Origin of the sequence: Bifidobacterium sp. W8110 (genome assembly GCF_016101375.1) — a bacterium.
Taxonomy (GTDB): domain Bacteria; phylum Actinomycetota; class Actinomycetes; order Actinomycetales; family Bifidobacteriaceae; genus Bombiscardovia; species Bombiscardovia asteroides.
Window position 1 is genome coordinate 57,672 of record NZ_JACFQO010000001.1, and the last position, 57,671, is coordinate 115,342.

49 protein-coding genes, 1 tRNA gene and 1 pseudogene (1 of these 51 only partly in view) are annotated in these 57,671 nt (G+C 58.8%); 37 read left to right on the forward strand and 14 right to left on the reverse strand.

Translation table 11 applies throughout. The features are described 5' to 3' along the window. Together H3T88_RS00220 and H3T88_RS00225 are read left to right on the forward strand one after the other, a co-directional pair. Positions 1-402, forward strand: the final stretch of a protein-coding gene (locus H3T88_RS00220) for an anthranilate synthase component I family protein (protein WP_198203163.1). The gene continues 1,224 nt to the left of window position 1, outside the view; only the last 402 of its 1,626 coding nucleotides appear in the window; its start codon lies off the left edge, out of view; it ends in the stop codon at positions 400-402. Next, a complete protein-coding gene (locus tag H3T88_RS00225) occupies positions 383-973 on the forward strand; it encodes an anthranilate synthase component II (protein WP_198203164.1) in 591 nt (196 codons plus the stop codon). The genes H3T88_RS00220 and H3T88_RS00225 overlap by 20 nt, the downstream gene beginning before the upstream one ends. Before the next feature lie 233 nt (positions 974-1,206). Here H3T88_RS00225 and H3T88_RS00230 read toward each other — a convergent pair whose 3' ends face one another. From H3T88_RS00230 to H3T88_RS00250, 5 genes are all read right to left on the reverse strand, one after another. Then, the gene (locus tag H3T88_RS00230; protein ID WP_198203165.1) at positions 1,207-2,178 is read right to left on the reverse strand and encodes a siderophore-interacting protein; all 972 of its coding nucleotides are present in this window, start codon (positions 2,176-2,178) and stop codon (positions 1,207-1,209) included. Between the two features lie 152 nt (positions 2,179-2,330). After that, entirely contained in the window at positions 2,331-3,230 is a 900-nt protein-coding gene (locus H3T88_RS00235) for an ABC transporter ATP-binding protein (RefSeq protein WP_198203166.1), read from the reverse strand. A 5-nt stretch (positions 3,231-3,235) separates the two neighbouring features. Further along, positions 3,236-4,252 (reverse strand): FecCD family ABC transporter permease, encoded by a 1,017-nt coding sequence (locus H3T88_RS00240; protein ID WP_198203167.1) that lies wholly within the window; start codon positions 4,250-4,252, stop codon positions 3,236-3,238. A gap of 44 nt (positions 4,253-4,296) precedes the next feature. Continuing rightward, complete coding sequence (locus tag H3T88_RS00245) at positions 4,297-5,301, reverse strand: FecCD family ABC transporter permease (RefSeq protein ID WP_232347036.1); 1,005 nt, start codon at positions 5,299-5,301, stop codon at positions 4,297-4,299. A 91-nt stretch (positions 5,302-5,392) separates the two neighbouring features. Then, a complete protein-coding gene (locus H3T88_RS00250; protein WP_198203169.1) occupies positions 5,393-6,463 on the reverse strand; it encodes an iron-siderophore ABC transporter substrate-binding protein in 1,071 nt (356 codons plus the stop codon). A 651-nt stretch (positions 6,464-7,114) separates the two neighbouring features. Between H3T88_RS00250 and H3T88_RS00255 the strand changes: the two genes are divergently transcribed. The 10 genes from H3T88_RS00255 (at position 7,115) to H3T88_RS08595 (ending at position 16,490) form a co-directional block, all read left to right on the forward strand. Then, positions 7,115-8,257, forward strand: a complete 1,143-nt coding sequence (locus tag H3T88_RS00255; RefSeq protein WP_198203170.1) for an ABC transporter ATP-binding protein — start codon at positions 7,115-7,117, stop codon at positions 8,255-8,257. Beyond that, positions 8,254-9,033 carry a multidrug ABC transporter permease gene (locus H3T88_RS00260; RefSeq protein WP_198203171.1) on the forward strand — a complete coding sequence of 260 codons (780 nt, stop codon included), beginning with the start codon at positions 8,254-8,256 and terminating at the stop codon, positions 9,031-9,033. The genes H3T88_RS00255 and H3T88_RS00260 overlap by 4 nt, the downstream gene beginning before the upstream one ends. Before the next feature lie 2 nt (positions 9,034-9,035). After that, positions 9,036-9,800 (forward strand): hypothetical protein, encoded by a 765-nt coding sequence (locus tag H3T88_RS00265; RefSeq protein WP_198203172.1) that lies wholly within the window; start codon positions 9,036-9,038, stop codon positions 9,798-9,800. A gap of 206 nt (positions 9,801-10,006) precedes the next feature. Continuing rightward, positions 10,007-10,702 carry a lantibiotic protection ABC transporter ATP-binding protein gene (locus H3T88_RS00270; protein WP_198203173.1) on the forward strand — a complete coding sequence of 232 codons (696 nt, stop codon included), beginning with the start codon at positions 10,007-10,009 and terminating at the stop codon, positions 10,700-10,702. Next, positions 10,699-11,556, forward strand: coding sequence for a hypothetical protein (locus H3T88_RS00275; RefSeq protein WP_198203174.1), 858 nt, complete (start codon positions 10,699-10,701; stop codon positions 11,554-11,556). Before H3T88_RS00270 ends, H3T88_RS00275 begins: the two co-directional genes overlap by 4 nt. 1 nt (position 11,557) lies before the next feature. Beyond that, positions 11,558-12,382 carry an ABC transporter permease gene (locus H3T88_RS00280; RefSeq protein ID WP_198203175.1) on the forward strand — a complete coding sequence of 275 codons (825 nt, stop codon included), beginning with the start codon at positions 11,558-11,560 and terminating at the stop codon, positions 12,380-12,382. 131 nt (positions 12,383-12,513) lie between these two features. Beyond that, a complete protein-coding gene (locus tag H3T88_RS00285) occupies positions 12,514-13,245 on the forward strand; it encodes a response regulator transcription factor (RefSeq protein WP_198203176.1) in 732 nt (243 codons plus the stop codon). Beyond that, complete coding sequence (locus H3T88_RS00290; protein ID WP_198203177.1) at positions 13,233-14,741, forward strand: sensor histidine kinase; 1,509 nt, start codon at positions 13,233-13,235, stop codon at positions 14,739-14,741. Before H3T88_RS00285 ends, H3T88_RS00290 begins: the two co-directional genes overlap by 13 nt. Positions 14,742-14,955: 214 nt before the next feature. Continuing rightward, the gene (locus tag H3T88_RS08590) at positions 14,956-16,140 is read left to right on the forward strand and encodes an RNA-binding domain-containing protein (RefSeq protein ID WP_232347037.1); all 1,185 of its coding nucleotides are present in this window, start codon (positions 14,956-14,958) and stop codon (positions 16,138-16,140) included. Then, positions 16,068-16,490, forward strand: coding sequence for a Fic family protein (locus H3T88_RS08595; RefSeq protein ID WP_332461007.1), 423 nt, complete (start codon positions 16,068-16,070; stop codon positions 16,488-16,490). Before H3T88_RS08590 ends, H3T88_RS08595 begins: the two co-directional genes overlap by 73 nt. A gap of 81 nt (positions 16,491-16,571) precedes the next feature. Here H3T88_RS08595 and H3T88_RS00305 read toward each other — a convergent pair whose 3' ends face one another. Then, positions 16,572-17,624 carry a LacI family DNA-binding transcriptional regulator gene (locus tag H3T88_RS00305; RefSeq protein WP_198203178.1) on the reverse strand — a complete coding sequence of 351 codons (1,053 nt, stop codon included), beginning with the start codon at positions 17,622-17,624 and terminating at the stop codon, positions 16,572-16,574. Between the two features lie 243 nt (positions 17,625-17,867). On the opposite strand from H3T88_RS00305, the gene H3T88_RS00310 reads away from it, so the two are divergent. The 3 genes from H3T88_RS00310 (at position 17,868) to H3T88_RS00320 (ending at position 23,378) form a co-directional block, all read left to right on the forward strand. Next, complete coding sequence (locus H3T88_RS00310; RefSeq protein ID WP_198203179.1) at positions 17,868-19,166, forward strand: MFS transporter; 1,299 nt, start codon at positions 17,868-17,870, stop codon at positions 19,164-19,166. Between the two features lie 32 nt (positions 19,167-19,198). Beyond that, positions 19,199-21,868 (forward strand): alpha-L-rhamnosidase, encoded by a 2,670-nt coding sequence (locus H3T88_RS00315; protein WP_198203180.1) that lies wholly within the window; start codon positions 19,199-19,201, stop codon positions 21,866-21,868. 184 nt (positions 21,869-22,052) lie between these two features. Continuing rightward, entirely contained in the window at positions 22,053-23,378 is a 1,326-nt protein-coding gene (locus H3T88_RS00320; RefSeq protein WP_198203181.1) for an MFS transporter, read from the forward strand. Between the two features lie 946 nt (positions 23,379-24,324). On the opposite strand, the gene H3T88_RS00325 is transcribed toward H3T88_RS00320, so the two are convergent. From H3T88_RS00325 to H3T88_RS00340, 4 genes are all read right to left on the reverse strand, one after another. Beyond that, entirely contained in the window at positions 24,325-24,621 is a 297-nt protein-coding gene (locus H3T88_RS00325; protein WP_146210563.1) for an ATP-binding cassette domain-containing protein, read from the reverse strand. 397 nt (positions 24,622-25,018) lie between these two features. Then, positions 25,019-25,312: an ABC transporter transmembrane domain-containing protein gene (locus H3T88_RS00330; protein WP_045924970.1), complete on the reverse strand. Its 294-nt coding sequence runs from the start codon at positions 25,310-25,312 to the stop codon at positions 25,019-25,021. 433 nt (positions 25,313-25,745) lie between these two features. After that, positions 25,746-27,176, reverse strand: a complete 1,431-nt coding sequence (locus H3T88_RS00335) for an ABC transporter permease (protein ID WP_024627010.1) — start codon at positions 27,174-27,176, stop codon at positions 25,746-25,748. Continuing rightward, positions 27,173-27,838: an ABC transporter ATP-binding protein gene (locus tag H3T88_RS00340; protein ID WP_229281577.1), complete on the reverse strand. Its 666-nt coding sequence runs from the start codon at positions 27,836-27,838 to the stop codon at positions 27,173-27,175. Before H3T88_RS00340 ends, H3T88_RS00335 begins: the two co-directional genes overlap by 4 nt. Positions 27,839-27,949: 111 nt before the next feature. Between H3T88_RS00340 and H3T88_RS00345 the strand changes: the two genes are divergently transcribed. From H3T88_RS00345 to H3T88_RS08865, 4 genes are all read left to right on the forward strand, one after another. Next, positions 27,950-28,336, forward strand: a complete 387-nt coding sequence (locus tag H3T88_RS00345) for a hypothetical protein (RefSeq protein ID WP_146210942.1) — start codon at positions 27,950-27,952, stop codon at positions 28,334-28,336. 454 nt (positions 28,337-28,790) lie between these two features. Then, a complete protein-coding gene (locus tag H3T88_RS00350; RefSeq protein ID WP_415873722.1) occupies positions 28,791-31,829 on the forward strand; it encodes a cation-translocating P-type ATPase in 3,039 nt (1,012 codons plus the stop codon). Positions 31,830-32,254: 425 nt separating this feature from the next. Continuing rightward, complete coding sequence (locus H3T88_RS00355; RefSeq protein WP_232347038.1) at positions 32,255-32,545, forward strand: type II toxin-antitoxin system RelB/DinJ family antitoxin; 291 nt, start codon at positions 32,255-32,257, stop codon at positions 32,543-32,545. Then, the gene (locus H3T88_RS08865) at positions 32,542-32,847 is read left to right on the forward strand and encodes a type II toxin-antitoxin system RelE/ParE family toxin (protein WP_198203183.1); all 306 of its coding nucleotides are present in this window, start codon (positions 32,542-32,544) and stop codon (positions 32,845-32,847) included. The genes H3T88_RS00355 and H3T88_RS08865 overlap by 4 nt, the downstream gene beginning before the upstream one ends. A 108-nt stretch (positions 32,848-32,955) precedes the next feature. On the opposite strand, the gene H3T88_RS00365 is transcribed toward H3T88_RS08865, so the two are convergent. Continuing rightward, positions 32,956-33,028 (reverse strand) — tRNA-Lys (locus H3T88_RS00365). 497 nt (positions 33,029-33,525) lie between these two features. Here H3T88_RS00365 and H3T88_RS08785 point away from each other — a divergent pair. The 12 genes from H3T88_RS08785 to H3T88_RS00420 all read left to right on the forward strand — a co-directional run bounded on the left by H3T88_RS08785 (position 33,526) and on the right by H3T88_RS00420 (position 45,182). Next, positions 33,526-34,065 carry an ATP-binding cassette domain-containing protein gene (locus tag H3T88_RS08785; RefSeq protein ID WP_232352154.1) on the forward strand — a complete coding sequence of 180 codons (540 nt, stop codon included), beginning with the start codon at positions 33,526-33,528 and terminating at the stop codon, positions 34,063-34,065. Continuing rightward, positions 34,013-34,264, forward strand: a complete 252-nt coding sequence (locus tag H3T88_RS08605; RefSeq protein WP_232347114.1) for a hypothetical protein — start codon at positions 34,013-34,015, stop codon at positions 34,262-34,264. Before H3T88_RS08785 ends, H3T88_RS08605 begins: the two co-directional genes overlap by 53 nt. Further along, positions 34,264-35,685: an FtsX-like permease family protein gene (locus H3T88_RS00375; protein ID WP_198203184.1), complete on the forward strand. Its 1,422-nt coding sequence runs from the start codon at positions 34,264-34,266 to the stop codon at positions 35,683-35,685. The genes H3T88_RS08605 and H3T88_RS00375 overlap by 1 nt, the downstream gene beginning before the upstream one ends. Before the next feature lie 37 nt (positions 35,686-35,722). Beyond that, complete coding sequence (locus H3T88_RS00380) at positions 35,723-36,988, forward strand: sensor histidine kinase (protein ID WP_198203185.1); 1,266 nt, start codon at positions 35,723-35,725, stop codon at positions 36,986-36,988. Continuing rightward, positions 36,981-37,655 (forward strand): response regulator, encoded by a 675-nt coding sequence (locus H3T88_RS00385; RefSeq protein WP_198203186.1) that lies wholly within the window; start codon positions 36,981-36,983, stop codon positions 37,653-37,655. The genes H3T88_RS00380 and H3T88_RS00385 overlap by 8 nt, the downstream gene beginning before the upstream one ends. A gap of 299 nt (positions 37,656-37,954) precedes the next feature. After that, on the forward strand, positions 37,955-38,518 hold the full coding sequence (locus tag H3T88_RS00390) for a GNAT family N-acetyltransferase (protein WP_198203187.1): 564 nt from the start codon (positions 37,955-37,957) through the stop codon (positions 38,516-38,518). A gap of 1,061 nt (positions 38,519-39,579) precedes the next feature. Continuing rightward, positions 39,580-40,488 (forward strand): ABC transporter ATP-binding protein, encoded by a 909-nt coding sequence (locus tag H3T88_RS00395; RefSeq protein ID WP_198203188.1) that lies wholly within the window; start codon positions 39,580-39,582, stop codon positions 40,486-40,488. Continuing rightward, complete coding sequence (locus H3T88_RS00400) at positions 40,485-41,216, forward strand: ABC transporter permease (protein WP_198203189.1); 732 nt, start codon at positions 40,485-40,487, stop codon at positions 41,214-41,216. The genes H3T88_RS00395 and H3T88_RS00400 overlap by 4 nt, the downstream gene beginning before the upstream one ends. Before the next feature lie 225 nt (positions 41,217-41,441). Next, positions 41,442-42,005 (forward strand): hypothetical protein, encoded by a 564-nt coding sequence (locus H3T88_RS00405; RefSeq protein WP_198203190.1) that lies wholly within the window; start codon positions 41,442-41,444, stop codon positions 42,003-42,005. Between the two features lie 49 nt (positions 42,006-42,054). Further along, a complete protein-coding gene (gene ftsY / locus H3T88_RS00410) occupies positions 42,055-43,374 on the forward strand; it encodes a signal recognition particle-docking protein FtsY (RefSeq protein ID WP_198203191.1) in 1,320 nt (439 codons plus the stop codon). 186 nt (positions 43,375-43,560) lie between these two features. After that, entirely contained in the window at positions 43,561-44,826 is a 1,266-nt protein-coding gene (locus H3T88_RS00415; protein ID WP_110417747.1) for an ammonium transporter, read from the forward strand. 17 nt (positions 44,827-44,843) lie between these two features. Continuing rightward, positions 44,844-45,182, forward strand: coding sequence for a P-II family nitrogen regulator (locus H3T88_RS00420; RefSeq protein ID WP_110417746.1), 339 nt, complete (start codon positions 44,844-44,846; stop codon positions 45,180-45,182). 116 nt (positions 45,183-45,298) lie between these two features. Here the strand turns inward: H3T88_RS00420 and H3T88_RS00425 are convergent, their stop codons facing one another. After that, positions 45,299-46,690 (reverse strand): MATE family efflux transporter, encoded by a 1,392-nt coding sequence (locus tag H3T88_RS00425; protein WP_415873580.1) that lies wholly within the window; start codon positions 46,688-46,690, stop codon positions 45,299-45,301. 416 nt (positions 46,691-47,106) lie between these two features. On the opposite strand from H3T88_RS00425, the gene dnaB reads away from it, so the two are divergent. From dnaB to H3T88_RS00450, 5 genes and pseudogenes are all read left to right on the forward strand, one after another. Then, positions 47,107-48,447, forward strand: coding sequence for a replicative DNA helicase (dnaB, locus tag H3T88_RS00430; protein WP_033510868.1), 1,341 nt, complete (start codon positions 47,107-47,109; stop codon positions 48,445-48,447). A 2-nt stretch (positions 48,448-48,449) separates the two neighbouring features. After that, positions 48,450-49,841: a Mur ligase family protein gene (locus tag H3T88_RS00435; RefSeq protein ID WP_232347040.1), complete on the forward strand. Its 1,392-nt coding sequence runs from the start codon at positions 48,450-48,452 to the stop codon at positions 49,839-49,841. Positions 49,842-49,867: 26 nt separating this feature from the next. Then, positions 49,868-50,674 carry a type 1 glutamine amidotransferase gene (locus H3T88_RS00440; RefSeq protein WP_198203193.1) on the forward strand — a complete coding sequence of 269 codons (807 nt, stop codon included), beginning with the start codon at positions 49,868-49,870 and terminating at the stop codon, positions 50,672-50,674. A gap of 217 nt (positions 50,675-50,891) precedes the next feature. After that, a pseudogene (locus H3T88_RS08870) lies at positions 50,892-51,059 on the forward strand (phasin family protein); the annotation flags it as partial. A 290-nt stretch (positions 51,060-51,349) separates the two neighbouring features. After that, positions 51,350-53,059, forward strand: a complete 1,710-nt coding sequence (locus H3T88_RS00450; RefSeq protein WP_198203512.1) for an ABC1 kinase family protein — start codon at positions 51,350-51,352, stop codon at positions 53,057-53,059. A 55-nt stretch (positions 53,060-53,114) separates the two neighbouring features. Here H3T88_RS00450 and H3T88_RS00455 read toward each other — a convergent pair whose 3' ends face one another. Next, the gene (locus H3T88_RS00455) at positions 53,115-53,975 is read right to left on the reverse strand and encodes an aldo/keto reductase (RefSeq protein ID WP_198203194.1); all 861 of its coding nucleotides are present in this window, start codon (positions 53,973-53,975) and stop codon (positions 53,115-53,117) included. 182 nt (positions 53,976-54,157) lie between these two features. Between H3T88_RS00455 and H3T88_RS00460 the strand changes: the two genes are divergently transcribed. Continuing rightward, the gene (locus H3T88_RS00460) at positions 54,158-55,240 is read left to right on the forward strand and encodes a glycerophosphodiester phosphodiesterase family protein (RefSeq protein WP_198203195.1); all 1,083 of its coding nucleotides are present in this window, start codon (positions 54,158-54,160) and stop codon (positions 55,238-55,240) included. Here the strand turns inward: H3T88_RS00460 and H3T88_RS00465 are convergent. Further along, positions 55,209-57,284 carry an ABC transporter permease gene (locus tag H3T88_RS00465; RefSeq protein ID WP_198203196.1) on the reverse strand — a complete coding sequence of 692 codons (2,076 nt, stop codon included), beginning with the start codon at positions 57,282-57,284 and terminating at the stop codon, positions 55,209-55,211. The two genes, H3T88_RS00460 and H3T88_RS00465, sit on opposite strands and share 32 nt — an antisense overlap. Between the last annotated feature and the right edge of the window lie 387 nt (positions 57,285-57,671).

Sequence of the window (57,671 nt, forward strand, 5' to 3'; positions counted from 1 at the left end):
ACAGAGGTCTACTCCCACGTCATTCATATGGTTTCGGATGTGGTCGGCCGGATCCGGCCTGGCCTGGACAAGTACGACGTCTTCTCGGCCGCCTTCCCCGCCGGTACCATGACAGGAACCCCCAAGGTACGTGCCGTGGAAATCATTGAGGAGACCGAGGTCAGTTCGCGTGGGGTGTACGCCGGAGCTGTGGGTTTCCTCGGATTCGACGGTATGGTCCTGACCGCGCTGTGCATAAGGACGGCCTCCTACCATTCCGGCAGCTATCACCTGCGTGCCTCGGCCGGGATCGTCGAGGACTCCCAGCCTGAGAGCGAGTGGCAGGAGACCATGAAGAAGATGAGTTCGGCCTACCTGGCCATCACCGGAAAGGAGCTGGCCCATGAAAGTCTTGCTCGTTGATGCCTTTGACAGTTTCGTCTATGTGGTCAAGAACTACGTGGACCTGCTGGGCGCCGATACGACCATTGTCCGGGTGAACCGCCTTACGCAGGTGGACCCGCTGGTCTTCGACGCGGTCATTCTGGGCCCTGGGCCGGGGCGCCCGGAGGAATGCGGCTACCTGGGGCTATTGGACCAGGTGGCAGGGTGGAAGCCGGTCTTCGGCATCTGCCTGGGCATGCAGGCCATCGCGGTTCATGCCGGAGCCCGGGTGGTCAGAGCCTCCAGTCGTCAGCACGGCAAGGTGAGCGGGATAAGAAACGACGGGAAGGGCTGCTTCAAGGGCCTGCCTGATACTTTCGACGTGACCAGATACCATTCCCTGGTTGCCGACGAGGCCTCGGTCAGTCAGGTCGCCGACCTGGAGATCAGCGCGCGCTCGCTTTTGGATGGCTATGTTATGGGTCTGAGGCGTGACCGGTTGCTCATGGAGGGCGTCCAGTTCCACCCCGAGAGCATTGGCAGCCAGTATGGTCACCAGGTGATAGCCAATTTCTTCCGGGAGTACTGCGGTTCATCAGACGGGGACTGACTCATCAGGCCGGGCCGGGTTCCTTTCCGTATAATCCGCCGTGTAGCAAGCAGGACTGTGGTTTCTCTTCATCTGTCCTGCAAGGTGCTGTGGCGAGGTTCAACTCGGTAATCCATGGCCTGATACTCACATAGTCAGAAGGGTTCGTGTGATCACTCTCTGATTCGTAGGTCAAGAAAGACTGGAGTGGGTTGTCCGCACATGGCAGGTCGCCCGCTCACTGGGTCGGAGGGTCAGGACATCTCACTGCGGCCCTGGCGCCAATATCCCATGAAGGAGACGCTGCGCCGGTCCATTCCCCGGTCTCTGACCAGCATGCGCCTCAGCTCGCGGACGGTGGCCGCCTCTCCGGCGATCCAGACGTACAGGTCGTCGGCACGAATGGAGGCATCGGCTTGGGTGGCATCGGCAGTCTCCCAGAGCAGCTCTTTGTCGATATCGACCTCTGTGAATTCCTTGGAGGATTCATCGGCTACGGCCGTAGGCGAATGGATCGGCAGGTCCTCCAAGAGGTTGCGCATGGCTTCGATAAGGGCATGTCCATGACCGGATTCGTCGCAGGTCGTCCAAATTATGCGGATTCCTTCGAGTTCGGGCAGCGGAAGACGATCCTCTTCGGCCGGGACTTCGATCAATGCCACCCCTTCTCCCTGCCAGTGGTCACGAATCAGGCTGTCCATTATGGCGGCGATGGCCGGTACCGCCGTTTCGTCGCCCACCAGGAGGAGATGTCTGGATTGGCCTGGGTGAAAATCCATCCCCGCGACCGGTCCCCCGGCCTGTGCATTGGGGCCGATGATGATGGCCTGGTCGCCAGGTTTTGCAGCCTCTGCAAAGGCTCCAGCAGGTCCGGCATGATCGTGGATGACGAAATCCACATCTATTTGCTCGCTCTCGGGCCTGACCTTGCGAACCGTATAGGTGCGCATGGGATTGCGACTCTCTGCGGGCAGGGTCCTCCACTTTTGGTACCAGGCGAGCGGATCCTCAGGGGTCGCCTCAAAGAAGGAAGGGGGCGGCACGGATCCGTCGGGAAGGGGTAAAAGAATTTTGATTCGCTCATCGTACCCGGCGTCTGCAAAAATCTTCAGATCCGGTCCCTGGAAGACGATTCGCTTGAAATGGGGCGAGAGCGTTTCTGCTCTGGCTACGGAGACACGGAAGGAGATCAAGGGTACAGGATGATTGTTGGCTTGGCGTTCCACGGCTGGCTCTCTTTCGGTTGAGGTTTATAGGTCGATTTTGGTGTCGGGTTGTCGTCGTTCAGGTTGTGACAGTTTGTGACTTTGTGGCTTGAGACTTCGCGGTTCGGGATGTCGGGGTAAGTGATGTGGAGGGCGGGACGAGAGGTTTTACATCATCGGATTGTCTGGTGTCGTCCTGCCGAGTCATCCCAGTGTACGTGTACATTACGAGCCCCGCCAGAGTGGGCTTCAAGGCTATGGAGGGGCGCCGGGGTCATCATCGGGGCGCCGGTGGATTCGTCCTTCGCCACGGTGGATGCGATGTCGAATACCTCTCTGACCAGGTTCTCGGTCATGACCTCGTCGGGAGCGCCCAGGGCGGCCGTCCGGCCATCCTTGATGGCCAGGATCCAATCCGAGTATCTGGCGGCCATGTTCAGGTCGTGGAGAACCATGACCACCGTCACGCCCTCCTGCCTGTTCAGGGTGCCCAGCAGGTCAAGGACCTCCAGTTGGTAGGCGATGTCCAGGTAAGTGGTCGGCTCGTCGAGCAGGAGTATGTCGGTCTCCTGGGCCAGGGTCAGGGCGATCCAGGCGCGCTGGCGCTGGCCTCCGGACAGGCGGTCGATTGGACACCCCGCCATGTTGGTCAGTCCGGTCAGGGAGAGAGCCCGCTCCACCGCTTTTTCATCCTTGGTGGTCCACCGTTCGACGAAGTGGTGGTGAGGGTATCGGCCGCGAGCGACCAGGTCGGCGATGGTGATGCCGGCGGGGGCTGACGGGTTCTGCGGCAGCAGCCCCAGAATCGTCGCAACCTTGCGGGTGGGCATGCTGGTGATGGGTTCTCCGTCTAGCATGACGGTCCCCGAGGCCGGTTTCAAAATCCTGGCCAGGGCTTTGAGGAAGGTTGATTTTCCGCACCCGTTGGGTCCGATGATGGACCCCATCGTGTGTGGGGGTATATCCAGACTCAGATCCTCGATGACCGTATGCCCGCCATAGGTGAGGCGCAGGTGCGAGGCGGACAGCCTGTGTGCGCTGCTCCAGGAGTCGACTGACGGGGGTGATGTCATGATGTTCAGAGCTCCTGTCTGCGGGTCATGAGGACCATGATCGCGATGAGGACGGGTCCGCCCACAATGTTGGTGATGATGCCGACCGGCACCTGGGCCGAGGGCAGATGTTGGGCGACGATGTCCGAACCCAGAACCAGGCAACCCCCTACCAGGCCTGACTGGATAAGGGCTGATGCTCCCCGGCCGACCAGGACCGTGGCGATGGGGCCGGAGAGGAACGAAACGAAGGAGATGGGACCGGTGGTTGCCGTCGCGACGGACAGGAGCAGCACGCCTACGATAATCACCTGAAACTGAACACGACTTACCCTGACGCCCAGTCCTGCGGCCATCTCCTGCCCTAGTTGCAGGGTGCTGACATTTCTGTCGAGTGCCAACAGGAGCATGGCGCCAAACAGGGTTATTGTCGCCAGTATCGGCAGATCGGTCCACTGGGCATCGGCCAGGCTGCCCGTCAGCCATCTGGTCGCAGCCTGGATGTTCCATTGGTCGCTACGAATCATCAGCCAGGAGCCCAGTGCGTTGAACCCTGCGGCTACTCCGATGCCGATCAGTATCAGCCGGGTCGGGTCAAACGAACCGCGCCAGGCCAGGGCCATGACCAGGAGGGCTGTCAGGAGACCACCCATGACCGCCAGGCAGGCCAGAGGCATGCCCGACAGACCCAATACGACAATGCCGACGATGGCAGCAGTGTTGGCTCCGGCAGTAATGCCGATGATGTCCGGGCTGGCCATCATGTTGCGCAGGAGGTGCTGGAAACCAATCCCGGCCATGCCGAATGCGATGCCGGCGACACAGCCAATTAGTGTCCGGGGCATGCGCAGTTGGAGAATCACGAACCTGGTTCCTTCGTCTGACCGCCCCCAAACCGCTCCAAGCAGGTCGCTCAGGGAGTAGGCGCGGTGTCCCAGGGCCAGATCGGCCAGCGCAAGCCCGACCAGGAGTATCACAAGCAGGATGGTGACCGTCAACGAACGAATGGCATGGGCCCGTCGTATCCGCTGCAGTTTGGTCATCGTGTCGGATTTAGCCGAATCATAAAGGAGACAAGCATCCATGCCTATACCTCCGCGGTTCTTCTGCGTCCGGCCAGAACCACGAATACGGGAGCTCCGATCAGCGCTGTGACGATGCCCACCTCCACATCGGATGGACGGGTGATTATCCTGCCCACCACGTCGGCACCAACCACCAGGAGGGGACCGATAAGAATGCTCAGGGCCATGATTCGCCTGTAGTCGGGTCCTATGAGCAGTCGTGCCACATGGGGAACCACCAGCCCGACGAAGCCGATTGGACCTGCTAGTGCCGTGCATGAGGCGCAGAGGAGTATAGCCGCAAGCCAGGCCAGGCTGCGGACACGTCCGACGTGCATCCCCAGCCCTTCGGCCATCTGGTCCCCCAGGGTCAAGGCGTTGATTCCGGGCGTCAGGCAGACGGCGAGCAGCAGCCCAAGAGCAAGAAGAGGCAGGACCGGCATCATGAGGTCGAACCGGGCGCCCGAGATTCCGCCCACTTGCCAGAAGCGATATGAGCTGATGACGTTGACGCGCGGCAGAAGGATGGCGGAGGTAAGGGACCCCAGTACAGAACTGATCACGACACCGGCCAGGGTCAGCCGCAGGGGCGATGGGCCGGATGGACCCAGGGATCCTATAGCCCAGACGACCAGTGCGGTCATCGCGCTGCCCAGCAATCCCACCCAGACATACTGGGCTGGTGTTGAAAGGGAGAAGAAGGCCATGGAGCAGACGATTGCAAGAGCTGCCCCCGTGTTGAAGCCCAGAATCGACGGGTCCGCCAGTGGGTTGCGGGATATGCCCTGCATCAGGGTCCCGGCCACCCCGAGCCCGGCACCGACCAGGAGGCCGAGGACGGTGCGGGGAATTCTCAGGCGGATGGCCGAGACCGCGATGTCATCCGAGGAGGCGGACAGGGCATTGAGGATGTCGGAAAGGCTGACGGAACGGGATCCGAAAACCAGGGACAGGGCGCAGATCATGACCAGACAAGCCGCCAGGATCAGCCCGGACAAAACCATGGGTCCGGTTCTCTTGCGATGCATGACGGCCTGTCGAGTATCAGGGCGCGGTGTCATTTCTGACCGCATATCGGCGTCCCCTCTTCCTCTTTCATCCCTTCCCTGCGGGGCCGAATCAGACCTTGGCGGCAGCCTCGCCCAGAAGCCCGGCGTAGGTATCGGTTGTTTTCTGGATGGACAGGGCCGAGGGGTCAAGGGCGTTGGCCATTTCGCTGTCGTTGTCGATGACCACGACGGATCCGCGCTCGACTGCGGGAATCTTGGAGAGGAGGGGGTCCTTGCGCATCGCTTCAAGCAGGTCCGGGGTGCCGTAGGTGACGATGATGTCGACGTCCTTGTACCTGTCGGCGTGTTCGGAGGAGATCTCCTTGTAGAAGTCCTTGGTGCTCTTGGAGTCCTCCTTGATGGATTCGGGAGTCTCCAGGCCCAGGTCGTTCAGGAATTGCGGCCGGGCGTCGGAGGTGGTGTAGACGCTGAACTTGGAGAGCTTGGAGGCATCGAAATACATGACCGCCCCGGTCTTCCCCTTGATGGCCGGGTGGGCTTCGGCGGCCTTCGCGATGCGCTCCTCCAGGTCGGTTATCAGCTTCTTGCCCTTTTCGGGTTCTCCGATGGCCTGGGCCGTAGCGGTGATGACCTTGCGCCAGGGGTCTCCCCAGGCCACCTTCTGGTAGGCGATGGTGGGCGCGATCTTGCTCAAGGTGTCGTACTGCTTCTTGGTCATGCCGGAGAGCAGGCCGATGATCAGATCGGGTTTGGATGCGGCGATGGCCTCGACATCGATGCCGTCGGATTCGTCATGCAGCTTGGGCATATCCGCCTTGTCCACATGCATGGCATCCAAGGCATCCTTGGTCCAGGTCAGGTATCCTCCATCGACGGTCTTGCCGAAGGCATTCTTCTGGATGCTGACCGGCACGACCCCCAAGGCAATGAGGTTGTCGGGGGTGGCCCATCCGACGGTGGCGATGCGTTTGGGCTTGGAGGGTATGGCGGTGGTGCCGTAGACGTGGTCGATCTTGATGGGGAAGGAGCCTTGCTCTTCCGAGGCTTTTGGCTGGCCGGACTGGCCCGCCTGCGAGCCCGATCCGCAGGCGCCCAGGAAGAACAGGGCGCTTGCCAGCACCAGGATGGTTGCGATAGTGCGCTTGAATCGAGTGAGGGAAAGGAGCGGTCGAATGTGCATGTGGTTCCTTTGATCGTGCTGTCGAATTGGCATGGTGCACCAGAGCCAGGTACCAGATGTAGCATCGGCCCGACGGGAAGAAAAGAGTTGATTTCCTCGGTTGCATGTGTTAAACGGAGCATCTGCAAAGGCGGTAGGCAAATGCCGATCCCAGCGTCTTTCTGATCAAGGGCATGGGTAGCCTAATGAACCCAGTCTTCTCTGCCGCTCCTTACACGGTTCCCAACCACTTCTGTGCGGCGTATATCAAGGTTTTTCAGACGGGTTCACACTGGACGTGATGCATAAAGGCGGTCCTCTGCGATCGTCGTCATCGGCCGGGGAACCGTACCCCGGCCCGGTGTATAGTGGCAAGCGGGCTCCTGCGGGAGCCTGGATACGTGCATGGGGATGGGCCCTTGCGGTCCCGATTCCCTGCGACCTTTGATTATCAGTGGATGGTGAAGTCATATGACTGCCGGCTTCCTTTGCGAGAAGCTGATTCCGGGCAGGGTCCTCTGAAGCCCTTTAGGCTCTGTAGGCCCGCTGGTTCAAGCCGCCCATAGGGGCGGCGACTCCGTTATGCCCGGTCTGGCGCCCCTGTGAGGCGTCCCTCGTGGTACTCCGGACCGCATTGGTTCGATTCTGATTTCGATTCCGGTCTGGGTGCACATGGATTTGCAAGCACTGAGCACGGAAACGGCATTTATTTTGATTGATTTCATCAAGCATTCCAACACAGGTATACGTGAAGGCTGCAGGTATCCGCAGGCCGGAGATGATGAGAGTCCGGCCCTGGCCCTCTCCCACGTCTGGCGGTCCTTCGCCGGAAGGCAAAGTAGGCGGAGGGAGGGACCCCAAACAGTTTTATCAGACATTAGCCTGAAGGTGGACCGGGGAAAGATACAGGCCTTGGTCGGTCTGAACGGGGCCGGCAAGACCACCCTGGTCAAAATCGCTTCCACACTTCTAACTCCTACACGTGGCGAGGTGAGCGTGGACGGGGTGGATGCCCTGGCTGATCCTAGCCAGGCCCGGAAGAGATTGGGGCTGGTGCTCGGTGGGGACAGGGGTTTCTATCCCAGGGCCACGGTGATGGCCAATATGCGCTTCTTCGCCGACTTGGCCGATGTGCCCTACCGGCAGAGGGACAGTGAAATCGGCCGTGTCCTGGAAGGGGTGGGTCTGAACGGTAAGGAGCGCCATGCAGTATATGAGCTCTCGAGGGGCCAGACCCAGCGCCTCCATATAGCAAGGGGGCTCTTGGGTTCCCCCGGACTCCTCCTCCTGGACGAACCAACTGATGGCCTGGACCCGGGCACGGCCCTGCGCATCCGCAGTCTGATCCGTTCGGTGGCGGATTCGGGGGTGGGCATCCTTCTGACCAGCCATGGCATGGAGGAGGTGGAGGAACTGGCCGACCGTATAGCCGTCATCGATTCGGGCAGGATTCTGGTCGATGGGTCCCTGGAGGCCGTCCGGCGGTTCGCCGACGTTGGCTGGGTGGCTTCCTTCACCCTGAGGCCGGACCAGTTGGCCGACCCCGGTATCCTGATTGACTGGGTCGGTCGGCGCGGTGTGGTCCTCACACGGCCATCAGGCCCCGACTGGATGGTCTCCATCCTCTGGAAGCGAGCCTCGGAGAAGGGGTCGGGATCTGCCGGTGCAGAGCCGACCCGTCTCCGACGAGAAATGGCCCGGTTCTTCGCGGACCGATCTCTCGACTGTCCGGCAGACCTCCTGGTCAGGCCCGCAGGTCTGGAGGATGCTTTCCTGACCCTGGCCGCCCGCCCAGGCGCGGAGGCGGATCTATGATGAGGATGCTCAGGGAGGCCGCCTTCCAACTACGCGAATACACCAGAACCACCTACTTCATTGAGATCCTCCTGGTAGCCACCCTCTCAACCTGCCTGGTCCAACGGTTGGGGGTCAGGGCCTGGGGATCTGACCCCTACCAGGGGTTTCTCCGTTTGGCCGTCATGGGTCTATGGACCTCCTGCACCTCCGCTGCAGGTCTGATTGGTTTCGAGCGGCGCAAGGGGACCCTGGTTCATCTCATGGTCAGCAGGTCCGGCCTCCGGCCTGCCATTCTGGCCCTGATCTCTTCAACCGCTACCTTTGGCCTGCTGGCTTTTCCTCTAGCCGGTGTGGCCTGGCTGATTCCAGGACCGGGTGCCCTCCCACCCGCCGAGCTGGGGGAGCATTGGCCGGGCCTGGTCCTGGGAGTGCCTCTGATTTGGCTGGGGGCCCTGGTCATGGCCCTGGCGGTGGCCTGTCTCTTTGTGATGACCCCATATGCCACGGCCTATGAAGGCCTGGTTCTTGTTCCCTGTATGGCTCTGTCAGGGGTCTTCGAGGGTCAGGCGGGAGCGATTGACCTGGGAGAGGGGTTGAAGAATCTGATCCCCACCCGGCCTGCCCTGTCCATCATGAAGGCAGGTTGCATTGCATCCGATCCAGGGGTTTCCATCCTTTGGTGGGACCTGGTTTGCTGGCTGGTGGCCCTCCTCCTGTGGATCAGCCTGGCCGCCCGCCTTGCTGGCATTTCCGAGGCCAGAGCCAGGCGTGACGGCACAATCGAGGTGATCTGACCGTGAGTTGGATTCATAGGATGCTTACCGTAGCCAATGTCAGCTGGCGCTCTTCCATGCCTGCTGGCCGCCCCCTGGCCCTCCTGGTATCCCTGGTCGTTGTCCCCATTCTGGACGTGGCCTGCCAGCTCATGCTCGGAGGAAGCCTGAACTCCCCCGCCCTGGCTCGCATCGGATACGCCGGTGGTCTGGTGGCTGCGGCCTGCCAGGTGGCGACCGTCATGGCCAGCGGTATGACCATGGACAGGGAGGAGGGAATCATCCCACAGATCCTGATACGCCGTCCGATGGACCTGGCCTACTGGATTGGCCTGGGTCTTCCGGGTGTGATGGCTGCTTCGTTCACAGGGCTGGTCGCCCTGGCCGGAACCCTGGTCCTGAATGTCGGACACAGCCCGTCCGATTTTCTCCGGGCCCTGAGCCTCCTGCCCACCGCCCTATTTGCAGGTTTGGCCTTGGGACTCCTTGTAGGTGGCCTCGGCCTGCTGACTGCGGATTCCTTCGCCCCGCTGAATGCGGTCACTGTCCTTCTGCCAGTGGTTGTGGGTGTGGTCGTGCCTGCCGAAGCCTACCCGGCCCCACTTCGTTGGATCGCAACCATCCTCCCTTTGGGGGTCACGGTTCAGGCCGTGGGAGATTATGGCCTATCCTGGACGGCGGTCCTCCTTGCTGAAGCCGTCAGGGGTCTGATGGAAGTGGCCATCGGTCTGGTGGCTTCTGTAGTGGCCCTGCACAGAATACGGTCAGGCGCACACCTGAGGTTGTGATTCAATCCGGCGGCGATTGGCTGTCCCATGAACGGACGTAGAAGGCGGGAGCGGCTGTGTGCGTGCATGCACCCCTCCCTCCTGTCTCAGGTGTTCGTCTAGCAAGACATTATGTCAGCGTGAGAATCCGTTTCGGCTCCTTTATCTTTCTTTATTTTCGGTCTTTAGTCTGGCTCCTGCTACAAGGAAACGAATAGGAGCTGACCATGCGTTACATATTGAGGACCGAGGGGCTGACCAAGGTCTTCGGCCACGGACAGCGGGCCGTCGACCAAGTGTCCCTGCATGTCCCTGAGGGCGGAGTCTACGGGCTCCTGGGTCCAAACGGGGCCGGCAAGTCCACCACACTGAAGATGGTTACAGGCATGCTGCACCCTACTGGCGGATCGATGATTCTGGATGGGCACCCCTGGTCGCGCCGGGACCTCTACGACATCGGCGCCCTGATCGAGCAGCCGCCCGTCTACCCAAACCTGACGGCCCGCCAGAACCTCAAGGTGCGCACAACCCTCTTTGGCCTGCCCGATGAGCGGATCGACCAGGCGCTCTCCATTGCCGGACTTACCGATACAGGCTCCAAGAAGGCCGGACAGTTCTCCCTGGGTATGAAGCAGCGCCTGGGAATAGCCAACGCCATCCTGACCAACCCTCGTCTGCTGATCCTGGACGAGCCCACCAACGGGCTGGACCCGCTGGGGATCGAGGAGCTGAGGGGGATGATCCGCAGCTTCCCGCAGCAGGGGATGAGCGTGATCGTCTCCAGCCATATCCTCTCGGAGGTGTCGATCCTGGCGGATCACATCGGCATCATCGCCGATGGCCGCCTGGCCTACGAGAATGAACTGCACGCCGGGGAGGACCTGGAGGGGCTGTTCATGGACGTGCTCAGGAGGTCGCAATGAACAAGGGGAATGCCAGCGAACTCATCCAGCAGAATACGGCTACTTCAGACGCTCGAGCCGTGACAAAGGCTAGAACACGGGGAAGAGACATCCCCTTCGGCAGAATTCTGGCAGCGGAGATCATGAAGGGCAGGTCGGCTGCGCCCAGGCGGATGGCCTTGGCTTTCCCTCTAGTGCTCATTGTCATCGTGGCTTGCTTCGCGTTCGGACTGCACATCTGGATGCCCTCCTGGGTCAACTATTGGTATGTTCTGCTCCTTCCTGCCATGATTGCCCTGATAAGCGTTGCCGTGGCCAACATCGACGGAAAGCAACGGTGGAGGACCACCCTGTCCCTGCCCGCCGCGCCCGTTATGGTCTGGTGGGCCAAGATCGTCTACTGCCTGCTTCTGGTCGGCCTCGCCACCCTGCTGGCTCTGGGCCTTTCGGCACTCATGGTCGCTGTCTCCAGGGTCAGGGGACCCTCCCTAGTCGACTTTATAGTCAGCGCCCTGATGCTGGTCCTGGCCTGCTCCTGGATGATACCGACGGGACTGGCACTGACCGCCAGGTTCGGCGTTCTGATCGGATTCGGCCTGCCTTACATGGTGGACTTGCTGGTCTCGATCACCTTCTGGGGAAACATACGGCTATGGCCCTTCCTGCCGCCCGCTGCCATGATCAACCTGCCGGTGCCCTTCATGAAGGTCATGCCTGATGGTGTGCCTCTGGAGACCGAAGATAACAGTCCCATCAAGGCTGCGTTATCCGTCTTCGGCGGGCAAAGCCTGACGGCCTTGGTGGCCTGTCTGGTCTGGTTCCTGCTCCTGTCCGTCCTGACGGGCATCTGGTTCTCGCGGAAGGAGACCAACTGACATGGCTGGGATGACAGTCGGCCGGGTCGTGGCCTCGGAAGTCGTGAGATTGCAAGGATCTGTGCTTATCGCCATCCATGTCGTCTGCGGACTGGCGGCCGGCCTCGTCTGTGGCGCCTACTTCGCTGCAGCTCCCTATGATCCTGGTCTGGAGACCGATGCCTTCTTCCAGGTTCTGGGCGCCTTCATGCCCCTGATGGCCACTATCGTTGTTGCCATAAACATTGAGACTGAGCGGGAGGCCGGCGACATGGCCAATCTTCTGGGGATCCCCAGCCGCCGTCTGGGTCTGGCAGCCAAGGTCCTGGTGCTCTGGTTGCTGGGTCTGCTGGCTCTTGCCTTAGCGGCTTTAGCATACTGCCTATCCGTGGCTTTGGCAGGCGGAGCGGGTGCACCAATCACGGCCGTCGCGCTCGCCACCCTGGGGATGGCCGGTGGTTCCCTCTGCCTCTACCTTTTCTCCATCGCTCTGGCCCTGCGCTTTGGCAGAAACACGACCATCGCCATTGGGGTCCTTGGCACGGGGATATCCATCAGTTCCCTTGGCGGCCTTTTCAATGGTCTATACGGCCGTACTTTATCCGGTGTCGAGAGCACTCCTGGGATCAGCCAGTGGATACCCTTCACCTGGCCTACCAGGTTCGGCTCCCTGGGAATCGAACAGGCTCTGGCCTTGACCATGCCGGGAGGGGAGGGTCTGCGTGCTTCAATTGGCGTGACGGCTGTGGACAATCTGGTCCCCTGCCTGGTCCTCACTCTGACCTTGGGCCTGGCCCTCCTGCTTTGGATCGACAGGTTCGAGGATCGGCGCAAGGTCAGCGATTAGACTGGATTGCAGGGCATCCGGTCCGTGAGAAATCTGTTCTAGGAATCAGGCTTGCAAGACACCTGGTCCACAAGGCGTTCATTCTCGAAAGCGGGTGGGCTGAGTCTGCAAGCGCAGAAAAGGAGCCAATCGTGGCTGACGTGCACGCCGAAGGTTCCCCCGGGAGCAATCGGCATCGGGCATCCATCCTGGTGGTGGACGACGATACAAGGATCACGACCCTGCTGATGGCTGCCCTGTCCAAGGACGGCTATGCCGTGACTGTGGTCAACGAGTCGCGGAAGGTCGTAAGCATGGACCTGTCTTCGGTCGATCTGATCCTTTGCGATGTCATGATGCCACACTTGGACGGCTTTGCCCTTTTAACTTCCATCAGAGACCGGGTATCCTGCCCGATCATCTTCCTGACGGCCAAGACTGACGAGGTCAGCGCGGTCCTGGCCTATGGTCTGGGCGCCGACGATTACATACGCAAGCCTTTCGGTATTGCTGAACTTCGAGCTAAGGTCAGGGCCCGGCTGTCTCAGGGCAGTCGGCGCGGGCGCCCGCTCCTGCATTTCGGCCCCTTGGACATGGACCTTCAGGCGCGGCAGATCAGGGTGGACGGGCGCAACGCCAATCTGACGGATGCAGAATACCGCATATGCGCTTTGCTGGCAGAGCATCCAGGGAGGGCCTACGCGCCCATGCAGATATGGGAGGCCTGCCTGGCTGCAGAGGATGATCCGGCCTCCGATGATACGGACAGCGATGCCACGGCTGCGGTCAGAGTGCATCTGAGCAATGCCCGGCGCAAACTCAAGGTTCTGGGGGTGGACCCTATCAGGACCATCTGGTCGGTGGGTTACCAATGGGTGGCCTGACCGACGGCGTGCCCGAATCGCCGATGGAACAGAGCCTCGACGGCAAGGGCCGGCCAAGCCGCAGGGGAATGCCCATCGTTCTGCTAATTATCAGGTACTTTCTCTATGTGCTGCTGATTCTGGCTGTGCTATTCGCCGGCATTTATATGATCTGGATAAACCTGGGGGCCAGGGGTGACTTCTTCTGGGCCAACTATGGCGAGCAGCATCTGGAGGAGGTGGGGCGATCCATCGGCCGTTCGACCGCTATTGACGAATCCGTGATTCCCGCCGCTTACTGGTATCGGACCTATGACTATCATGGGCGTCCCACGGGGGGAGATATGAAGGGCGGCATGGCCAGCGAGGCCGATCAGCTGGCGACCGACCATCGGGAGCACAGAGCATCTAAGCCATCGGAAGAGCGGACAAAGAAGTCAGGGCGACCCCTCGCGACAAGCGCAAAGCCGGATGCGACCTACGTCGTCTATGCCACAGCCGATGGGCGGCCATGCGTCCTGGCCTATCGGGTTCAGCCGCAGTGGGCATCGAGGCAGACCCGGGATCGCTATCCCAATCCTCAGAATCTTCTGCTGGCATCTTACGGGGTTGCTTTGCTGCTCACCCTCTTGTCGGTCGGATTGCGGGCGGCCCATGTCATATCATCCAAGCTCAAGGTCTTCAACCAGGTGGCTGACGATATAGGGCATCAGGATCTGGATGCCTCACTGCCCCGTAGCAACGTGCTGGAGATCAACCGGGTGCTGGGGTCCTTCGACAGGATGCGCGTCACGTTGAGGGAATCGCTGGAGAAGACCTGGACGGCCCAGGAGTCCCAGCGTCGGCAGGTGGCGGCCCTGGCACATGACCTGAAGACACCGCTGACCATCATGCGAGGCAACGCGGACCTGCTGGGGGAGACTGGACTCAGCCAGGAGCAGCAGTCCTACCTGGACTCCATTGAGGATGCCATCCGCGAGATGGCCGACTATGCCCAAGCCATCAGCCAGGGTTCCGTGGGCACCGCTTCAGAGCGATCCGGGGTTACGACAGTTGCCTTGAGAGATATGGTCGACAACCAGGCCCAGGGGTACCTCAATGCTCGAGGTCTGCGACTCGAGAGGGATGACCGCCTGGGTTCCGATGCCGGACGGGTTTCCGGTAATGATGCTGACCTTGCCAGGGCGATCATGAATATCGTCGCCAACGCGGCTGACTATTCTCCGGACCAAGGCCTGGTGACGCTGACCTGGAGGCTGGAGGATGGCCAGGAGGGCGGGCGCGATTTGGTGGTGTCTGTGCGTGACCAGGGTCCAGGATTCAGCAGCCGGGCTCTAGCCCATGCCACGGAATGGCTCTATCAGGCCGATAGCAGTAGGCACGGCTCCGGCGGCCACCATGGCATCGGCCTGGCTGCAGCGCGGTCGACTGTAGAGAGTGCTGGAGGCCGTCTGACCCTGGCCAATGCAGCAAGTGGCCAGGGCGCAGTAGTCACTGTATCTTTGCCAGTGCAGTGACTGGGGCAGGGTGAATATCGGTTACTACAAACTCCGTGTCCGGTTAAGAATTGCACATTGATAAAGATCCGGAAATAGTGTTGACCATGGGCCGATAATTATAAAAACATCAATTTTTTAGTAATCATTTTAGTAATTGATTACTAAAGTTTGCCTTTCTTTAGTAAATCTGTATGATAGAGATCACAGAGATTATCAATTTGTAGGGGCCTGTATGCAACAATCAGATGACGCTGAACAAAGCGATCTGTCGCTGGAGGAGGTCGTGCGTTCGATTCAGCGCAAGGGTTGTGAAGGCCAATCGATAGAAGTCAAAGCCGCCAGCCAGGGGACTCCAAAGGTGTATGACTCGCTGTCGTCGTTTTCCAACCAAAACGAGGGCGGCATCATCGTATTCGGGCTGGATGAAAGCCTTGGATTCGAGGTTGTCGGCGTCCATGACGCGCAGGAGCTGGAAAAGGCGGTAACGGCACAGGGCAAAGAGATGTATCCCGAGGTCAAACCGGTCTATAGCGAAAGCCTGATTGACGGCAAGCCCGTGGTGTCGGCTTACGTCAACGGCAAACCCATGGGCGAGAGGCCTGTCTACCGTAAAACAGCAGGCATCAGCGCAGGCAGCTACACCCGGATCGGGGATGCCGATGCCCGCATGACGCCTACGCAGCTGTATGAGATCGAGACTTTCAAGGACGGTCGGCGCGACGATGTATCGGTAGACCCTCAGGCCGATTCCGATATGTTGAACCCAGGAAAACGTCATGATTTCATTAGTCGCGCACAGCGGGAACGCCCGCTCCTGGCCAGAAGGAATGAGGACGAGATCCTGGAGCTATCAGGTGTCTGCCGTCGTGGATCTCCCACTCTTGCAGGTCTGATGACCCTTGGCGAATATCCGCAGCAGGTGTATCCGAACCTCTGCATTACCGCTGTGGTTGTGCCGGGAGCCAAGGCCGGAACTGGTCTTGGGGGAGAGCGGTTCCTTGACAATCAGCGCTTTGAAGGGTCCATCGATCGCATGCTTGCGGATGCCATGGCCTTCGTGCGGCGTAACAGCAGAACCAGAACGGTGATCAGGGATGGGGTGCGCACTGATATTCCCGAGTATCCCGAAACCGCAGTCAGGGAAATCCTGACCAACGCATTGATGCATCGTGACTATGGCCCATACTGCAACGGAACGCCGGTCAGATTGACGCTCTTTGCCGATCGTCTTGAATGCTGGAATCCTGGTGGTGTATATGGCGGTCAGAGAGCATCAACGACTTGGGCTTTGCCAATAGTCAGACCAGGAACCCTACTCTGGTCAGTCTGCTGGAGATTGAGGGGATTGCGGAGAATCGGCACTCAGGGATTCCGGCTATCCGTGAGGAGGCCAAACAGTATGGATATAAGCCTGTAGAGTTTCAGGATCGGCAGGCTTCCTTCACTGTGCGCTTCTACTCTGTGCCGGAGCGTGCTGGTGCGGCGGAAGCAAACGTTCCTTGGTCCGGAACCGCAGTATCAGATCCTGCGAAGAAGAGCATTGGAATACGAGACAGGATTCTCGATTTCTGCAAGGAGCCCCAATCGCTCGAGAGTGTTGCGCATGCGCTGGGGTTAGGCAAGTACTACGTCCGCAGGCGGTACATCGAGCCGCTGCTCGTAGAAAACGCACTCTCCATGACGCTTCCCGATAGACCCCGGAGCAAGTACCAACGATATGTGGCCAATGATTCCTTCTCTGAAGTGTCTTCGGGGAAGCAGCCGTGAATGGCATACCGTAAGGGCAGGCATTGCCGGGCGGCCATGATGAAGCAGGGTCATAACATGGTGAATGTCTTTTCCTCGAGATTATGCCGCCCGGCTTGAATCCCGCTCCACCAGAATCGGTTCAATCAATACAGAGCCGTGTACATGCCGGGAGTTGCTGAACTCGTCCATCAAGAGGGCTGCGGCCTTGCGGCCCATGTCGACGCCGGGCGCAGCGACGACTGACAAGGGGACCTTGGGATAGTTGCCCGTGCGGGCACCTTCGGTGCCGATGATTTTGATGTCGTCGGGTACGCGATATCTGTGCTTCTCCTGCAGGGCATTGATGATTCCCACCCCGAGCACATCGGTGCCGGCAATGATGCCGTCAGGGACTGTCGTAGGCGGGAGCTGGCTGATCTCGCAGCCGACCTCATAGCCGTCTTCTATCATGATTCCGTGTGAGTCGATGATTGACAACTTGGCCTGGGACTGCTCTCGCATGGCCCGCTGAACCCCCGTATAGCGGTCGTATATGGACTGATAGTCGAAGGAGTGGGATACGAAGGCGATGTGTTGGCATCCAGCTTCCAGCAAATGCCTGGTCGCCATCTGCCCTACGGCGAGGTTGTTCTCCAGGACGCTGCAGTTTTTGGTTTTGCTGCTGGGCTCCACATGATCGACCAGCACTACGGGCAGCTTGACCGAGGCCGCCCACTCCAAGTCAGCGGTGCAGTCCACTACGCTGCAGAGAATAACCCCCTTGACGCCCAGTGAGTAGAAGAGCTTGAGCAGGCTGGTCTGGCGTTTCGAATCGGAATAAGCATTGGTGCCTATCAGCTGCATGTCCTTGTCCTCGCAGATTTCCTGAGCCCCTTCGAATACGGAGGTGAACAGGGAATGCTCGATATCGGTCATGATGATGCCGATGGTGGACTGTCCGGTCAGGGCCGCGGCTCCACGAGCTGGGCGGGGCACATAGCCGAGTTCGTCTATTGCTGCGCTGATGCGTTCTTTCAGAGTCTGAGAGACGCGGTCAGGGTAGTTCAGATAATTGGAGACAGTGCCCAGCGAGACCCCGGCTTTCTGGGCGATGTCTGCAACGCCGACCTTGCCTCTGCCTGCCGGGACGGCTGCGTCTTGTACGGACGACATTGTGTCGGATTCCTTCCTGCTGACCGTGATTATCGCATAAAACCAGCCTAACGCTTACCTGCCGGTAGCGCCGGGCTTTGTTTGGAGGCAAGGATTGAAATTTTCAAAAAGCGAGTTAGTATTAATCCATGACAAGGCAGTCTCTCGCCTTATATATGGAATGAAAAATAAAAAATGACCAGTGCTGGGCTTCGATATGCAAGGTCGCGCCCGGCGCTCGCCTCAATGACAGAGGAGAAAAATATGGCAGACAGCACTTCTGCGGTGGACAAGGGGCTGGGAGGCTACGGCTCCCTGGCTGTTGCCGCCGGCATCGGGTCCATGCTCGGATCAGGCATCATTGTGGGCCTCTCATCGACCATCACAGTCTGGCAGCAGGGTTTCGGGCTGAGCAATGGACAGGTGGGGGTCCTGTCGGGTGCCTTGACCTTCGCCATCGCCTTCGGGTCCCTCTTCGGAGGTCGCATCGCTGACGCTGTGGGCAGGGTCCGCTTTTTCAACTGGATCAATCTGCTCTATGCGGTGGGGGCCGCCATCGTCGTATTCTCCGGCTCCTATGCCATGCTTCTGGTCGGAGTGGTCATTGCAGGCGTGGCCTCAGGCGCGGATCTGCCGGTGTCGATGACCGTCGTCTCTCATGATGCTCCCAATGATTCGCTGGCGGCTCGCCTGGTATCCACCACCCAGGTCTACTGGCAGGTTGGCGTGTTCATCTCCTTCATCTGCGCTTTCCTGGTTTCCAGGATGCAGGGGGCTGCAGGAGGCCGTGTGGTTTTCGTCATTCTGGCTGTTTTTGCAGTGATCGCCTGGCTCTGGCGCACATGCTCGCCCACCTTCCGTGCCTTCCATGAGGCTGCTGATCGCCGCGACGCAGCCGAGCCCGGTGCTGAGACCGGGGCAAAGGTTTCGGTGATCAAGGTGATGATGGGCGCGGACAAGAAGATGTATCTGAGTTTCTTTGCTGCAATCCTGATCTTCTATGTGGGGTGGAATCTGCTGGCCAACACCTGGGGTCAGTTCCAGACTTTCATGCTGGTCAATGCCCATGCTTCCCAGACCCTGGCCACCGGTATGGGCATCATCCTCAACTTCGTGACTCTGATCCTCAACATCGTCTTCGCTTCGATCGCCGGGGGTAAATACCGCAACAAGGCCTTCGTAGCAGGCATCATCATCACCTTCATCGCCATGGTCGCTCTTTCCCTTGGCGGCACCAACCTGTGGGTCATCGTCGGCGCCACCGCCTTCATGAATCTGGGCAGCCCTCTGGCCGGTGAAGCCCTCTACAAGGTCTGGACTCAGGAATCCTTCCCCATCGAGATACGTGCCTCCATCCAGGGTTTCATCAACGGCTTCTCCCGTCTGTGCTGCGGCCTGTTCGCCCTGGTTACACCTGCCCTGGTCGTGCCTTCTGCCATTCGAACCACCATGTGGGGCTTCGCGGGGGTGGTGATCATCGAGGCCATCGCCGGAACCATCATGATCAGGCTCCAGGCACGGTATGGCACCGATGAGGAACGCAGGGAACGGTCCCAGCGGTAATGCACAGATACAAGACAAGGAGGTCAAGTTATATGAATACGGATCAGACAATCGCCATCAGTGCCCCTGAGGTGGAGCATTACCACGGTGACGTACTGGGAATCGGCAGCCACAAGCCTAGGCTTTCCTGGACATACTCGGAACAGCCGCCGCAGGGGACAAAGGTAGCGATCAACCTAACCAGGAGGATGCCGGGCAGTGACCCTGTACAGCAGGAAGCCGAAGTCGACGCAGGCGACAATATGTTTCTGGATTGGCCTTTTGAGCCCCTGCGTTCGCGGGAACGGGCGCTTGTGGTTCTTGCCATGCTCAATGCCGACGGAGCGCCTCTTGGAGCGCCATCGCCGGAGCGCCACTTTGATGTCGGGTTGGATGTGACGGACCGCATCGCCGACTTCGTCGGTCCCTCCTGGCCAGAGGCCGAAACGGACCATCGTCATCTGCCCTTGGTGCGTGCGGGGTTCGAGCTGCCTGCAGCGCCTAGGTCCGCCAGGCTTTATCTGTCTGCTCTGGGCCTGGTACAGGCTGAAATCAACGGCGCTCGGGTCGGATCAGACGAGCTTACGCCTGGCTGGACTGTTTATGGCCGCCGTCTGGAGTGCTGGACCTACGATGTGACAGAGCAGTTGTCGCAGGGTGCTAATGCCATGGGCTTCTGGCTGGGCGACGGCTGGTATCGTGGCCGATTGGGGTTCGACGGCGGCATGGCTAACTTCTATGGCGACAGGATAGGAGTGTTCGCCCAGCTGGAGGTGGAGGGCGAGGACGGCTCGATCACTCACATCTACTCCAACTCCTGGGACCGCACCTGGAAAACTACTCTGGGGCCGATCGTGTGCTCGGACCTGTATGAGGGGGAGACCTACGATGCCAGGCTGGAGGAACCGGGCTGGTCAAGTCCGGGTTTCGACGACTCGGCATGGCGGCCAGTGGCTGAGGTTTCCTATGATCCGGCGAAGATTGAGAATCCACAGCTCCAGGCCGTACGCATGCAAGGGCGGAACCAGCCGGTGTCCATTACCCGTACCGGAGGCTCGGGGAAGTCCTCCTCCTCCTGGCTGATCGACTTCGGTCAGAACTGCAGTCAACGGATGCGCCTCCACGTGCATGGGTTGGCAGAAGGGGCTCAGATCTCCATTCGCCATGCCGAGGTGCTGGAGAAGGACGGTACCCTGGCTACACGGACCTTGCGCCGAGGTCAAGAGCACGATCAATACATCTCGAATGGTCAGGATGCTTGGTGGGAGCCACGCTTCGCCATGCATGCCTTCCGCTATGCCAGCATTGAGGGCTGGCCCGGAGAACTGACCGCCGAGGATATCGACTGCCGGGTCTACCACTCCACCATGGAGCGGACCGGCTGGTTCGATAGCTCCAATCCACTTCTGAACAAGCTCCACGACAACGTCCTTTGGTCTATGCGTTCCAATTTCCTCTCCATTCCCACGGATTGTCCTCAGCGGGACGAGCGCATGGGCTGGACCGGAGACATCGATCTTTTCGCGCCGACGGCCGCTTACCTGTACGATGTGCAGGCTTTCCTCTCCTCTTGGTTGAAGGATGTGCGCATTGAGCAGGAGGCTCATGGAACCATACCGTTCTTCGTACCCTTTGTACCGCTGGGCGTCTGGGCCAAGCCGTCAGCCATTGCTATCTGGGGAGATGCGGCCGTAGCGGTCCCTTGGACTCTCTATATGGAGAGCGGTGATCGGCATATTCTGGATGAATCCTGGGATCTGGTGCGGGGATGGATAGACGAAGTGCGCGCTTACCTATCGCCGGACGGAGTCTGGGATCGTCGGCCTGACTATGTGCTGGGTCAGCTTGGAGACTGGCTGGATCCCACCGCTCCGCCGGATGATCCTGCTCAGGCTATGACACAGAAGGAGCTGGTGGCCACTGCCTACTTCGCCCGTTCGGTTGACTTTGCCTCCCGCATTGCCCAGGCTCTTGGGAAGCAGACAGAGGCAGCCGACTACCGCTCCTTGCATGAGCGGATGGTCGCCGGCTATCGGAACCGGTTTGTGGCCGGCGATGGTCCAGACATGCGCATGACCTCCGATACTCAGTGCGCCTATGCGATTTCGATTGCTTTCGGGTTGTTCGATGCCGAGCCTGGACTCAAGCAGGCTGCCGGCCAACGGCTGGCGGAACTGGTGCGCGAATCAGGCGGCAAGGTCTCCACTGGTTTCGCCGGCACCCCATTCGTCCTGCCAGCTTTGAGCGAGACCGGGCATGATGCCGAGGCATACTCCCTGCTGCTGTCGACCGAGTGCCCCTCCTGGCTCTACCAAGTGAAGATGGGAGCGACGACCACTTGGGAGCGCTGGGATTCCATGCAGCCCGACGGGTCCATCAACCCGGGCGGCATGACCTCCTTCAACCACTATGCCCTGGGGTCTGTGGCCGAGTGGATGCACGAGCGAATCGGCGGTTTAAGAGCTCTCGAACCAGGGTGGAGCCTTTTCGAGGTCGATCCTCGAATCGGTGGCGGGTTGACGAAAGCCTCGACACGCCATCTGACGCCACATGGCATGGCTGAATCGTCCTGGCGGCTCGAAGAAGATGGCCGGGTCAGGCTTCGTCTGGTCGTCCCTGCCGGTTCCGTGGCGCGGGTGCTGATTGGTTCCCCTGCAGCCCCTGGCAAGCGATCCAGCAAGGATTACCTTGCAGGAACCTACGATCTGGTGGTTGAACGCTGACTGCTGCTGGGCCGACCAGGTCCTGACTGTTTGGACCTGGTCGGCCCAGAAAGCTATGCATGACGCATTCTGTCGTGGCTGATCCTCGTAGAAGCGGAGCAACAACACAGCTGTACGTCTGCGGAAGAGCAAAGAAGCTCGGATGGAGCATGGTGCTCCCCTGTAAAGGATTGGAGTATGTGAAATGGTTGATACGGTTGAGCAGGTTCAGAATGCGACATCGTCGTCGGATGCATTGGCGCCGGATACGGGTCGTCCCCTGACACGAGCAGAGAAAATCCGCTTCGGCGTAGGCTTCTGCCTGTTTTCAGTACTGTGGATGACCGCCGGCACCTCCGGCTCCCAGGTCCTCCTGCCACAGCGGTTCACGGATCTTGGTATCGGCGTTCCCGAGGCCATACTGGGCACGATGAATTCAGTCGGATGCGTATTCGCTTTGGTGTCCAATGTGATATTCGGAGCCCTGTCGGATATGTCGCACTCGCGGCTGGGCAAGCGCACACCCTGGGTTGTGGCCGGCGGAATTGTCACTGCGCTGGGCTATCTCTACACGGCACAGGCAGTGACTATTCCTACCATCGTGGCCGGCTGGTGCCTGGTGCAGGTGGGCGTCAACATGATGATTGCTCCGGCTGTTGCGGTGCTCTCGGACCGGATACCCGAGTCCACTCGCGGTACTTTCTCTGCCTTCTATGGAGGCGGCAGCATCGTAGGGCAGTCCCTAGGCACCCTGATAGGAGCCCGATTCATTGGTCACATGCAGGTGGGCTTCGTCCTCGGTATCTGCCTGTTTGCGGTCACCGGCATTCTCACCGTCATCATTTGGCCGCGTGAGCATTCCGCTGTTGAAAGTGCCGCAGCAACGGCTGCGCGTAATGGAAAGGGTAACCAGAAGCAAGGGCTTTGGCACCGGCTGCGGGTCTCCTTCACTCCGCCGACCAAGGGGAGTCGTGACTTCTACCTGGCTCTCGGTGGCAGGCTCTTTATGATGATAGGTTCGTCGATGGTCGCTACTTATCAGCTTTACATTCTGCAAAAGTATTGCGGGCTTTCAGTGGCGGAGTCGGCCAGTACAATTTCTACGATGTCCGTCATTTCGATGGTGGTCACTTTCTTTGCTTCGATAATCTCTGGTCCCATATCGGACAAGCTTCGCCGTCGCAAGGCCATCGTGGCGGTCAGCTCCTGCATCCTGGCCCTGGGCATTGCACTTCCGTGGGTGTTCCCGACGGCAGCGGGCATGATGTGCTACGCGGGCATCGCTGGCTTGGGCAATGGCATCTATACCTCGGTGGACCAGGCCCTGAATGTTGATGTGCTGCCGAACAAGAACGAAGCTGGCAAGGATCTGGGCATCCTGAACCTGGCCAATACCCTAGGACAGGTCATCGCCCCAGTACTGGTCTCGGTCCTGGTGATCCGTGCCGGGTATGTGTTCATCTTCCCCGTGGCCATCGTCATGGTGCTGATCGGCGCGGCGGTCATCATGCTGATCCGCTCGGTCAAGTAGGGTCGTCTGTCTTCGGGCGTATCGGCATGGAAAGTCGGCTGATACGCCCTGAAGCAAAGAACTTGACGAGCATAGCCTGATTTATGTATATTCTTGGTTCAACTTGGTAAACATCCACGCAGCGTTTTGGTTTGGCCGCCTCTGATTTCTTTCAACAGGCCCTCGAAGCGTTGACTACTCCGTCTCGTTTAGGCTATTAACCAGCGGTCTGATGCCCGGTCCGGCTCCTTAAGCCCGTAGGCGATCAACATCGTCGTGATCATATAGTCATCAAAAAACAGATAGCTGATTGACTGTGCGGAACAGCGAGGGTCATGTCTTGACAATGAGCAATTCCAAGATTTATTCCTGCGTGCCCTGTGTAAGGTTCACGTGCTGTACTCCCAGCTAAACTTTACTGCTAGATATCCCGTGGTCAGTCTAGTAATGACTGCATATCATGCTGGAAACCAAGCAGCCAATAAATGTCATTAAAGATATCTTTAGAGGGCAAGACGATAGTTTGAATCGTCTGTTCCTTTGTTGAGGTGAGAACCTTGCTGCCGGTGGATCGTATTTTCCGCGCATATTTATATATAGCCAAATTATTCACATTGGTATCAAGTTTATTAACAGCAATACATATAGGAGAGTAGAATTGGCAGACAATATTTTCCAAAGGAAACCATTGATAGTTCTATTGGCCAAAACCATGATTCTATTTGACGAAGCGATTGATTGTATTCTCTGTGCCGCCATGACTATTGTCTGCTCCGGGGAATTGGCATGAATGACTTGTGCGACGAGCTCCTCGTTTTTAGCGTCTAAATGGTATGTTGTTTCGTCAAGCAGCATGATCGGCCGCCTTATGGACAACAGCCTTGCCAGGGCCAAGCGATAGCGTTCACCGCTACTCAGCAATACACCGCGTTGCCTGCTGGGGTATCCAATCCATCGAAGGTGTCTCTCACTTTGGCGTGAGGTTCACCTTATTTAAGGCATTCCAGCAGCCTTCATCGGATACGCCGTTCTTGTTCATCGCCAGATTCGTTCTGGAAGAACCGGAATATATGGGGGCATCGTGTTCTATATAGCCGATCAGAGAACGTACATAAGAGGAGCTGAGAGTTGAAAGATCAATACCATTAAAGAGAACATGGCCATGATTTGGCTTATAGAATACCCTTATAAGGGCCAGCATGGTTGATTTGCCCGCTTCGGATGGTCCGACTATCGCGTAGACGACACCGCCTTTCATATGCACGCCCGCTTCATTCAATTGGAGCCCGCCACGATTGTTCCGTGCGTCATCATACGGAATATCAGCATGGTCAAGATCGATGTCAATCTGATCGGAGTTGGTGACCTTCCTTTGGACCCTACTGGATACTGCTCATGCTGATGTCGCATCTTCGGTCGGCATTCTCATTATCGCTTGAATGCTGGAGTTCGCGCCCAACGCTCTGAACAGTCTGCTATATGTCGAAGAAAGTGTCGCCATAGGCGTGGGCATCATTTCTAGGTACATAGAGAAGTTACCAGTTGCTGAACAGTCATCACTCCTTTGGCCACTTGGAAAGCGCCGATTCCCGATACAACCATCAGGCACAACTGCATTAAGGCCATTCCTGATGGCCATATCAGTGACTGCTTCTTTGAAATTAGACGACCGGATGTGCACGCTTGCCTGGCTTCTCGCCGATTTTATTGGTCTCACGCTCCGTGGCGTTGAAGGCCCTGATCCTTTTCAAACTCATCAAAGCATCAGTGGCTGCAGACGTCATATCTCCTATGGCCGTTTGAGCCCCTCTGGAGCAGTCTCGTAATTTTCCGGATAAGACTACCAGTAAACCGACAGTAACAAGACAGGTCGAAAGAGAGATAACGAACATGACGGGACTGATTATGACCATTCCCACACACGCGCCTATGAACACCAGTAAAGTGCCAAACACTTCTGGCAATTATCGGTCAGCAATCGCTTCAGTTCATTTGTATCAGATGAAATAATAGAAATTACGTTGCCTGTATGCGACTGGTCCAGATCTTTGAACGGCAAATGCAGAATATGCATTACTAGAGACCGTCTCATATCGTTCAACAGCAGGTAAGCGTCAAAAGAAGTGATTGCTGCGCCGGACAGAAACACTCCTGCCAACGCTATTAGAGGGGCACTGCGGATCGCATGTTATGCTGCACGCGTCCAAGAATGACATTGACAAGCTGTGGCTGAGCCAGATTTAAGAGGGCGCTCGCTATACTTAGCAGACTAACCGTGAATAAAACACCCTTATGGATTTCAAAAGGCGGGGCACGTCTATCAAAGATGCGGTTTTCTCATTACTATTCCGCTTGTGTGGCGACATTTTCGTCCTTTGTTGGGGGTGGTTACTCACCGACTGCACGTGATATGACCCTCACAGAATCCTCGGAACGCGCGCACAGCGCCTGCACGCCTGTGACGAGGGCGCCTACGACAATAGCGAGGAGTGCGATGACCGCCCAATATCCCCATTGAACGCTTATCTTTGCGCTTCCCAGATATCGTTGCAGCATGAAGGCGGTGCCGCAGGTGCTGAGCAGTGTGATGACGAAGGCGAGCAGCACCGAGGTGACCATCGAAATGAGACCATCGAGGGCTCCCAAAATGCGCAACTGTCCGGTACTGGCACCGGATACGTATGTCAGCGCCAGATCCAGGCGTCGCCCTCGTGCGGTGATCATCAGTCCGGAGATTGCGCCCACCAAAGCGATGATGAGCGCAGGGCCGAGCATGGCCATCAGGTTCGTCAGCATGTGTGGGTTCACGTTCATGGAATGGCCGTTACTGGCGAAATTCTTGAGGCTGTCGGTCAGCGTATGCAACACACCAGAGAAAGTCATGAGCAACGACAAGCCGGCCGTCATGGGAATGATGGTCGCGTTCTGTCGTTGGATCCTCCCAACGGCCTGCTGCCTAGCGAGTTTCCAGGTGCTGAATGGCAGGGGGAGAAGATGCGTCCATCCTTTGGTGAACCAGTGCATGACATAGGGAGCCAGAACAGCCAATGCGAAGATCAGGAGGAACATGCCTCCCATGGAGAACCCAATGAATCCTGTCACTCTGGACTCTATGGGATTCCTGCCGGAAATGTGCGTGGCGAGCTCGCCAGAGTCTATCTTGCGTGTAGCTGTCCCCGGGATGATGAGCGCGCATATCGCTCCCACGAGCAACGATGCGCCTAGCAGAACACGGAATGCGTTCACTTGTCTCGGCGGGTTTTGTGACTGCCGAAGCGCCTCTATCGGCCTGATCTTGGATAGTGTGCGCACGGTCAGCACTGTGCCTGCAAGGACGGCGACTCCGGCAATGGCCAACCCAGTGCCGATGGATGCCAGCAGCTGGGTTGCTTGATACGTCAGTTTCAGCTCGAATGCTCTGGCCAGGAGGTCGAACAGATATGGTGCTGCCAGCGGCGTCAGGAGGGATGACGCTACTGCTGCCAAGATGAATAGGACGATGATGATAGCCAGATTCCCGAAGAGCAGCTGCCAGGGCGTGGCGCCTTGAAGGACCAGCAATGCTAGTTGGTGCCTGCGCTGGTTCAGAGCGGCGGTCACGACCCACAGCATCACGAACACGGCTATGACCACGCTGAACAGCATTGCTGGGCCGGAAAGGTTGGCGCCTAACCCGGCATCCGGTCCGTGGTAAGCGGCATCAATAGCCCTGCGCGCGGCGACGATAGTGCACACAGCGGTCTGGGAAACGATTAGTGACAGCCATACGCCGGCCCATACGGCCGGGGCTGCTTTCAGATCAGAGAGTGCGCCCCTCATATGCGGGCCCCGCTCTCCGTATCAGCGTTCAGCACGTGGCCATCACGGACCTCAACGATCTGGTCGCACTGTCCGGCTACCTCTCCACTGTGGGTCACTATTACTACGGTCCTGCCCGCATCCATAGCCAGGCTTTTGAACACCTGCATGACCTTGGCGCCAGATTCCTGATCCAAGGCTCCAGTCGGCTCGTCGGCGAAAATGATATCTGCATCGGAGAGCAGCACTCGTGCAAGCGCGACACGTTGCTGCTCTCCGCCTGAGAGCATCGTCACGCTCCTTTTTTTCTCGTTTGCCAATCCGAAGTACCGCAACATCTCATCCGCTTTTTGCTTGGGGAGTCGACGGCCGCGCAGGGTGAATGGCAGCGCGAGGTTCTCCTCCACCGTCATGCTCGTGATCAGGTTGTAGGATTGAAACACGAATCCCAGATGTCGACGCCGAAACCGAGTGAGCGCGGACGCTCGCATATGTGTGATGTCATGCCCTAGAAGGGAGATGCTTCCGGATGTCGCACGTTCCAACCCCGAAAGGCAGTACAGCAAGGTGGACTTTCCGCTGCCTGAGGGGCCGACAATCCCCGTGATTCTTCCGGGCTCAGCATGGAAGTCGACATGGTCGAGGATGGTGATCGAATCATCCTTCCTCGGAGTCACCGTCATTGTCAATCCATTTGAACTCACTGAAGCACCACTCATCACCGTTCTCCCATCATCGCCGTTCTCGCGACTTATAAATCTTCATCAGAATATTGCTATGGATGCCATACAAGGATGGCGCCCATAGACTTACATGACTGTTGTCCCTGCCGTCATCAGGGCAAAAATGACAGCCCATGCCATTTTGATGAATGCGTCATCGCAGTGGCATATTTTTGTGGATTAGCTGCAGGTCCATCAACTCCAGATATTATCATGCCCACCGCCGTGGCATGCAAATATGCTGACGCCGCTATGATGAGCGGCTTCATCATTCATGGCGATATTACTATTCTGCAGATCGATAATGTTGTGCATTTTGTCCGTCTCTCTCCTCTCTTTCTCGTGTTTAGTGCTATTTCCAATGGTGTCTCCACTGAAAGGATCGTTAGGGCAGACGGCTGGCAAGAACTACCATGGTTGGCCTATAAGACTATTTACTGCTCAGATAACGCCAGCTGAGCCTGTCGAATAATCACAAGAGGGTCTTAAATAGGATTCTCAGGGCAGATAAGGGTTTTTATGCCAGATGAGCCCAAATTGATTAAAGCTTTTCTAATGAAGATCTAGTATTTTTTTTGGGGGGGGGGATTCGGCAACTAGGGCGCTGCCAAGTTAAGTGCAGCAAAGATACCGTCTCTGTCATGAGACAGGCCTGAGAATGCATACTGAAGCAAAGGCCTTGACGACTTCGGCCGTGTTTATGTATATTATTGGTTCAACTTGGCAAGCATCCACGCAGCGTTTTGGTCTGGCCGCCTCTGATTTCTTCCAACGGGCCTCTGAAGCGTTGACTACTCCGTGGCATAAGCAGGAGAGTGGCATGACTGGGTTGACCAGCGATCCCAAGCATGAGAAATCGACAGATACCGGCGTGATCCCGACTGCAGGGCAGGGCCATGAGCAGAGGCGCAGAGTGAATGGCCCCGTCCTCAAGGACCCTTCTATAGTAGGTGTCGATCAGGTTGCCCTTGCTCTGAATGTGGACCCCGACCGGGGCCTGGATGAGGCCGAGGCGGCGCGTCGGCTGGACAGGTTCGGTCCTAATGAGCTGGCTGGAGCGCCTCCCGTTCCTGCATGGAGGGAATTCCTTCAACAGTTCAAGGACCCCTTGGTCTATCTGCTTCTGGCAGCCACGGCCATTTCGTTGGTGCCCTGGGTGGTGGAACGCTCACATCCGGCATCAGGAGGCGGGGAGCCCCTGCCCTTTGATGCCATCGTCATCATGATCATCCTCATCCTTAATGCCGCCCTGGGGTACGCTCAGGAGGCTAAGGCCGAGCGGGCTGTGGATGCTCTGGCGAGCATGACGGCCCCGCACGCCTCGGTGCTGCGATGCGGCCGGGTGGTCAGCCTGGAGACCAGCAGGATCGTGCCTGGTGATGTAGTAGTCCTGGCTGAAGGCGATTCGGTCGGCGCCGACGGAAGACTGTTCCAGGCCGCGGGTCTGCGCGTGGCCGAGGCATCGCTGACCGGCGAGTCGCTGCCGGTGGGCAAGCGGCCCGGTCGGCTTGACCAGCCCAAGGCTCTGGGTGACAGAACCAACATGGTCTTCAACGGCACCGCAGTGACCCAGGGGAACGGGCGCATGATCGTCACCTCTACTGGTATGGACACCCAGGTCGGGAAGATCGCCGACATGCTGGCTGATACCCAGGAGGAACCCACGCCCCTACAGAAGGAGATGGCCCGCGTCTCCAAGCTCCTCGGACTGGCCGTCTGCTTGATTGCCGCCCTGGTTTTGGCTGCTTTGGCCCTGATGGAAGGCTTTCAGACAACCCAGGATCTGATTGATTCCCTGCTCATGGCCGTATCTCTGGCCGTAGCTGCTGTGCCGGAGGGGCTGACGGCCATCCTGACTGTGGTTCTCGCCCTGGGCGTGCAGCGCATGGCCAAGCATCATGCCATCGTCAAGAAGCTCAGCTCGGTGGAGACCCTGGGATCGGCATCAGTCATCTGCTCCGACAAGACAGGAACTCTTACACGCAATGAAATGACCGTTGAACGGGTGGTCGTCCCCTCGGGGCAGGTCAGGCTCACTGGCACCGGGTACGCTCCGGAGGGAACCATGCAGCCGTTCGAGGCCAGTGGGTCAGATGATCAACAACTGACAGATACCATTGGTTCATCTCTGGCTGAGGCAGTGGAAGAGACCCTGATGGTCGGGGCCATCGCCAACGACGGAGACCTGCATTGGCAGCCGGTCGAGGCCGAACCTGATTCCCAGGCCCAGTCTGGATCCGGGCAGGGTCACTGGCAGAGCGTCGGCGATCCCACGGAGGTTTCGCTGATTGTTGCCGCCCGTAAAGTCGGCGCTGATGCCAAGGCTGATAGCTACCGTCGTCTGGCCGAGATTCCTTTCACGTCCGAGCGCAAGCTCATGTCGGTTCTGGCTGCCCCGAATGATGACAACGAAAGGGAATCACGTCTCTTCTGCAAGGGCGCTCCCGACGTGCTGCTTGGCCGATGCGACCGGATTCTCGATGGCGGCCAGGTCAGACCTATGACCAGTGCCGATCGGGAAAGGATACTTGCTCAGGTCAGCAGTCTCTCGGCGGATGCCTACAGGACCTTGGGACAGGCTTTCCGGCCTGTATCCGACCAGGAGCTGTCGGCGCTGGCCGAAGCTGACGCGGGGGAGTGGCCGTCAAGCACGGTCGGGACGGATCAGACGGACCGGTTGCCTGAAAAGTCTCAGCATGCTCCTGCAATTCGCTTGTCTGCCGACAAGGTGATCCAGGAAAGCACCCGACTGGAGAGCAATCTGATCTGGACGGGCATGGTCGGCATCATTGACCCGCCCCGCACTGAGGTCCGCCATGCGGTGGATCAGGCTCACAAGGCCGGCATCAGAACGATCATGATCACCGGCGACCATCCGCTTACTGCAGCCAGAATCGCAGGGGACCTGGGCATCATCAAGCCCGGACAGCCGGCCTGCACCGGCGAGCAGCTGGATGCCATGGACTCGGACCAGCTTCGGGAGACCACCTCCAAGGTCTCCGTCTACGCCCGCGTGGCCCCCGAGCACAAGCTGAAGATCGTCGAATCGCTCCAGGACCAGGGCAAGGTCGTGGCCATGACCGGCGACGGCGTCAACGATGCCCCCGCTGTCAAGACTGCGGACATAGGCGTGGCCATGGGCATCACCGGGACCGAGGTCACCAAGGAATCAGCCAAGATGATTCTGGCGGACGACAATTTCGCAACCATCGTCCAGGCTGTGCAAGAGGGCCGGGGCATATTCGACAACATCCGCAAGTTCCTGCGCTACCTGCTCAGCTCCAACATGGGAGAGGTCTTCACGGTCTTCGGTGGAGTGGTCTTTGCAGGGCTTCTGGGCATATCGCAGCCCGGCATGGCGGGTGTGACCGTGCCGCTGCTGGCCACCCAGCTGCTCTGGATCAACCTGCTGACCGATGCGGCCCCCGCGCTGGCGATGGGTGTGGACCCGCAGACCGACGATCTGATGGATCGCCCGCCCCGTTCCGTCAACGACCGGGTGATCGACCGGGACATGTGGGTTGACATCATCTACATTGGCCTGGTCATGGCTGCGGTCACCCTGATCGGCATGGATATGCACCTAAGCGGCGGCCTCTTCACCGACAGGTCCGTCCAGGCGATCGGCCACGAGGCACAGATCAGGGAGGCGCGGACCATGGGCTTCACCATCCTGGTATTCGCCCAGCTCTTCAACGCCCTGGCCTCCCGCTCCTCCCGCAAGTCGGCCTTCCAGGGGCTCTTCAGCAATCCCTGGCTCTGGGGCGCCATAGGCGTCTCCATAATGCTGCAGCTCCTGGTGATCTACGTGCCCTTCCTGGGCGAGGCCTTCGGCACCGTCCCCCTCCAACCCCAAGCATGGCTGGAGTGCATCGCCCTGGCCTCCCTGGTTCTAGTGGCTTCGGAACTGCGCAAGCTGTTCAACTTGGTGGTCGGACAGGTACGGGCATAACATCGCTTCTTCCTGATGCGGCGACCACACTCGCTGTCGCCGCATTAAGTGAGGACACAGTTTGCGCCCTACTTCATCTTCCGCAAAACCATTGTGGATCAGCTGTGTGGAGCCAAGGCTGTTGTTGCTAGGCGGGGAGGGGGTGAGTGCATCCGTGTCCGGCATCATTCTCGTTCGGGCGACTTTGGTTGTAGCAGAAGACCACTCGGTAACGCTTCCATAGAGGACCACTTCGTCCAAGATGGCTTGGAAGCATGAGTAGTCGGAATCGCCCAGCGCAGCATGAAGCAATGGGCACATGCTATTGCTGTCAGCTATGCGCATTGATGCATTACCATGCACTGCAATTTTGCATTAAAGTAAGATATCTGCTGTAATTTTGCACTTTAATGCAAAATTACAGACAACAAGGAAGGTGGGCTCCGATGGAGAAGATGTCTCAGGTTACGGTGCGTATATCCGATGCGGACAAGCAACAGGTGGATCATATCGTGAAGGAGCTTGGTCTGGATATGACTACGGTCACCAGAGCCTTTTACAAGCAGATCATTCGGGAGCAGCGGATCCCCTTGGACTTCAGCTTGGATCTACCTGCCGAAACTGAGGAGGCCTTGGAGGAATCGCGCCGTCTGGCCATGAGGGGGAAGACTAAGGGGTACGCCACAGGAAAGGACCTGGTGGATGGCGTGCTAGCAGCTGCTGGCGCGGATCGATGAGGCTTGCGCTGGTGCCCACTGGTGCTTTTACGAGAGACCTGAAACGCATGGCTCGCAGGCACGTCTCGTTAGAGCCGGTCGAGGAGGTGCTAGATCTGATAGCAGAGAATTCCGAAGCGTCGCTCCAGACATTGAAGGCGCATCATCGGATGCATATGCTGCAAGGTTATGCGGCTGTGTATGAGTGTCATGTGGACAATGCTGGAAATCTGCTGCTGGTGTGGCATAGGGAGGGCGACGCTGCCTATATTTTGCGACTAGGTTCCCACGATCAGGTGTTGGGTAGGCGCGGTAGATATTGAGATTCGGTAAATAGATCAAAGTTGTATCAGGAAGCTGGCTCACTGTTGCGCAGGCAGATGATCTGTGCGGAGCATAGTGGCTGGTATTAAATAATCGGTGATCCAAAGTGCCCCCCGTGGGACTCGAACCCACAACCCACGACTTAAAAGGACGCTGCTCTAACCATTGAGCCAGAGGGGCAACAGCTCAACACTACATGTTTGGTCTGGATTTTTCCAGTTCTCGGCAAGCCGGTTCTCAGGCGAAGCATGACTAAGAATCTGTACAGATCAATGAAGAATATCAATATGAAGCGCTGCCCTCCGCCGCTTAGGAAGATTGTTGAGATGCGTAGAGGGCGGGTGGTGGACAGGCACTGAACTTGTGCGACGGAATCCGTGCCGGACAATAAATGAACCTGTATACCAAAGCTTCTACCAAAGAGTAAAGCTGCTTCCTATCCGTTGCGCAGTGAGTCGGGCCCTGTTTTGCCATCTGCAGATGGCGAAGTGGCGGCCGACGTTGATTCCCTGTACTCGGATTGAAAGAATCATCTCTGCGAGGCGATCTCTTGTCCTCGCAAGTGCGCTGAGGGAGGGAGCTCCGATGAAACAACCGGCTCAATACGCATCGCTGCACGCACAGAGCATTACAGGCTCATACTGGCATTCACCCGTTTGCAAGCACTGGATACTGCCATGAAGCATACTGTCGATCCTTCCGGCCAGGGCGAGCCCTTCCCCATCCATGCATCTGGTCTGTGCAAGCAGGTTTCACCCAGGAAAGCGGAGATCATAACTCTCTTAAACAATGTGGAGTTCACCGCTTCCTGGAGAGCCATGACCGGGATTGTAGGGCCATCGGGTAGCGGCAAATCGACCCTGCTCTACTGCCTGGCTGGTCTCGAGTCCATCAGCTCGGGCCAAGTGGGAGTCCTGGGTCAGCGCATCTCTGCCATGGGGCCTGCAGCGTCGGCGCGATTCCGCCGTGCGCACCTGGGCTTCGTTTTCCAGTCCTATAATCTGGTGCTTTCGATGAGTGTGGAGGACAACCTCAAACTGCCCTTCATTCTGCGCAAGACTCGCTGGCCGGAGGATCGGGCGTTCAAGCTGCTGGACAGACTCGGCATCAGGGGGCTACTCAAGGCCAATGTGACCCTCCTGTCAGGGGGGCGAGCAGCAGCGTGTGGCTCTGGCCCGTGCGCTGCTTTCGGATCCAGACATCATCTTCGCCGATGAGCCTACTGGCGCCCTTGACCGGGAGACCGGTAACGCGGTCGTCAATGAGCTCGCCGCCTTTGCCGGTCGACAGGGCCATGCAGTGATTATGGTCACCCATAGTCCGGAAGTCGCCTCCCGCTGCAACATTCTGGTGCATCTGTGCGACGGTCGCATAGCCACAGCCGACAAGGTTCCTGTGCCGAAAGCGGGCATCTGATGCGATTTCTTCTGCGCGATTTCAAGGATGCCCCCTTGGCCTGGTCTGGCGTAGTGCTCGTACTGATCGCCTCGCAAACCACGGTCGGCCTGCTTGCCATGATGCTCTCTTCAGCCAAGGCCCTGGGCGACCTTCCCGGCAAGGCCGAGCAAGGTCGCACCGCCTACCAAAACTTGATGATTCCCTTTGTCGCACTGCTCGTTGCCGCAGTATTGATCGTTCTGCAGGTCGTTTCGTCGGTGATCAACCAGCGCAGACGCAACCTTGCCCTGTTAGCATTGCAAGGCGCCACGCCCTGGCAACTGAACTCGCTGACCTGTATGCGCGTATTCATCTTGGCGCTCGTGGCCAGTGTGGTCTCGCTGGCGGCCTCTTTTCTGCTGGCCCGTCCCCTCTATGCATGGGAGACTTCCCAGTTCCTAATCGGCAGGCAGCCTTTCATCGCCAGTCACCAGCTGGCTTCCTGGGCGATAGGAATCTCGTGCGGGGTATTGGTGGCTTTGATCGGCACGCTGCTGACCATCCGGACCATTAGCAGGATCAGTCCGGTGGAATCCCTGCGGGCCGCAATCATCCCCCCAAAAACAGCAGGTTTTGCTCGTCGTATCGCCGCTGCCTTGTGTTTGCTGGCAGCCTTGGCAGTCATGCTGATGCCGATTGTGCAAGCGCGGACCATTCCTGGTGAGCAACTGGTCCGTTTGCACACCGCGGCACCCATCCTGCCTATCGCTATGGGCAGCACTTTCGGCTTCATGCTCCTGCTGGCCGTAATCTGTTTGGCGGGTCCCTCCCTGCTGGGTGCGTTCACCAGCGGCTGGACCAGGCTCGTCGCTCTTCACAGCCCCTCATGGCTGATCGCTTGCCGGCAAGCCAGCGCCCGCATGCGCAGCCTCAGCTCCACAGTCATACCGCTGGTTGTGGGGGTTTCATTGCTGATGATGACGGATTCCTTCTACCAGACCAGCGCCGAATCCAGTCGCTTGCTGCCTCCCAACCTGGATGTCAGCAGCTCCGACTTCTCCATGCTCATTACCCTTCTGGGCCCCGCACTGGTCGTCACGCTGGCTGGAGTATGCGCAGGATACCTGATCTCAGCACACGGTCGAAGCCTGGATCTGTCCCTCATCTCGATTGCTGGCGCAGACCCGAATCAACTTGAAATCATGTCCGCCCTTGAAGGGTTCATCATGGCAACCACCGCCGTGCTGATATCCTTCACCTCCAGCATCTTGCCGGTCATTGCTTACGCTGCCGGATTTCGCAAGGTATTTGGCGCTGCCAGCATCGGTATACCTTGGACTCACTGGGCGCTGGTGTACCTGCTGCTGACTTCGGCGGCATCACTGGCTTCGTGGGCCACGGTGCACAAATCAGCAGGTCGTTCCCCTGCCGATGTGATAGCACAGTACACTGGCGAATGAACCTGGGCATCCTCGGCATGCGGCGTGAGGTGGCGCGATGAAGGGCATAGTAACCAACCTCTTCGAGTTGTTGAGCAATCAGCGCTTGACCAGATTTGCCGCGCCTCTGCTGAGCCTGGTGTATACGATTCTCTATGTCAGTGCCCCTACGTTTCCTCCAGCCTGGGCCGAGAACATTCCTTTGCCCGTTTGGAAGACGGCCATCGGTCTGATCGGATTCCTGTGCTCCTGCCTGCTGTACTGGAGCAGGCAGCTTCCCCTGCTCATCACGACCATGGAGACTCTGACGTACGTCGGTCTGTCATTTGCCACCTCGGACGATAGCTTCCTGATACCCTTGGTAGGCGCTCTTTATTTCTGCGTCTGCCTATCACCGGTACCCAAGAGTGCGGCAGGCGTGGGTGATGCAGTCGCGGCCGTCAGTCTGGTCACCGTCAGCATGCATGCCGGGCACATGCTCTTTCTGGAATGGTCGGCCAGGATGGCTGTCATCATGGCTGTCGTAGCCGCTGCCATAGCTGTCAGGTCCTACCGGATTCGACGCGAGACGCAGCAGCATGAGGAGCGGGAGCGCATCCGCTCTGAGATGCTTGCCAGGCAAAGGGATCAGGCCATATCACGTGCCCAGGTGGCAGGTGAGTTGCACGATAGCGTGGGCCATGACCTCACCACAATCATTGCCCTGACCCAGGGATTCGCTGACTCGGTTGAGACCGAGGAGCTGCAGGAGGTGCTTAAGGACATCAATCAAGTGGCCAGGGATGGGTTGGCCGACACCCGACAAGCCGTCCGTACCCTTGTCCAAGAGCATGATGCGCTACCTGAAGAGTCCGATGATGATGGGCGCAGGTTTGGTTCCAGGCTGCACACGCTCGACGAACTCGACACCGTGATCGCCCATGCCCGCGCGGCTGGTCTGGCTGTCGTGTCTACCGAAACAGGGCATCAGCGGCAGGATCGCAGACAGGACAACCTCTGCTTCATCATCAGCAGGGAGGCAATCACCAACACGCTCCGGCACGCTTCAGACCCGAGCACCATCGTCATCTCCCGCGACTATGAGCAGGGCGGCACCCTCCGAATCAGCATCCGCGACGATGGGCATGGGAATGCACATCGACAAGCCTCGGGCGATCGGAAACCGGCCATTCATGACCATCCAGGAGTGGGCCTGAAACAGATTGGCGAGCAATGCCGACTGATGGGAGGGAGCCTGAGTTGCGGACCGAGCGAGAACGGGGGATGGACGGTAGAAGCCATCCTGCCTGGCACCAGCGAGAAAGGGTGCAGCGCCCATGATTGACCTGATGCTGGTCGATGACCTTGCGCTCCTCCGCAAGGGGTTGGTACGCATGATCGAGGCCGACCACGATTTACAGGTCGTCAGACAAGCCTCCAACGGTCAGGAGGCAGTGACCATGCTTCGGGAGATGAAAGCAGCCGTCCAGCCACTTCCTCGGGTAATCCTCATGGACGTTCGCATGCCGGTGATGGACGGCATCAGTGCCACTGCGGTCATTGCCAAGGAGTTCCCCGACATTCGTACGCTGATTCTGACCACCTATGACGAAGACGATTATGCCTTCACTGGTCTGCACGCAGGAGCTTATGGATTTCTTCTCAAAGACGTATCCACCAGAGACCTGCATCGAGCCATTCACGCAGTGGCCGATGGTGACGCAGTGCTCACCCCCCGTATCACAGCAGAGCTCATCAACCGTGACAGAGCATATGCACGGCATAAGGTAAGTGACCCGCAGGCCCGGCAGCAGCTGGATAAGTTGACCCCCAGGGAGTACGAGATAGCCGGGCTCATTGCTCAGGGGCTGTCCAATCAGGAAATAGCCCAGCGTCTCACTCTCGAAATCACCTCCATCCGGCGCTACGTAAGTCGCATACTTGACAAGACCGGCCTGCGAGACCGTACACAAATCGTCATCACATGGTTTCAGGCCGGAATGTCTGACTGACGATCCCTGATCAGTTGTTCAGGGCATCGCGAGGAGAAAAGCAGAAAGAACAATAGATTCCAGAGCTACGCTTTCGTTGACCTGATGAAGCTGAAGCTGGGAACTGAAGAACAGAACTTAAGTTTGGAAGAACCTTGTTGAACATTGTGATTCTTGCTGTATTGAGTTCCGACTATTCACCCATGTGCGCGATGTCCCTGTGGCGCTTGTCCTCTTTGAAAACCCCAGTTCCGTTGAATGCTGCTCAGGTAAGCTGAAACACAAAGTGGTGGTCAAGCACTCGACAGAGGAGGTGGACCATGAGAATCCATCTGGTGAGGTTGGACCGGCCGGGGGCGGTGGATGCCGAAATGATCTGGGAATATCTGCAGGCCTGCCGTTCTCAGCCTCAGGATGAAGCGGCTGGTCTCGGCCCCTTGGAGGGCTGCCACAGCCTGGATGAGGTTCGTCGGTTTGGTCTGCCGGAGGTGGCTCGTCAGGCGCGTGGTGATGATCTGCCGCCGGGGTTTGTGCCAGCTCTGCAGTTCGCCGCCATGGACCCCAGCGGCAAACTGGTGGGGATGATTCAGCTGAGGTTGCAGCTTACGCAGGCGCTTCTGCGAGTGGGCGGCAACATCGGCTATTCAGTTCGTCCGGATTGTCGCCGGCTGGGCTATGCCGGGCTGATGCTGGATGAATGTCTTCGACAAGCTGCCACTCTGGGCATGAGTAGGGTCCTGATTACTTGTTCCCCGTCGAATCTGGCCAGCCGCCGGACCATCCTTTCGCGTGGCGGGCAACTGGAGAATGTGCTCCCCAGCAGATCTAGTCAGCCAGTAGAACGGTATTGGATTGATTTGTCTACGAAACGAACAGATCGGTAAACGCAATCTTGGATGCAAAAGCAGCTTTCATGTAATTGCTTCCTGGCTAGGCTCTCTGCAATGATTTTCTCCGGCTATGACGTATATGCGCATCCAGAACGCGAACTTATTTTAAGCTTATTTTGAGCGAATGCCGGTTAGTGTATATTTTGTTTTTATGCACATTCCGTGCATTATGTACGACGGCAAAGGAACCGCCATGAGACAAACAGCTTCGACACAGAAACCATCCGATAAGCCGCAAGTCATTGCTGTCAGGTTTTTTGCCCTTGCATTAATTCTCGCCCATGTTATATCGTTTGCCACCGGTTCACAGTTCTGGGGTTCATGCACATACCCAGTAGCTTGGCTAATGATGATTGTCTTCATGATGGTAAGAGACTGGCGGCGAAACGGTGAAGGCCAGCATCATTCGAGATAGCCAATACGCGAAAAGGGCGAAATAGTGGGTTCCGTCGATAACTTGCAGAGTTTCGCATCATCGCCGTCGCTGTTCGTTCGCGCGGTCTACTGTTGTCGGCGGTCAACCTCCCCACTGGTGAGCATGAGCCGGGGGAACAAGCATCGCACTTTTCTCAATATCCGCTTTTGCTGATACTGGTATGGCTTCTCTTACCAAAGTGCCGATTGGGAACAAAGTAGATGTACCCGTCCGCCCCTTGGCGGCCCGCTTGATAAATGGGAATATGCTGTTCCAGCTGCAGGTAAACCAGTAGTGGAATCAGTGTTTGCCAGTACGTGCTCTTGGATGCCATAATTTGTGGGACGGTGGCGGTTTTATGTCTGATCCAGCTTGTATTTTATTAGAAAATGCCTGAAATTCTGGGCTCATGGGTGAGGAAAGAATATGGATTAATAAGCTATCGTAGTTGAAGCAGATGGTCTCATGGGAAAGACCATCGGAGCCAAAATCACCATACTATGCTGGGCCGGAATTTGGACTGATTCTTTCCTCCACCTGCGCAGACTCAGCAAATTGAAATAGTCATGAATAGACAAGCAGCAATAGACGACACAACCCGCGCTTTACCACATCAGTATTGACGCTGAAAGGCTCTGGAATGGGCAATATCGAAGTAAGCGTATCGAACCTTACTGTTCGAATAAAGAACAAAACGATTCTCTCTCATCTTTCATTGGAGGTTGAAGAAGGGGCCTTCCATGGGGTCATCGGGCCAAATGGCGCTGGAAAGACAACCTTGTTCACCGTCTTGGAAGGACTGCAAAAACCGGTTGAGGGAACGGTCTCTGTTCTGGGCAAGACGCCCTATCCACGAAACCTGGCCTTGCTTCGCCAAATAGGCATCCAGCCTCAAAAGTCGTCCTTCTTCCCCAAAACGACGCTCCTTGAGCATCTTACTGCAGTGGCGGATATCTACCAGGTGCCCAGGTCGCGTGTGAACGATCTTATTGATGCATTGAAACTGGATCATGTGGCATCCAACAAGGTTGAATCATTGTCAGGCGGTGAACAGCAGAGACTGGCCATCGCCACGGCTGTCATCCATCATCCTCGGCTGCTCTTTCTGGATGAACCCACTGCTGCCCTCGACCCTGAGTCACGTCATGACCTTGTGAGCCTGCTCAAATCGAATCAGCAATTGGCCGCCACGGTTCTTTATACGACGCACCATCTGGATGAGGCGGAGCGGTTGTGCAGCGTGGTTTCGATCTTGGCGGATAAGCATATTCTCGTAACAGCCAGTCCCAGCAAGCTTATTGCGCAAGCAGAGATGGAATCGACCATTCTTCTTCCAAATGCCTTGGATCAGGCCGATCATGTAGCCCGTCTCATGGGAGCTGACTATGTAAAAACCACACCCGACGGTCTGACAGTTCGCACCAGGGATACCGGAGTTACTTTCGCGAAATTGGTTGATTCCGGGATCAATACAAGCCAGGCGCAAGTCAAGGATGGGCGTCTGGAGGATGTCTACCTTCGCCTTCTCGAAAAGGAGAACGTCAAATGAACAGCTTCAAAACTCTATTCAAGTTGATGTTCCACTACGATATTCGTGACTGGTCCACTTTGGTTTTCACCTTTCTCTTTCCTATAGCCTTGTTGCTGGTCCTGGTCCTGTCTTTTAAGAGCTACGTTCCTGGAGTTGATATTGCCAGTCAAATCAGCGCCAATGTCATTGCGTTTGGTGCGGCCTACGTGGGTATTTTTGCGGGTGCTTCGCACCTTGCCCTCTGGCGTGAGAATGGCATGCTGCAGACGGTTCGCAATTTTCCTCTATCCTGGAATGTGATTATCCTCTCCCAAGCTGTTGTGGGTATCGTCGTTCTTCTGGCTCAAGCTGTAGTGCTTGTCGTCTTGGGAATGATTATGGGAATGGTGCTGAAACCGACATTTTTGTCGGGATTGCTTCCCCTGGTCCTAGGCTACCTCTTGTTCTTTTTCCTGGGTGTCATCATCGCCATGATAATTTACTCAATCGCCGGGGTATCCATCCTTGCGAACATCATTATTCTGCCCCTGGGCTTCATTGGCGGAGCTATGATGCCTGTCAATATGCTGCCGTCCTGGGTGCAGACCATCGCCCCGTATGCGCCCCTATATCACATGCGGGAGGCCTTATCGATGATGCTGATCGGATCGGGCACCTGGCCTCATGCCTGGCTCGGGATCCTCTACCTGGCCGTGGGCTGCATTGCCTCAGGGCTTGTTTCCATCTACGGATTTCGCTGGAAATGATACTTTTGATGGCTATGCATCTTTTGTCGCCATTGCAGGAGATTTCTCGAATGGTAGTTGCGGACCTTGCTGAGCGTAATTCCTGCAATAGTCTTCCTACTTGCCTGCGACTGCCTTGGGTGTAAGAGGGGTCCTGAGCATCTGCTGACCTGCCAGTGTGAAAGAGACCGATAGATTCCTCGTGTCTTAGCGCGTCTGAGGGGTTCTTCTGAGAGAATGGCAGGTATGGTCTGGCTGATTGTCCTGGTATGGGTGCTGGTGGTTGCGGCATTCATCGTATTTGTCATGCGCTTGGCGCTTGGTGAGTCCCAGGACCGTGCCTTCTCCCAGTCTCTGGATGAGCGTGTACGTCGGGCCGCCCGCCGTCAGCAGGAACGAGAGAATAAACTGCCACGTATAGCAGGAGGGCACCTGTCTTTCGCCCCTGGTTCGGGCGAGGATGCGCCAACCGCTGAAGACCGCGCACATCCCTATCCGGTCTATGTCAATGCATCCTCCGTGGTGGAGGTTCGGGGTATGCTGGCCTCCGATTCCACAGACGAGATCAATGTGCCTCCGCCACCAAGCAGCGATTCTTCATCATCGGTCAATCCGAGACAGAAGAATAATGCCATGCAGTCGGCTTCCGCGGCCTCTGGGCCTCCAGCCCCCAGGAACTCCACCCTGCGATCATCCAGCCCTGAGCCTTCGCGTCCGCAGGGGTGGGAGCCTCAGCCCACCACCTCCGACATCATGCCTGCAGTCAAGAACGGTTCACAGACGGGAAAGAGTCATCCGAGCGGAAAGTGACCGCTCTTGATGACCGTTCGTGTCCCTTTTCGCCTTTAGGCTGGTACCTATGACAACACAGCAGATCCTTATTCTTATCGCGGTGTTGATCGTCCTGGTGCTGGCGGTGGTCGGCATCCTGGTGGCGGTCCGCAAACGCCGGTCCCAGGGGGATTCCGCGCGCTCTGGCAGGGCGGAAGAGCCTGGTGACGGTAGATCCTCTTTGTCCCCGAAATCGGCGGCTTCTGCGGCAAAGAGTCAAGCTGAAAGCCAACCTGGCGCTTCCCGAAAATCTTCGTCGGATGGCCAGGCAATCCAATCTGCCTCGTCTGCATCGGGTGCATCCCCAAATCCAGACGCTTCTATGGGTTCCGGCGCAGTTGATTCAAAGGCATCCATTCAGTCTTCCTCGGCCGACCAGGAAGCACCGTCAGCGCAGGAGGAGCTGGCTCACCCGGAGGCATCTGCATCCCGTATGACCAGACTCAAGGCCAGACTGGCCAAGAGTCCCAACCCCTTTGGCAAGGCCCTCTTTGCCATTCTGACCAAGGATCATCTGAGCGAGTCTGACTGGGAGGATGTGGAAGACACCCTGCTCATGGCGGATGTGGGTACCGAGGCCAGCGAACAGCTGGTGAAGCAATTGCGTGACGATGCTCGGATCACAGGGCAGAAGGATCCTGCAGCAGTGCGTCGTGGCCTTCGTCAGCGCCTGATCGATCTGGTCGATCCCAATATGGACCGAACTCTTGTGGCTGCCCGACCCCAGGCCAACAGGCCGTCGGTCATTATTATGGTGGGCGTCAACGGCACCGGCAAGACCACCACGGCGGGCAAGCTGGCCAGGCTTTTCGTGGCCGATGGCAAGTCAGTGGTCATGGGTGCCGCCGATACCTTCCGTGCCGCCGCCGCTGACCAGCTTGAAACCTGGGGCGGCGAGGTGGGTGTGCCCGTGGTCCGCAGCGACCGTGACGGTGCTGACCCGGCCTCGGTGGCCTTCGAAGCCGCGGAACGGGCCAAAAACGAACATGCAGATGTCCTCATCGTGGACACAGCCGGACGTCTGCAGAACAAGGCCAACCTGATGGATCAGCTGGGCAAGATCCGGCGGGTGGTTGAGAAGAACCTGCCCGTGGACGAGGTCCTACTGGTTTTGGATGCCACCACCGGGCAGAACGGGATGATCCAGGCCCAGGTCTTCGCCCAGGCCATCGGGGTCACGGGCATAGTCCTGACCAAACTGGACGGCTCGGCCAAGGGTGGCATTGTCATATCTGTCCAGCGGGAGCTGGGTGTGCCAGTCAAGCTGGTCGGGCTGGGTGAGGGCCCTGACGATCTGGCCGTTTTCGACCCCGAGTCCTTTGTCGACGGCATTCTGGGAGACGAGTAGTCCGGTCCGTTGGTCATAAGGTGGTCATCCAATAGTCACCCGGAGGTAATGCGACGGTGACCTGACCGTCATCCTCTTCCTGTTTGATGAATCGGGAAGTGGAAGAGAATCTGACGTAGGCTGTCCGGAGGGGAGTCCCCTTTATCGGGGATTGCTCGCCCGGATGGGGAAAAGAGAGGTGTAGGCATGGATTCTGGAAATGCTGCCTGGATGCTGATAGCGGCATCCTTGGTTTTCCTGATGACTCCAGCAGTGGCTTTCTTCTATGGGGGTATGGTCCGAGCCAAGGCTGTGCTCAACATGATGATGATGTCCACGCTGGCCATTGCTGTGACCGGGTTCATTTGGACCCTCTGGGGATGGTCGATTTCCTTTGCAGGCAAGGATATCGGAGGTGTCTTCGGCGACCCTATCACCGGTTTCCTGCTCAAGGACACGGTCACAGCCAAGGATGGGGTCTTCACCTCGCTTGATTCTGCAAACGCTGCCTACCCGCATACGATAGACATCGCCTTCCAGGCCGCCTTCGCCATGATCTGCGTGGCTCTGATCTCTGGAGCCCTGGCAGAGCGAGTCAAGATCAGCACCTGGATGATCTTCGTGGCCCTCTGGATCACCTTGGATTACGCGCCCATGGCCCACATGGTCTGGAATCACGGGCTTTTGGCTGCCGATGGACCCATCTCCAACGCCATCGGAGCTCAGGCGCACGACTTCGCAGGCGGTACGGTCATTCACATCAACGCTGCAGTGGCAGCCCTGGTCATTGTGCTCATCATCGGCAGGCGAATCGGCTTCCCCAAGGAGTCAATACGCCCCCACAATGTGCCTATGGTCATGCTGGGTGCCTTCCTGCTCTGGTTCGGCTGGTTCGGCTTCAATGCCGGGTCTGCCTTCGCCGCCAACGGCACGGCTGGATATGCCTGGGTTTCCACGACCATAGCCGCCAGCGGCGCCACCTTGGGCTGGCTCTTTACTGAACGGATTCGCAGCGGGCACTACACCGCCATGGGTGCCGCATCCGGCATGGTCGCCGGTCTGGTGGCCATCACTCCGGCAGCCGACGTGGTTTCCCCGCTCTGGGCCATGGTCATCGGCCTCTTGGCTGGTTTCGTCTGCTGCCTGGCCTGCGGGCTCAAGTTCCGTTTCGCCTATGACGACTCCTTGGATGTGGTAGGCATCCACGGTGTGGGTGGTTTCTTGGGCACTGTCCTGATAGGCTTCTTTGGTACCGGCACGGGCTTCCTGGCCGGCGGCAATTTCCGGCAGCTGCTGGTTCAGTTCCTGGTCGCGGTGATTGCGATCATCTACGCAGCGGTAGTCACTGGTGTGATCGCCTTTGCACTGGAGAAGACCATTGGTTGGCGGGTCAGCAAGGATCAGGAGGTCATCGGCGTCGATCAGAGCGATCAGGGTGAGAGCGCCTACGACTTCGGATCCATTCTGAACTGATCAGAAAGGAAGGCAGCATGAAACTCATTACCGCCATCATTCAGCCTGGGCGGCTGGATCAGATTAAACAGGCCCTGAGTGAGGTCGGCGTGCACGGCATGACCGTCTCGTCAGCCCAGGGCTATGGTCGGCAAGGCGGCCATAAGGAGGTCTACCGGGGCAGCACTGTCAAGGTGGATCTGGTTCCCAAGGTGCGCCTGGAGGTGCTGACCGAGGATCAACGGGTCGACGAGCTGGTCGACACCATCGTCCAGGCCGCTGCCACCAACACCGTGGGTGACGGCAAGGTCTGGGTGCAGACCCTGGACTCGGTTATCAGGGTTCGTACTGGGGAGACAGGCGTAGACGCCATCTGAGGCAGCCGCATGTTGCCGTCCCTATGGTCGTCTTCCTACTGACCAGTTTCGCAGGATCCCGCCGCTGTGGCTTATTTCATGGTCCGGCGGTGGGGTTCTGCTTTTTCTATGGCTCTTCAGGCTTGGCTGGTCTGGTCGATTGTCCCCATCCAGACATCGGTGCGTGTTCTCAAGCCATTGCAGATGGCTCTGACGCCGATGAAGAGGACATTGAGGACGGCCCAGAGCATGGCTATCCGCCAGGTGGGTGCCCAGTTCATGGCCAGAGTCGTCATGCCCAGCAGTCCGATCACATAGATCACAGCCGTCAGGGAGCAGGTGGCTGCCAGGTAGCGATAGTCCCCGGCCCCGATCAGAATCCCGTCCAGTGCCCACATCCATCCGGCGACGGGCATGAAGACCCCTTGGACGATCATCCCTACGGTGATCAGCGACCTGATGGCGGGCGTTGGACTAAACAGTGGAGCGGCGAAGAGGCCCAGAGCGATCATGACCAGTCCGACCAGCACTCCCATGGCCATGCCGGCCTTGGCTGACAGATCGGTCATGACCCGTGCCCGTGACCGCTGTCCGGCACCCAGTTCGGTGGCTACCAGTGACTGACCGGCGATGCCCACGGCATCCAGCATGTTCAGTCCGAAGTTCCAGGCCGAGTTGACCCCCTGGTAGGCAGCCAATACCTGCTCGCCCAGGTGGGCTGCAGCCACCACGGTCATGAAGAGGCAGACCCGCAGGGCCAGGGTCCGCAGGAAGAGCGGGAAGCCATCGCCCATGCTGGCCGCCATGCCTGAGAGCCGGGGCCGCAGGTGGGCGCCTTCCCGGCGGGCCCATACCAGGGCGGGGATGGTCAGGAAGAGCCCCATGGCCCACTCGGCGATCAGTGTGGCCAGGCCCGAGCCCAGAATGTCCATGTGCAGGCCGAAGACCAGCAGAATCTCAAGGGTGGTGTTGAGGATGGCGCCCGACACGGCGGCCACCAGGGTGATCTTTACCTTTTGCAATCCCCGGAAGATGCCGTTGGCCGCGTAGACCAGGAGCATGGCCGGAAGGCCGAAGACCAGGGCATTCAGGTAGGTCTGCGCCGCCTGCAGGACCGGCCCACGGGCTCCCATCAGGCTGCAGATGGGTCGGCTTAAAGCCAGGAGAACGGCGCAGACGACCAGGCCGATGACGAAGGCCAGCCACATGCCGTCCACGCCGGCCTGCATGCCCTCCCTGCGGCGGCCTGCGCCCATGAGCCGGGCCACCTGGGAGGTGGTTCCGTAGGCCAGGAAGATGCAGAGCCCCACGGTGGTCAGCACCACAGTGGATCCGATGGAGAGCCCGGCCAGGGCCGAGTCGCTGATGTGGCCCACGATGGCGGTGTCGATCATGACGAAGAGCGGGGAAGCAATCAGCTGGCCGAAGGTGGGTATGGCCAGTCCAGCGATGGTCCGGTAGGTCGCCCTCCGTTCTTCCGGCGTGATTGATCCGGTCTTGGTTTCGGGAATGTTCCTGTGGCTGCGCATGGACGCCATGCTAATGCTCTGGACTGAAGACACAATCCAGGAAAGCCAGTCCGTGGACGCCCTGTCGTGGATGCCGTATCACCAAACAGCCTTGAGTGCAAGCCGGATTGATGATGTGGCAGGCTGTCCCCAAGTTTTGCACAGAGTTATACCCATGAGGTGGATAAGTTGCACACATGTCCTCTAGGACACGCCTTGAATGTGGATAACTTATTTTTCTGTACACATGCATGAGCAGCCTTGTACCCCGTCCAGTACGGTCGGCGCGTCCTAGTGAATGCCTTGGGTGAAATCCGTTTCTCAGGGCTTTCAAGGATGGTCCTCTTCGTAGAATCGTGGCTATGGCTTCCGACGACTATACCGACTACACCCATCCCGAACAGCGTCCCACCGATCATGTCCAGACCGGCCGCGACATGCTTTTCGACCGGGTGCCCCCGCATGACGACGATGCGGAGATGGCCGTGCTGGGCGGCATGCTCATGAGCAAGGATGCCATCGGCGAGGTCAGCCAGATGATCGAGATATCCGACTTCTACCAGCCCAAGCACCAGACCATCTACGAGGCCATCGTCACCCTCTTTTCGGCCTCCCAGCCGGTGGACGCGGTCCTGGTGGCCAACGAGCTGCTCAAGTCCGGCGACCTGGAGAAGGTGGGGGGCACCGACTATCTGCACTCCCTGGTGGCCTCGGTTCCGACTGCCGCCAACGCCACCTACTATGCCGAAATCGTCCACCAGCGGGCCATCCTGCGCAATGTGATTGCGGCCGGCACCAAGATCGCCCAGCTGGGCTATTCGGCCGAGGGCTCCCAGGCCGAGGACATCGTCAACCTGGCCCAGGCCGAGGTCTACGAGATGAGCGTGGGCAGGGTCCGCCAGGATTACGAGGCCATCGGTCCAGTCGTCCATGACACCCTGGATCAGCTGGACAAGCTGCAGAACGGCGACATGGAGCGGGGCGTGCCCACCGGCTTCAAGAGCATCGACGACGTGACTCAGGGCCTGCAGCCCGGGCAGATGATTGTGGTGGCAGGCCGCCCGGCCATGGGCAAGTCCACCCTGGGCATCGACTTCGCCCGCGCCGCAGCCCTCCACAACAACATGACCACAGTGGTCTTCTCCCTGGAGATGAGCAAGACCGAGCTGGCCCAGCGCATCATCTCGGCCGAGACCGACATTCCTCTGGTGGCCCTGCGCCGGGCGGACGACATCACCCCTGAGCGCTGGAACACCCTGAACACCTTCTGGAGCAGACTCCAGGACGCCCCGCTCTTCCTGGACGATTCGCCCAACATGAGCCTGATGGAGATCCGCGCCAAGTGCCGCCGGCTCAAGCAGACCAACGATCTGAAGCTGGTGGTCATCGACTACCTGCAGCTGATGACCTCGGGCAAGCGGGTCGAATCCCGCCAGCAGGAGGTCTCCGACTTCTCGCGCGCACTGAAGCTGTTGGCCAAGGAGCTGGAGGTTCCGGTGGTGGCGCTGAGCCAGCTCAACCGTGGTCCTGAGATGCGCAACGACAAGAAGCCCATGCTCTCCGACCTGCGCGAGTCCGGTTCCATCGAGCAGGATGCCGACGTGGTCTTCCTGGTCCACCGACCGGACTTCTACGACAAGGAGGACCGTCCGGGCGAGGCCGACATCATCCTGGCCAAGCACCGCAACGGCCCCACCGACACCTTTAAGCTGGCCTTCCTGGGCGAGAAGTCCAAGTTCAAGGACATGCCCCAGGACTACCAGCAGGGAGGGGTCTGATCATGCGGTCCACGACTTCCAAGGCGCAGCCTGCCGATCAGCCTGATCGTCCCCGTCGGCCTTGGCGTTCGCTCCTGGCCCTTCTGGTCGGTAAGGCGGTGCGCTTCGTTTCGCGGCTATCCCATCATGGCGGTTCGGCCCTGCCTGGCAAGGTGGTGGAGCGGATCGACCCGGGCTTCCTGGCCAGGACCCTGTCGGGGCTGCCCCGTGGTGTGGTTCTGGTCTCGGGGACCAATGGCAAGACCACCACCACCAGGATGGTGGCCTCCATGTTGGAGTCCCTGGGCCTCAAGGTCTTCACCAATCCGACCGGATCCAACTTCACCCGGGGCGTGGTCTCGGCCTTGGTCTCTACACTGGGGCTCTCCGGGCGTCTGCATGCCGACATTGCCGTGCTGGAGCTGGACGAGGCCTATGCGGTCCACTTTGTGCGACAGGTCAAGCCCCGCTATGCCCTCCTGCTCAATGTCATGCGTGACCAGCTGGACCGGTTTGGGGAAATCGACACTACAGCCCGGCTGCTGGGTCAGGTGGCCCAGGCCACCACGGGCACGGTGGTCCTCAACCGGGAGGATCCGCGCGTCGCAAGCCTGGCCGCCCAGACGCCGGCCCAGACCGGTGTGGCCTACTTCGGTCTGTCGGACGATCTGCTGAGGTATTTCCCCACCGATGACGATATGCATGCCTCGGATCGGGATGCTGATGGAGCCCGTGCGGACAGCGCTCCCCGTCCGGTCCGCCATGGTCACCGGCTGCCAGCCGAGGTGACCCTGGAACGGGTCATGGATCATAGGGCTGCCTTTCGCCTGGACGGTCGGATCCTGGAGACCGACCTGCGTCTTGAAGGTGTCTATAACCTCTACAATGCGGCTGCTGCTTTGGCGCTGGTGAGAGTCGTTCTGGAGGACAGGGAACCTGATAATGCAGCGCTCATGGATGCCCTGTCCAAGGTGACGCCCGCCTTCGGCCGCGGGGAGGTCATCACTTATCAGGGCGCGCCGGTTGAGCTGGTCCTTGTCAAGAACCCCATGGGCTTCCGACTGGCACTGTCCTCCTTCGACCCTGCCGGCCAGGACACCATGATCGCCATCCGGGACGAGTATGCGGACGGGCGTGACATGAGCTGGCTCTGGGATGTGGACTTCACCTCGCTCAGGGATACCGGCGTGGCCATGGTTTCCGGCACCCGGGCCTATGACATGGCCCTGCGTCTGGCCTATGACCAGGTGCCCACGGATGCGATTGAGAGCGACCTGGATCGGGCGCTGACGGCCTTCCTTGAGGTGCACCCAGGGCGGCCCAAGCGAATCTACTGCACTTACACCTCCATGCTCCGGCTTCGGTCAGCCCTCGGCAGGATCACTAGCGTTGACGATGCCGGGGTGGGCGCATGAGCGAGCGAACCGGAAGGAGCGCAGGAATGCCGCAGACTCAGGATAGGGCCAAGGTCGAGGCCCTGGGAGACCATCCGCCGCTGCAAATCCTCTCCCTCTACCATCGTGACATGAACATCTATGGGGATTCGGGCAACATTCTCAGCGTGACCCGTAGGGCTGAGCTGTATGGGTTCCGCCCCATGGTCCGCTATTACGATCCTGGCGATGCCTGGCCGGAGCGGATTGATGTGATTCTGGGCGGCGGCGGTCAGGACCATGGCCAGGAGCGCATTATCGACGACCTGCGGGAACGGGGCGGTCTTCTGCACGATCTGGCCGACCAGGATGTGCCCATGCTGATGATCTGCGGGCTCTATCAGCTTTTCGGCCATTATTTTGAGACCTCAGACCATGAGCGCCTGGAGGGGGTCGGCATCCTTGACGTGCATACCATTGCTGAGTCCGAGCGGATGATTGGCAACCTGGTGGAGCAGGCAGAGGACTTCGGCAGTGTGGTCGGGTATGAGAACCACTCTGGTCTGACCTACCTGGGAGAGGAGGCCCATCCACTGGGCATGGTGACCGAGGATGGCCGCGGCAACAACGGCAGGGACCACACCGAGGGTGCCCGATGGAAGAAGGTCATCGGCACCTACATGCATGGGTCGCTGCTGCCGAAGAACCCGGCCATTACGGATTTCCTTATCGAGGGTGCAGCCGACAGGCGGTACGGCCAGGGCACCTTCGTCCAGATGAAGACTGCCATGGACCAGAGGAGCCGGAGCGAACTGGAGCGTCTGGATTCCCTGGCTGATCAGGCCAGCCGTATCGCTGCCTCCAGGCCCAGATAAAGAGGAACCTGCGGTTCCGTCTGCGGGTCCTGCACAGATTTTGATGAGCGATTGTAGGGTAATGCCAGGGGAAAGACGTTGCGGTTCCTCTTGCCACGGTGTCGAATCGGATTGGTCAATGATAACCAGCTAGACTGTAAAGAGAGACGGCCGCTCGTCTCTTGGCGGTCTAAAGGGCCCGGTACTTCAAGGGCATATGAATGCTGGGAGGCATATCATGTCGGATTTGCATATCGGTGATGGATTGCACAAGGTACTTCTGGCTGGCATCGGAGCGCTGGCCACAGGCGTGGAGAAGGGCCAGGAGGTCGTTGACAGCCTGGTCAAGAAGGGTGAGCTGACGGTCGAGCAGGGGAAGATTCTTAATACTGAGTTAAAGCGGAACAGACAGAACCCTCCCGCTCCTGCACCTGCCCCTGCTGACAGCGCACCTGCACCGGCTGCCGGGGCGCCCAGGCCTGCGACTCATGTTGCTCCTGATTCCCGCCGTCCCGACCACGAGCCCCTGGCGGCAATGCCGAATCGTCGGTCCGGGTCCATCCCCATCACATCCAATGATCCCATTGCGGGTCAGCAGGGCTGAAGGCGGTCGATTACTGTCAGCGTCGGTCGTCTGCGCCGGAATGTCTGCCGCTGGTCGGCCATGCGGATAAAGGACGCAGGTGAGTGGTGAGTATGGATGCCATGAACGGGCATGATGCCCCTGTGCAGACCATCGGCCTCTTCGGGGTCGGTACGGGAGAGCGGCAGGGGGCGGCAGTAAGGATCCGGCACAGGCGTGGCAGGGCCCGTCGACTGGCCGAGATGATTCGCATTGCCAACCGGTTCGACATCATCCATGGTCTGACCCCGGTCACCATGCGCCGATTGTTCGAGGCGCTCGGGCCCACTTTCGTCAAGGTGGGCCAGATTCTCTCCATGCGTTCGGAGATCCTGCCGGAGGCCTTCTGCCGTGAGCTCTCCAAGTTGCGCGCCGACGCGGATCCCATCCCGTATTCCGTGGTGATCAGCACACTGGCCGCCGAGTACGGCCGTCCGCTTGACCAGATCTTCTCCTCCATAGATCCTGTTCCCCTGGGGTCGGCTTCCCTGGCGCAGGTGCATCGGGCCCGCCTGATCAGCGGGGAGGACGTGGCCGTCAAGGTCCAGCGCCCAGGGATTCAAGAGACCATGGCCCAGGACATCGACATTCTGCGCAGCATGGTCAAGTGGGCCTCCCGGTTCGTCCGCAGTACCCAGGTGATTGACATCCGTGGGGTTGTCGAGGAGCTCTGGGAGACCTTCCAGTCCGAGGTCGACTTCCAGCAGGAGGCCGCCAATCTGGCTGAATTCAAGGATTTCTGTGGCCCTTACGCTTACATCGACTGTCCGAAGCCCTATCCTGCTCTTTGCACCAGGCATGTGGTGGTGATGGAGTACATCGACGGGATATCCCTCTCACGGCCCGCCCAGCTGGTGGCCCAGGGCTATGACCTGAAGGAGATCGGCATCAAGCTGGTCGACAACTATGCCACCCAGATCATGGACCGGGGCTTCTTTCACGCTGATCCGCACCCCGGCAACATCATCATCCGTGATGGTTGCATAGTGCTGATCGACCTTGGGATGGTCGGCCGCCTGGATAAGGTGACCAAATCGGCCTTGAAGGACATGATTTTTGCAGTAGGACGTGAGGATTCACCGGCACTGGCCCAGGGACTGCTCCGCTTCGCTGGCACAGGCGAGGCCAGGGCCGAGGACTACCCCTATCTTTTGGCCGACCTGGATGCGGTCGTCCAGCGGTTCGGCAAGCTGGATCTGGCCGATTTGGATATCGCCGAATACGTCAATGCCGTTATGAAGCTGGCCGCCCGGCATGGCATCAAGGTGCCGGGGTCGGTCACCATGGTGGCGCGCTGCCTGGTCACGCTTGAAGGACTCCTGGACGAGTTCCTGCCTGAGGCCAACATCGTGCAGATCATCACCGATCATGTCGGCTATAGCCAGAGCGCGGGATCCATCCTCAAGGAAGAGACCAGGAAGTTGGGCATCCAGGGCGACCTGGCCCTGCATGGGCTTTTGGGCGCCCTGGCTGAGTCCCAGACCGCAGCCAAGATGCTGACCCGTGGCCAGTTGCGCGCCAATGTGCAGCTGGTAGGCTCCGAGGAGCCCCTGCAGCAGCTGTCCGACATGGTCAACAGGCTGACCATGGCCCTGATTGTCGTCGGTCTCTATGTGGGCTCCTCAATCGTATACTTCGCCCGCATCAAGCCAGTGGTCTTCGGCATCCCGGTGGTCAGCATGCTGGGATACGTGGTGGCCTTCATTCTTTCGGTCTGGATAGTCCTGGACATCCTGATCAAGCACCGGGCCCTCAAGCGTCGGCGACACAACGGTGAAGCTTAGCCTGAGAGCCCGTCCATCCTGCACAGATATGGATGCAGAACTGTCTGATGCTGAATCAGCCGGCGAAGTCCTCCACGGTTTCAGGTGATTCGTGGTTCATGAAGGCGGATTTGCCGGTGTCCATGGCCCGCAGCCGGTCCATCTCCTGGTCGCTGAGCTGGAAGTCCCAGATATCGAGGTTCTCGCGCATGCGCTCTCGGTGGGTGGTCTTGGGGATGACGATGACCCCGTCCTGAACCAGGAAGCGCAGGGCCACCTGGGCTGCGGTCCGGCCGTGCGCTTGTCCGATCTCGGCCAGGGTCGGGTTGGTGAACATCCCTTGGCGGCCCTCGGCGAAGGGTCCCCAGGATTCGATCCGGGTGCCGTACTTATCCATGTAGGTGCGTTCCTGGGGGCGCTGGTGGAAGACGTGGGTCTCCAGCTGGTTGACAGCCGGGACGATTCTATTGAACTTGACCAGATCCACATAGCGATCGGCGTAGAAGTTCGAGACACCGATGGCGCGCAGGATCCCCTGGTCATAGAGGTCCTCAAGGGCGTGCCAGGCTGCGTAGTAGTCGTTGAAGGGCTGGTGGAGGAGGACCAGGTCCAGGTGGTCGGTACCCAGCTTCTTCAAGGACTCCTCGACCGAGGCCTTGGTCTTGTCGTATCCGTAGTTCGTGATCCAGACCTTGGTGGTCAGGAAGACCTGGTCGCGGTCGAGGCCGCTCTGGGCCAGGGCATCTCCGACGGCCTGCTCGTTTCCATAGGCCTGGGCCGTGTCGATGGCCCGGTACCCGGTCTCCAAGGCATCCAGGACTGAGCGGCGGCATTCGTCCAGGTCGGCGATTTGGTAGACGCCGAAGCCCTCCATGGGCATGAGGACGCCGTTGTTGAGTTTGACGGATGGGACCGACGTGGATGAATCATTCTGCATGGTGTTGTGCTTCTTTCTTGGCAGATGGCTTGACGGAGCTGGCTGAAAGGCAGGGCGTGCCTCTATGATCTGCTTGTTCAAGGATAAGGCCTTGAAGCAGCTTGAAGTCAAGCCGGCAAAGCGCGTCCAGCCTCCTGCGATGCTAGCGTGGATAGTGAAGTAGCTGATGGCTGGAGGCGATGATGGGGTCCAAAGCACGATTGGCCGGCAAGGTCGCACTGGGGTTGGGATTCGGGATTTTGGGAGGTTGGTGTTGGGCTCTGGCCCCCAGCCTCTCGGTGGTTGCGGGTAGGAGAAAGCCTGTCGGCCTGTCCTTGCAGCCCTGTGCCCATAGGGGTCTGCACGACTCTGGCTCGGGGATGGAGACGGCCAATCCCAACCCTGGACAGACCGCCTACCTGCACCGTATCCATGACTGCCTGAAGGTTGAATCCGATCGTCCCTCAGGCAGGCATGCCTCGGCCCAAGCCAAGCCCCCTCGGGTAGTGGCGCCTGAAAATTCTCTGACTGCCTTCGAGGCGGCCTGCAGGGCCGGCTACGGGATTGAGCTGGATGTTCATCTCAGCCGGGACGGCCAGGTGGTGGTCATCCACGATGGAGACCTGCAGCGGGTGGCTGGCGTCAACCGGGCAGTGGCGGACCTGACCTATGAGCAGCTGCAGAGGATTCCCCTGTGCCCAAGCCCTGCCCAGGCTCTTGAGTCCGGGGAAGGAATTCCTGGCTCTGCCGACCACGATGGCGGTCCCGAAACGGAGGGCGGGGACGGGGGCCTCAACGATCCCGAGGCGCAGCATGTGCCTCTTCTGTCCGAGGTGCTCGCTCTGGTGGATGGCCGGGTGCCCTTGGTCGTCGAGATCAAGATGGACAGGGGCTTGGATCGGGAGCTCATGCGTCGGACCGATGCCCTCCTGTCCAGGTACCAGGGCCCCTATGTAATTGAGTCCTTCAACGTCCTGGCCCTTGCCTGGTATCGGGTTCACCACCCAGGCGTCACCAGGGGGCAACTGGTCGCCCCCTACCATGGCCGGGTGGACTCCCGCTCATCGGCCCTGCGCTGGATGGCCGGGTCCCTCCTCTTCAACTGGCTGGGGCGGCCGGACTTCGTGGCCTGCGAGTGGCACAGCGGGCACTCACTGCCCATGCGTTTCTATCGGTTCCTAGGTGGAACGCCCATCGCCTGGACCGTCCGCTCCGAGCATGCGCAGGAGGAGGCCAGTCCGGACTTTGATGGGATTATCTTCGAGTCGTATCTGCCCGAGAGCTGAACCAGCTATACAGGCCTGAGGCCGCGGCGGCCAGGCCTATCGCCCAGAGGGCCATGATCAGGAAGTAGCCGTAGGGAAGCGGCACGACGCTCATGTCGATCTGGCCGGACAACTGATGGAAGATGACGGCCAGTACCCCCGCCATGGCCAGGGCTGAAAGCAGGATGGCCGAAAGAGCATCGATTACTGACTCCCCAATCGAAGAGCAGACCAATGTTCCACGTGAAACACCGGCAGCCTGCATCCTTCGGTTCTCCTGGCGGCGCTCGTTGACTGCGATGGCGCATGCCTGAATCAGGAAGATGGCCGTCAGGACGATGGCCCCGTTGACCATCTGGGGCATGGCCCGCTGCACCTCCTGGGACCTTTGGATTTCGGAACGAATGTACTCCTTCTTGGTGCAGGCCTTGATGCCTTTCCTGTCCCATGAAGCATTGAGCTTATTGATCAGATCGTCTGTGCGAATTTCAGGGGCGGTCCTGGCCAGGGTGGTCGATCCGCTGTTGTCTGGCGCCAGCTGCAACAGGTCTGCATCCGTCATCAGGTATTGGCCCATCTGCCCTGTCGGGGTCATATCGACTACGGCGGTGATGGTCAGCGTATGGCCTTTGTCGTACCTGTCGATCAGAGTCAGCTTGCGACCAATAGGGTTTTTCTCCTGGGTGCGGCCACTTGCAATAACGGCGATCTTGCCCGGCCCCAGGTCAGCAGCGGAGCCCTTGATGAAGATTGGGCTAATGGTATTGACGCTCTTGCCTGCTTTGTTGACATGCATAGCCATGACGGAGGGTTCGCCATTGCCGCCGGTATCTTCCTTGTCTGCAGTTTTCCAGGATCCCTCGCTATAGGTGACGGCGGATTCGACGTCTGCAGTGGACCGAAGCTGGCGATCCAGGTCTCTTGGATCATTGCTCTCTGCAGTGATCATGGTTTCGGCAGCGACCGGCTTATACCGGCTTATGGCTTCTTGCGCCCAGCTGGACCGTACTAGGGCTATTATTCCGGTCACGATGACCAGCATCAGTATGATCGGCACTGCGACGGCGGTAGAGCTCCGGTTTTCCTTCCGCGCCCTTTGCCGTGCCAGAAGACCGGCACCTCGGAAGGCCAGTTGGAAGGGGATGCCGATCAGGTTGGCGCAGGCCGGAACCAGGACAGGAGCCAGGGCGCCGATGATGACGAGCAGGCAGCCGGTCGAGGCCAGGATCTGGATTTCAATGTCCATGCCGTTGAAGCGGTGATAGACCATGGCCAGTCCTCCAGCCAGGCCGGCCAGGGCGATTATCAGGCGAAGAGGGCCGATTGACTTGGTCCCTGATCTGTTCTCGGAGTCCTGCAGGGCCTCGATGGGAGAGATGGCGGTAATCCTCCTGGCGGCGAACCAGGTTCCGAAGAGGCCTGCCAGGAGTATCCCCGCGAAAGCGAAGATAATTCCCATGGGGTGGGGATGCGCGGTCATTTCCAGTGCTTCAAGACCTGAGTTGATCAGGGACTTGGCGAATGCGGGCACCAGCAGGCATCCCGCCGAACTGCCCAGGAGGGCGGCCAAACCTACCGGAATCATGAATTCCAGCAGAGAGATGAATCTCACGGTCCTGGGAGAGGCGCCGGAAAGCCGCATCATGGCATACTCGCGACGACGGCGCTCGATTAGGAACCCCACGGAGGTGATGACCAGGAAGATGGAGACGAACCCGCATATGCAGGCGTACGTTATGGATATCAGTGCAGCGCCGTCTTGTAAGGACAGGGTCATAGCGCGGTCGTAGGAATTCATTGCGCGTGTATCTGGCATCCCGTCGCCCTTCCGAGCGGCAATGGCTACCTGGGCCCAGGCGCTGGTAAGGACTGAAGCGGCCATGACTGCCAGAACCATGACCGTGTAGGAGGACCGATGCTCATGCAGAAAGGACTGCACCAGGGAGCCCAGGCCAGGAGTGCGTGCCTTGGTTCGACCTGCGGTTTGCGAGCCGCCCCCGCCCATCGGTCCTGAGGCTCCGGTTCCTGTGATTGATCCACCTAGGGAAAGGGACTTGCCCTCCATGGTGTGCTCCTTTCTCGCCCTTGAATGCCGCTGTTCTTATTGCAACACCAGGCAAGGCCCACTCAGGGTGTTTTCAGGGTCAGACCAGGGGAAGAACCAGGGTGGCGATCAGCGATTAGGCACTCTCGTGCGAGAGGTGGGCAAGAGGACAGAGGGCGAGAGGGTGGAAGTCGAGGGATAGACGGTTGGGAGAATAGAGGTCGGGAGGATTACAGACATGATGACTGGTTCGCTAAGCTCCATGGCATTGCAGAGCCGGCAGTTTCTATAGCGACGACTTCATAGCGAACCTATCCTCACTGACGGGGTAGGGGAGGGAAGCCTAGTCCATTTTGCACAGCATCCGCCGGGACGGCCATCGAACACCGTTGAAAAAAGGACCCGAAT

Bases quoted from the DNA above. Each gene is read 5' to 3' on its own strand.
- H3T88_RS00455 (WP_198203194.1), bottom strand. From the start codon at position 53,975: ATGCAGAATGATTCATCCACGTCGGTCCCATCCGTCAAACTCAACAAC.
- H3T88_RS00305 (WP_198203178.1), bottom strand. From the start codon at position 17,624: ATGTCGTCCGTACAAGACGCAGCCGTCCCGGCAGGCAGAGGCAAGGTC.
- H3T88_RS00255 (WP_198203170.1), top strand. From the start codon at position 7,115: ATGGATTTGCAAGCACTGAGCACGGAAACGGCATTTATTTTGATTGAT.
- H3T88_RS00310 (WP_198203179.1), top strand. From the start codon at position 17,868: ATGGCAGACAGCACTTCTGCGGTGGACAAGGGGCTGGGAGGCTACGGC.
- H3T88_RS08865 (WP_198203183.1), top strand. From the start codon at position 32,542: ATGAGGCTTGCGCTGGTGCCCACTGGTGCTTTTACGAGAGACCTGAAA.
- H3T88_RS00450 (WP_198203512.1), top strand. From the start codon at position 51,350: ATGGATGCCATGAACGGGCATGATGCCCCTGTGCAGACCATCGGCCTC.
- H3T88_RS08590 (WP_232347037.1), top strand. From the start codon at position 14,956: ATGCAACAATCAGATGACGCTGAACAAAGCGATCTGTCGCTGGAGGAG.
- H3T88_RS00380 (WP_198203185.1), top strand. From the start codon at position 35,723: ATGAAGGGCATAGTAACCAACCTCTTCGAGTTGTTGAGCAATCAGCGC.
- H3T88_RS00420 (WP_110417746.1), top strand. From the start codon at position 44,844: ATGAAACTCATTACCGCCATCATTCAGCCTGGGCGGCTGGATCAGATT.
- H3T88_RS00435 (WP_232347040.1), top strand. From the start codon at position 48,450: ATGCGGTCCACGACTTCCAAGGCGCAGCCTGCCGATCAGCCTGATCGT.
- H3T88_RS00250 (WP_198203169.1), bottom strand. From the start codon at position 6,463: ATGCACATTCGACCGCTCCTTTCCCTCACTCGATTCAAGCGCACTATC.
- H3T88_RS08785 (WP_232352154.1), top strand. From the start codon at position 33,526: ATGAAGCATACTGTCGATCCTTCCGGCCAGGGCGAGCCCTTCCCCATC.
- H3T88_RS00320 (WP_198203181.1), top strand. From the start codon at position 22,053: ATGGTTGATACGGTTGAGCAGGTTCAGAATGCGACATCGTCGTCGGAT.
- ftsY (WP_198203191.1), top strand. From the start codon at position 42,055: ATGACAACACAGCAGATCCTTATTCTTATCGCGGTGTTGATCGTCCTG.
- H3T88_RS00375 (WP_198203184.1), top strand. From the start codon at position 34,264: ATGCGATTTCTTCTGCGCGATTTCAAGGATGCCCCCTTGGCCTGGTCT.
- H3T88_RS00315 (WP_198203180.1), top strand. From the start codon at position 19,199: ATGAATACGGATCAGACAATCGCCATCAGTGCCCCTGAGGTGGAGCAT.
- H3T88_RS00235 (WP_198203166.1), bottom strand. From the start codon at position 3,230: ATGACATCACCCCCGTCAGTCGACTCCTGGAGCAGCGCACACAGGCTG.
- H3T88_RS00340 (WP_229281577.1), bottom strand. From the start codon at position 27,838: ATGACGGTGACTCCGAGGAAGGATGATTCGATCACCATCCTCGACCAT.
- H3T88_RS00460 (WP_198203195.1), top strand. From the start codon at position 54,158: ATGGGGTCCAAAGCACGATTGGCCGGCAAGGTCGCACTGGGGTTGGGA.
- H3T88_RS00385 (WP_198203186.1), top strand. From the start codon at position 36,981: ATGATTGACCTGATGCTGGTCGATGACCTTGCGCTCCTCCGCAAGGGG.
- H3T88_RS00290 (WP_198203177.1), top strand. From the start codon at position 13,233: ATGGGTGGCCTGACCGACGGCGTGCCCGAATCGCCGATGGAACAGAGC.
- H3T88_RS00415 (WP_110417747.1), top strand. From the start codon at position 43,561: ATGGATTCTGGAAATGCTGCCTGGATGCTGATAGCGGCATCCTTGGTT.
- dnaB (WP_033510868.1), top strand. From the start codon at position 47,107: ATGCTTTTCGACCGGGTGCCCCCGCATGACGACGATGCGGAGATGGCC.
- H3T88_RS00240 (WP_198203167.1), bottom strand. From the start codon at position 4,252: ATGACCAAACTGCAGCGGATACGACGGGCCCATGCCATTCGTTCGTTG.
- H3T88_RS00400 (WP_198203189.1), top strand. From the start codon at position 40,485: ATGAACAGCTTCAAAACTCTATTCAAGTTGATGTTCCACTACGATATT.
- H3T88_RS00280 (WP_198203175.1), top strand. From the start codon at position 11,558: ATGGCTGGGATGACAGTCGGCCGGGTCGTGGCCTCGGAAGTCGTGAGA.
- H3T88_RS00275 (WP_198203174.1), top strand. From the start codon at position 10,699: ATGAACAAGGGGAATGCCAGCGAACTCATCCAGCAGAATACGGCTACT.
- H3T88_RS00440 (WP_198203193.1), top strand. From the start codon at position 49,868: ATGCCGCAGACTCAGGATAGGGCCAAGGTCGAGGCCCTGGGAGACCAT.
- H3T88_RS00405 (WP_198203190.1), top strand. From the start codon at position 41,442: ATGGTCTGGCTGATTGTCCTGGTATGGGTGCTGGTGGTTGCGGCATTC.
- H3T88_RS00270 (WP_198203173.1), top strand. From the start codon at position 10,007: ATGCGTTACATATTGAGGACCGAGGGGCTGACCAAGGTCTTCGGCCAC.
- H3T88_RS00245 (WP_232347036.1), bottom strand. From the start codon at position 5,301: ATGCATCGCAAGAGAACCGGACCCATGGTTTTGTCCGGGCTGATCCTG.
- H3T88_RS00390 (WP_198203187.1), top strand. From the start codon at position 37,955: ATGAGAATCCATCTGGTGAGGTTGGACCGGCCGGGGGCGGTGGATGCC.
- H3T88_RS00345 (WP_146210942.1), top strand. From the start codon at position 27,950: ATGGCGCCCATAGACTTACATGACTGTTGTCCCTGCCGTCATCAGGGC.
- H3T88_RS00465 (WP_198203196.1), bottom strand. From the start codon at position 57,284: ATGGAGGGCAAGTCCCTTTCCCTAGGTGGATCAATCACAGGAACCGGA.
- H3T88_RS00355 (WP_232347038.1), top strand. From the start codon at position 32,255: ATGGAGAAGATGTCTCAGGTTACGGTGCGTATATCCGATGCGGACAAG.
- H3T88_RS00260 (WP_198203171.1), top strand. From the start codon at position 8,254: ATGATGAGGATGCTCAGGGAGGCCGCCTTCCAACTACGCGAATACACC.
- H3T88_RS00225 (WP_198203164.1), top strand. From the start codon at position 383: ATGAAAGTCTTGCTCGTTGATGCCTTTGACAGTTTCGTCTATGTGGTC.
- H3T88_RS00395 (WP_198203188.1), top strand. From the start codon at position 39,580: ATGGGCAATATCGAAGTAAGCGTATCGAACCTTACTGTTCGAATAAAG.
- H3T88_RS00335 (WP_024627010.1), bottom strand. From the start codon at position 27,176: ATGAGGGGCGCACTCTCTGATCTGAAAGCAGCCCCGGCCGTATGGGCC.
- H3T88_RS00425 (WP_415873580.1), bottom strand. From the start codon at position 46,690: ATGCGCAGCCACAGGAACATTCCCGAAACCAAGACCGGATCAATCACG.